The organism is Methylobacterium sp. 142-1Y, from assembly GCF_057747795.1.
Genome location: NZ_CM173224.1, coordinates 2888545 through 2943639 on the forward strand (window position 1 = coordinate 2888545; position 55095 = coordinate 2943639).

Consider the following 55095-nt stretch of genomic DNA (forward strand, 5'->3'; position numbering starts at 1 on the left):
CGTCGACCACGTAGAGCAGGCCGCTGGGCGAGGGGTTCTTCTTGATCCAGCCGAACAACGCCATCTGGAGCCGGTTGACGAAATCCTCCCGCGCCGCCTCCGAGGCGAGGCCCGACAGGTTGACGACCGAGATCCGGGTTCTGTTGCGGGTCGGGCCGAAGAACAGCCGGGCCGGATCGAGCACCGCGCCCTCGATCCGCAGCAGCGGGTTGGTGGCGACGGCCGCGCGCAGCTGGTCCGCCATGTCGGCGGCGAGGTTCGTCGCTCGGCCGATCTGGCTGGTGCCGTCCGGCAAATCGGCGAGCAGCTCGGTAAAGGCGCCGAGCGTGCCGCCGCCGCGGCTCGCGAAGGCCCGCAGGGCATCGGCGAGGACGCCGCGCTGGAGGTTTCTGGTGGCACCGGCGAGCGGCCCCAGGGTCTCGGCCGCCATCTCGATCGCCTGGGCGCGCTCGTCGCGGTCGTCGCTCGCGGCGAGGTCCGGCATCGCCGACAGGAAGAGCGGGTTGCCGGCATGGATGCCCGGCGTCCACACCACCACCTCGACCCGATCGGCGTAAGAGGCGGCCTTGCGGTCGTCCTCCGGCGTGAACTTTTCGGGCCGCTCCGGCCAGGCATCGCCGAGGCGCGACAGGTCGTTGTTGGGATCGACCACGATCGCCGGAACGCCGGCGAGCGCCGCCTCCTCGACCAGGCGCCGCAGCAGCACGGTCTTGCCCGAGCCGGACCCGGCGATGATCGCGGTGTGGCGCGGCAGGAGTCTCAGCGGCAGGGCGACGGGCGGCGCATCGGGGGTGATGCGGTGGCCGACCGGGATGGCGTCGGGGATGGGCTCCGATGGCGGGGCAGTGCGCCGGGGGGCGGGCTCCTCGAGGGCGGGCTCCTCGAGGGCGGGCTCCTCGAGGGCGGGCTCCTCGAGGGCGGGCTCTTGGGGTGAAGGTGCCTCTGCGGCCCGCGTCACCGTCTCGAAGGCCTGGGCCGGCTCGGCGCGTCGTGGCTCGGGCTCGGCGCGCTGGGGCGATGCCGGCTCCCGGGGAAGCCGCGGGGGTGTACCGGGCTCGGCGCCGGCCTGCCTCGTCTCCGGTTCGGGGCCTGAGTCCGATGGATCGATGGTCCGTCCGGGCTGGCGGGGCGGCAGCGGCGGGAGAGATTCGCCGCCACGCCGCCCCCGCCCGCCTTGCGCCTCCGTGCCGTCGCCGGGCAGGCCGATCCTGCGGAAGAACGCGGTTCCGCGCACCGGCAGCGTCTCGCGCATCCAGCTCTCGAACAGGTCGAACCGCCCGTCCCGCAAGGCCTCGTCGCGTAGGGAGCGCAGGGCCACGAAGGTGCGCAGGTCGTCGTCGGACGGGTCGATCAGCGTGCCACCCGCGGCGACGAACCGGCTGACCAGGGTGCCGGTCTTGGTGCCCGCCGGCACCGGGCCGCGGCGCACCAGCAGCAACTCCCGGCCCGGGATCTTCGACGAGATGCCCGAGGCGGTGAGCGCGGCGCGCAACCGCGCCTGGAAGGCGATCGGGTGCGGCTGGAGCAGGGCGCGGTAGCAGACGTGGCGCTCGCGGTCGTTCTCGTCCCGGTGAAGGAAGGTGAGCCGTCCGTGCAGGGGCGGCAGCTTCTGCTCCGGCTCGCCCTTGCTCACCACGTCGATCGCGTCGTGCGGGTCGTCCTCCAGGGCGTAGAGATCGAAGGCAGCGCGCAGCAATTCGCCGAGCCCGGCATCCTCGTCGTCGAGGATGTCGGAGATGTCGGCCTTGCGGCGAGCGTCTTCGAGGTCGAAGGGACCCGAGCCGCCTTTCTTGCCACTGTTGTTGTTGGGTTCGATGAGATCGTTGCAGACCGTGACGCTGCCATTCGCCAGGCAGTCGCGGCGGAAGGCGTCGCAGCGCATCAGCAGCGTGCGCGGCCGCATCGCGACGCGGGACGCGGCGGCGATCGCAGCTTCGCCGAACGGCCAGGTCGGGAAGGGCGGCGTGAAACCGGCCTCGGCGTAGGCCGGCGCGAGACGGCCGCGGATCAGCGCCGCTGCGGCGGCCGGCTTGTTCATGCCCGTCAGCACCACCGGCGGCTCGAACCGGTCGAAGGCGGATTTCAGCCCACGCTCCTCCAGCCGCCGCCACGAATCCGTCAGGCAGGTGATCAGCGTCATGCCGCGACCAGCGCCGTCATGCAGCTCCATCAGGCCGGCGGCCAGCATCTCGGCGAGGCCGGGGCCGGGCTCGAAATCGTCGTCGAGGGTCAGGCGGCTCGCATCGACCACGCCGTCGATCTGGTCCACGGCGACGAGGGTCGGGCCGCTCAGGCCCATGATCCAGGCCATGCCGCGCACGAGCTCGACAGGTGGGGGCGGCGGCATGGTGAAGCCGAGGCCGGCGCGGGCGGCCGGGTCGGCGTCGTAGCCCTGGAGCCAGGCATGGGCGAGGCCGACGGCGGCGAGGTCCTGCGAGCGCAGCAGGCACAAGGCCCGGAAGACGTCCTGGTGCTTGAGCGCCCGCACCGTATCGACGTGCATCAGCGCCCGGACCAGCAGGTCGACGATCTTTCGGGTGTCGATGTTGGGGGTGTTGAAGGCCTGCTCGACCTGCCCCTCGACCTTGAAGCGGCGGGCGACCCCGGCCAGCACAGCGTCGGACTGGCGCCGTCCGTCCGGCATCGGCTGCATCAGGGCGGTGAGGTAGCTGAGCGCGGCGCTGCGCCAGAAATCGGTCAGCCCGAGCACGTCGAGCAGCACGAACCAGCCGCCGGAGTGCCAGACCTCGCGGCGGATCTGACCGACGAGGTGGGTCTTGCCGATGCCCGGCTCGCCGACCAGCACCCGGCCGCGCGGGCGGCTGCCCGGCTCCTGCGCGTGGAGCGCATCGACGAGTCCTAAGATCAGCGCCTCGTTCGGCGCGCCGGTCGGCTCGGCATCGAGCCAGACGCTGTCGAGGGTGCGCACCCAGTCGAAGTTGACACGGCGCAGGGCGTCGAGGGCGTCGCTCATGCGTGGATCCAGATCTCGTGGAAGGGCTCGCCGGCAGGATTGAAAGCGGCGTCGCGCTCGGCGGCGTCGAGGGCCTTCGGGTCGCTGATGCGGGTCAGCCGGATGCTCGGATCGCCGCTCAGGATCGCCGCCAGCCCGGCATCGACGGCGGCGCGGTCGAGATCGGCGAGTTCCGCCCGCAGGGCGCTGAGGCGCACCGGCGCGGCCCGCCGGCCGCCGGTGCAGGCGAGATAGGCCTGTTCGATCCGGGCGCGGAGCCGGGCCGGATCGGGTGGGACGACCTTGATTTTCGGAGCCGTCCTGGGCTTCGGCGTGGCGTTCTTCCGGGCTCGCGGCGGCTTCGGCTCCGGCGGCCCCCGCTCGGGGGCAGGACCGACGAACTCGGCGAGCGTCGCGCCCGTCGCGTCGAGGTGGTGGTGCAGGCGCGTGAGCCAGTCCTGGAGCACCCGCATGGTCGGGGGCAGGGGATCGCGCAGATGCTCGCCGGCCCAGTTCCAGCCCTTGTCGGTCACGGTGAGCCGCGAGGAGCGTCCCTCCTTCTCCACCGCCAGCAGCCCGGCCTTCCGCAAGGCATCGCGCGGGGCTTTCTCCGGTTTGATCTCGCTGTTCAGGGCGGTGCCCTGCCGGCCGAGCAGGCGCCAGAGGATCAGCGCCTGAGCCGGCGTCGGCGTCTCGCTCATCGGGTCGTGTCTCCTGAAGGGAGGCGGCGCAGCCGCACCACGGCGCGGACCTTCTCGACCGCGCGCTGCAGGTCGGCCGCGACCTCGTCGTTGGTGAGGCGCAGCACGAGGTAGCCGGCGACCGTCAGCTCGTAGTCGCGGTGGCGATCCTGGCCGAATTTCGGACTGGCCTGATGCTCCGGCCCGTCGATCTCGACGACGATGCGGTGCCGGCGGCAGACCAGGTCGACCCGCGGCTGCCGGCCGTCGCCCGCCACGGCGACGAGTTCATTGCCGGAAAACAGGCCGGCGAGCTCCGGGTCGGCCGCCAGCGCCGCCTCGATCCGCCGCTCGGCCGCGCTGGCGTGGTGGGCCCGCGAGCGCGGCGCGATGAAGCGCTCCGCCACCGGTGCCGCGGCGCGGCCGATCGCGACGGCACCGTAGAGGATGCGGTCATAGGGCGGTGTGTCGGGCGGCTCGGCCGGCAGGGCGAAGAGGCAGGCCGCGCCGTGCCCGGCGCACCATTCCAGCGCCTCGATCACCGCCCGCGCCCGCGCCGGCGAGACCGGATCGGCCTCCGCCACCAGGATCACGCCGCCGGGATCGACCGCCCGCAGCAACTGCCCGCATTCGAGTGCCCGTGCCATCCTGCGGAACCGGGGCGGGCGCCCGGAGGCCGCCACCGCCGCCGCCGCCTTGAGCCAGGGGACAGAGACATCCGGCGCCACGGCGTCGCGCCACTCCGGCCAGCGGGCCAGCGCCAGTTCGGCGAGGTCGTCGAGCAGGCCGTCGATCACCGCGGCGCTGCTGCGCGGGTCATCGACGGCGACGAGGAGCGCGGCGCGATCGACCTCGCCGGCCGCCAGCGCTTCCCCTACGCCGTCGCGCGTCAGGCCGACGACCGTGAGCCGCTCGCCGCGCGCGAGGGCGGCGGCACGGCGCGCGAGCGCGGCCGGCGTCAGGCGCGGCCGGGCCGCTTCGGGCATCTCTCCGGACGATGGCAAGACGAGACCGCGTCCCCGGCGCGGGCCGGCGACGGTGCGCGCCGGTGATGACGGACTAATATGCAGCACAGGTTGCCGTACATTGCGAGCCGGTTGTGGCGCGGGCAGGCTGCGGATCGGCGTCGCGTCAACGCCAGAGACGGCAGAGCGTGTCGCCGGCCCGCTTGTGCTGACGAAACAACCCGACCGACCAGGAGTACCAGCCCCGTCGCGTGTACCAATCGTGGAGATAGATCACCGGGTTGGCTTTCGATGCCTTCATCAAGACCATCTGCGCACAGGTGCCCCGGGCGACGCCGTCGATGAGAAAGACGTCGGCGTCGTAGATCGTCGGATCGGGGTTGAAGTATTCATCCAAGCCGAGGGGATTCTCCTCGCTTGGCATTCCGTAGCCGTGATCGAAAAATCCGTTCGATGCGCACATGTGGTAAGTCAGGCGCTGGGCAAGATCTGGATCTGTGTCAATGACGTTCTTGACTTTGTTGAACCATAGCGCATTGTGTTCGATCGAGATAAGCCTCTGCCTGCCGTGCATCTCTTGCAGCCAGCGGATCGTCGAGGCGCCGGAGCCCCACTCGATCATGATCCCTTCTTCGGGCATTGCCCGGATCGTCGCCAGGATGGTCTCGATCTCGTCCGGTTGCATCTGGATCGGATTCTGTTCCTGGAACGTGCGGACGACCTGATTCGGTTCGAGCATGTCTACTATGCCTATGCAAGTTTTACCAATATTGTCCGCGGAGGTATAACCCTCGATGGACTCACAGATATCTGGGATTAACCGCCGCCGCCGCTCGCATGCCACGACCGTCGTCCCGGGATATCCTGCACAGGTTGCCGGACTTTACCAGGGGGTGTCGGTCCGGAGGTAGTCGAGACGTGTCTTCCGTCTCTCAGTCGATCCGGGGACCCGCGCCGTCAACCCTTTCCCGCAGAGGCGAGGCTGTCCGAGAACTGTAAAGGTCACGCATTTCTCCTTTCCCACTCGGGAGAGGGAAACGCGCGCTTGATTCTAAAAAGAATTGTCCCCGGACGGCCCTGTGCAGGGGGGAGGGTTCAGTGCTGGGCTGGACGACCCGGTCCATGACCCAGGGGCGGGCGCGAGCCGAGATGCGAGCGCAGGGTCCGGCCCTCATACTCAGTGCGGAACAACCCGCGGCGGCGAAGCTCGGGCAGAACGAGTTCGATGAAGTCGTCGAGACCGCCCGGCAGGGTCGGCGGCATGATGTTGAAGCCGTCGGCGCCCCCGGCCCGGAACCGCGCCTCCATCTCGTCGACGATCTGCGCCGGCGTGCCGACGATCTGCGAGTGGCCCCGGGCGCCGGCGATCCGCAGATAGAGCCGGCGCAGGCTCAGGCCCTCCCGCCGGGCGAGGTCGAACATCAGCTGCTGGCGCGACTTCAGCCCCTCCGTCGCGGGCAGGTCCGGCACCGCTTCGTCGGGGTCGAAGCCCGAGAGGTCGTGGCCGACCATGCGGCTCAAGAGCGCCAGGCCCACGACGGGATCGATCAGCGCCTGCAACTCCTCGAACTTGTCCCGCGCCTCCGCCTCGGAGCGGCCGACCACCGGAAACAGCCCCGGCATCACCTTGAGGTCGTCGGGCGAGCGGCCGAAGCGGGCCATCCGCCCCTTCAGGTCGCGGGAGAACTCCACCGCCTCGTCGAGGGTCTGGTTGGCCGTGAACACGATCTCGGCGGTGCGCGCCGCCAGGTCCTTGCCGGGGCCCGACGAGCCCGCCTGGACCAGCACCGGCTGGCCCTGCGGCGTGCGCGGGATGTTGAGCGGACCCCGGACCTCGAAATGCTTGCCCTTGTGGTCGAGGGGCCGGAACCCGTCGGGCTTCGAGAACTGGCCCGACGCCTTGTCGATCACGACCGCGTCGTCGTCCCAGGTGTTCCACAACCCGAGAACCACGTCGACGAACTCCTCCGCCCGCTCGTAGCGGTCGGCGTGGCGGGAGATCGTGTCGTTGCCGAAATTCGCCGCTTCCAGGTCGGTGGCCGAGGTGACGAGGTTCCAGCCGGCGCGGCCGCCGCTCAAGTGATCGAGGGAGGCGAAGCGGCGGGCGACGTTGTAGGGCTCGTTGAAGCTCGTCGAGGTGGTGGCGACGAGGCCGATGCGGCCCGTGACCGCGGCCAGCGCCGAGAGCAGGGTGACCGGCTCGAAATGCGCAGAGCGGGCGGTGCGCTCGCTGGAACGCAGGTCGGCGTCGCGGATGCCGGTGCCGTCCTCCAGGAAGATCAGGTCGAACTTCGCGGCCTCGGCGCGCTTGGCCCATCCCACGTAGCGGTCGAGCACGAGCCCGCCATCGGCCTCGCTCGACGGGTGGCGCCAGCCGGCGACGTGGTGGCCGGTGGCGTAGAAGAAGGCGCCGAGGCGCATCGTCGCTGTCGTCATCGCTCGCTCGGGGTGTCGGGACCGGTCCCGTCGGATCTAGCGCACCCCGCAGCGCCCGTCGTCAGCCGCGGGCGACCGCGTCGAACGCCTGGGCGAGGTCCGCCAGCAGATCCTCCTCCGCCTCCAGCCCGACCGAGAGCCGCACCAGCCCGTCGCCGACGCCGGCCCGCTCCCGCGCCTCCGGGTCCATGGCGGCGTGGGTCATGGTCACCGGATGGGCGATCAGGCTCTCGACCCCGCCGAGCGACTCGGCCAGGCTGAAGACCCGCAAGCCCCCGACGAGCCGGCGCACCGCCTCGCGGCCGCCGGCGAGCTCGGCGCTCAGCATTGCCCCGAAGCCGCTCTGCTGGCTGCGGGCGACAGCGTGGCCGGGATGGCCCGCGAGCCCCGGATAATAGACCCGGGCCACCGCCGGATGCCCGTCGAGGAAGGCAGCGACCGCGGCGGCGTTGCGGCTCTGGCGCTCGATGCGGGGAAACAGCGTGCGCACGCCGCGCAAGGTCAGGTAGGCGTCGAAGGGCGAGCCGGTCACCCCGACGGTGTTGGCGAAAGCCGCGAGCTCGTCGCCGAGGGCGGCGTCGGCGGCGATCACCGCGCCGCCGATCACGTCGGAATGGCCGTTGAGGAACTTCGTCGTCGAGTGGACGACGAGGTCGGCCCCGAGCGCCAGCGGCCGTTGCAGGGCCGGCGACAGGAAGGTGTTGTCGACGACGAAGAGCGCGCCCGCCGCCTTCGCCAGGGCGGCGACGCGGCGCAGGTCGGTGATCCGCATCAGCGGATTGCTGGGCGTCTCGGTCAGCACGATCTTAGGCCCCTCGGCGAGGGCGGCCGTCAGCGCGGCCTCGTCGGTCTGGTCGACGAAGGCGACCCGGTAATGGCCGCGGGCCGCGCGCATCGACAGCAGCCGGTGGGTGCCGCCGTAACAATCGTGCGGCGCCACCAGGAGGTCGCCGGGGCGCAAGGGCGACAAGGCGAGGTCGAGGGCCGCCATGCCGCTCGACACCACCACCGCGCGGGCCCCGCCTTCCAGCTTCGCCAGGGTGTCGGCGAGCTGGTCGCGGGTCGGGTTGCCGAGGCGGGCGTAGTCGTAGGCCCGCGCCTTCTCGAATTCCGCGAAGGTGTAGGTCGTCGAGAGGTAGAGCGGCGGGGTCACCGCGCCGAAGGCCGTGTCCGTCCCGATCCCGTTCGCGGCGGCGATCGTCTCCGCCCGCCTGTTCTCGTCCGCCACGTCGCTCTCCCGGTCTCACGATGCCTCGGCATCGTTCTGTATAAAGAACGATGCCGGCGATCAACGAAAAATCGTTCGTCCTGGCGGACGACGCGCTATTTCAGCCCGAAGCCGCGGCGCTCCAGGATTCCGCGCAACCGGTCGCGGCCGCTGAGCGAGCCGGGCCCGGCCACCCGCTCCAGGGCGGCGGCGCTCCAGCCGACCTCCGGCATCCGCTGCCCGGCCTGGAACGCCGCCATCGCCGCGTCGTAGGCCGCGATCGCCCCGGTCGCGAGGGCGGAATCGTAGCGGCCGCGATGCAGTACCACCTCTTGCGGCAGGCGCGGCTTCACGGCGGCCGGCCGCTCCGGATCGGGCCAGCCGACGCACAGGCCGAACACCGCCACCACGTTCGGGGGCAGGCCGAGCAGCTCGGCCACCGCCTCCGGGTCGTTGCGCAAGGCCCCGATATAGACCGAGCCGAGGCCGAGGGATTCGAGCGCCACGGTGGCGTTCTGGGCGGCGAGCGCCGCATCGACCACGCCGACCATCAGCATCTCGAGATAGTCGAGCCCGTCGGTCGGCCGGTCCCGGTCGCGGCCGAGCGCGCCGAGGCGCGACAGGTCGGCAAGCCAGACCAGCACCAGCGGCGCCTCGGCGACGTGGCGCTGCCCGCGCGCCACTTGCGCCAGGCGCGTCTTGGCGGCTGCATCCTCGACCGCGACGACGCTCCAGGTCTGGAGGTTCGACGAGCTCGGCGCCGATTGCGCCGCGGCGACGAGTGTCTCCAGGGTGCCGTCGGGGAGCGGATCGGGCCGGAACGCCCGCACGGTGCGGTGGGCGATGAGCCCTGCGATGACGTCGTTCCAGGCGATATCGAGCGCGGCGGCATCCACGCCGTAGCGGGCCTGCCAGGCCCGGTTGCGTTCCTCGGTCTCGGTCATCCGGCTCCCGTCCCCGATGCTCCTCGCGGCGCCGCGGAGTCGTACACGGAATTCTTCGGCCGGCCAGAGCGCTCGGGCCACCGAGGGAGCGCCGATGCCGTCCGGTGCGCCTCTACTTGACGCCGAACACCTGGACCATGGCCGGGGTGAGGATCACCACGAACAGGACCGGCAGGAAGAACAGGATCATCGGCACGGTGAGCTTCGGCGGCAGGGCGGCGGCCTTCTTCTCGGCCTCGTTCATCCGCTGGTCGCGGCTCTCCTGGGACAGAACCCGCAAGGCCTGTCCGACCGGGGTGCCGTAGCGCTCCGCCTGGATCAGCGCCGTGGTGACGTTCTTCACCGATTCGAGGCCGGTGCGGTTGGCGAGGTTCTCGTAGGCGATGCGCCGGTCGCTGAGGTAGGACAGCTCGGCGGTGGTCAGCGCCATCTCCTCGGCCAGCGTCATGCACTGGTTGGCGACCTCGACGCCGACGCGCCGGAACGCCGACTCGATCGCCATGCCGGATTCGACGCAGATCAGCAGGAGGTCGAGGGCGTCGGGCCAGTTGCGCTGGATCACCGCCTGGCGCTTCGAGATCTGGTTGCGCAGGAAGAGCTCGGGCGCCTTGATGCCGAGATAGAGCGCCACCACCACCATGCCGAAGCGGATCAGCACCGGCTGGTTCACCACCTCCAGCACGAACAGGTAGAACGCCGCCAGGACGAAGAAGGCGATCGGGATCACCAGGCGGAAGAACAGGAACCCGATCTCGGCCTGGGGCCCGCGGTAGCCCGCCATCATCAGGCTGTTCTTGGCGTGCTCGGTGCCGAGCCAGTCGCCGAGATGCAGGCGCTCGACCACCCGCTTCATGTAGGCCTTGGGCTCGTGGCGCAAGCTCGCCTTCTGGTTCAGGCGCTCCCGCTCGCGCAGGCGGATGCGGTCGCGCTCCTTGCCGACGCCCTTCAGGCGGCCGGCGAGCCGGTCGGGCTCCAGGAAGGGCTGGGCCAGGGTGAAGACCGTGGCGGCGGCGGCCACTGCGGCGAGCATCGCGCCGACGACATACGGGTCGATGAGCTGGGACAGGAACGGCACGCACCGCCTCCGGAAGTTGTCCGAGAATCAGATGTCGAAGCTGATCATCTGCTTCATCACGAAGACGCCGACCATCATCCACACGGCGGAGCCGGCAAGAGCGATGTGGCCGGTCGAGGTGGTCCAGAGCAGCGAGATGTAGTCGGGGCTGGTGAGGTAGGCCAGACCGGCGACGACGAAGGGCAGGGAGGCGATGATCGCCGCCGAGGCCTTGGCCTCCATGCTCATCGCCTTCACCTTCTCGGCCATCTTGCGCCGGTCGCGCAGCACCCGCGAGAGATTGCCCAAAGCCTCCGAGAGGTTGCCGCCGGATTTCTGCTGGATGCCGACCACGATGGCGAAGAAGTTCGCCTCCGGCACCGGCATGCGCTCGTAGAGGCGCGACACCGCCTCCGACAGCGACATGCCGACGGCCTGGGCCTCGACCATCGCCCGGAACTCGCTCTTGACCGGCTCCTGCGCCTCGCGGGCGATGATGCGCAGGCAGTCGCCGACCGGAAGACCCGAGCGGATGCCGCGCACGATCACGTCCATGGCGTTGGGCAGTTCGAGGATGAAGCGCGTCATCCGGCGCTTGCGCAGATAGGAGAGGATCCAGCGCGGCAGGCCGAGGCCCGCCGCGAAGGCGAGGCCGAGCGCCAGGAGCGCGTCGCCGCTCATCAGGAGGCCGAAGGCCCCGACCAGAAGGCCGCCGATCGCGCTGAAGACGTAGAACTGCTTCTTGCCGATCGCGAGGCCCGCCTGGGTCAGCCGCAGGTCGAGGCTGACGCGGGCCTTCTTCTCCTTGTCCTCGATCTCCTTGAGGCTCTTGGCGACCTGGTCGCGGCGGCTCACCGCCTGCACGCGCTCGGCGGCCTGGCGCTGGCCCACCAGGGCCTGCTGGCGCTTGCTGGCCCGGGCCTCGCTCGGCAGAAGCGGCACCACCACCGCCGAGGCGATCGCCACCGCGCTCACCGTGAGCAGCCCGGCCGCGATCACGGCGTCGAGGTCGATCACGGGCGCCTCCCCACGGCCGCGCGCGGCGTCATGCCGGCTCCTCCGTGCGGACTTCCGCCGCGTCGAGGGCGGCGGCGAGCGCCCGGTCCTCGCCGTAATAGCGCGCCCGGTCCCAGAATCGCGGCCGGCCGACGCCGGTCGAGCGGTGGCGGCCGATCAGCTTGCCGGTCGCGTCCTCGCCGACGATGTCGTAGATGAACAGGTCCTGGGTGATGATGACGTCGCCCTCCATCCCCATCACCTCGGTGATGTGGGTGATGCGCCGGGAGCCGTCGCGCAGGCGGGCGGCCTGGACGATGACGTCGATCGAGCCGGCGATCATCTCGCGCAGGGTCTTGGCCGGCAGGGTGAAGCCGCCCATGGCGATCATCGACTCGATGCGGCCCAGGCACTCGCGCGGCGAGTTGGCGTGCAGCGTCCCCATCGAGCCGTCATGGCCGGTATTCATCGCCTGGAGGAGGTCGAAGGCCTCGGGTCCGCGCACCTCGCCGACGATGATCCGCTCGGGCCGCATGCGCAGGCAGTTCTTGATCAGGTCGCGCATCGTGACCTGGCCCTGTCCCTCGAGGTTGGGCGGGCGCGTCTCCAGGCGCACGACGTGCGGCTGCTGCAACTGCAGCTCGGCCGCGTCCTCGCAGGTGATGATGCGCTCGTCGTCGTCGATGTAGCGGGTGAGGCAGTTAAGGAGCGTGGTCTTGCCCGAGCCGGTGCCGCCCGACACCACCACGTTGCAGCGCACCCGCCCGATGATCTGCAGGATCTTGGCGCCCTCGGGCGAGATCGAGCCGAAGCGGGTGAGCTGGTCGAGGGTGAGCTTGTCCTTCTTGAACTTGCGGATGGTCAGCGCCGGGCCGTCGATGGCGAGCGGCGGCGCGATCACGTTGACGCGCGAGCCGTCCGGCAGGCGCGCGTCGCAGATCGGCGAGGATTCGTCGACCCGGCGGCCGACCTGGCTGACGATCCGCTGGCAGATGTTCATCAGCTGCTGGTTGTCGCGGAAGCGCACCCCCGTCAGCTGGATCTTGCCGCCGACCTCGATGTAGGTCCGGTTGGCGCCGTTCACCATCACGTCGGCGATGTCGTCGCGGGCGAGCAGCGGCTCGAGCGGGCCGTAGCCGAGCACGTCGTTGCAGATGTCGTCGAGCAGCTCCTCCTGCTCGGCGATCGACATCACGACGTTCTTGAGGCCGATGATCTCGATGACGATGTCGCGGATTTCCTCCCGCGCCGCATCCGGCTCGAGCCGGGCGAGCTGGGTGAGGTCGATCGCCTCGATCAGGGCGCCGAAGATCATGCTCTTCGTGCGGTAATACTCGTCCGAGCGGGCATTCTCCGGCGGGGCCTGCACCTCGCGGGGCGGGGTCGGGACCGGTTCGGCCCGTTTTCCGTCCTGAAACACCGGCGCGGCCGCCTCCGGGAGGACCGGGGCGGGGCCGGCGGGGCGCGGGGCCGGCGCCTTTTGCGCCGTCGCTCCGGGTCTCCTGCCGAACATGGGATCAGCGGCCTTCCTGCGACGCGGGCTTGAGGGGGATCCGGGCCACCGCTGCGGGCGGCGCGGATCGCGATAGGGACGAGGCCGGCCGGATCACGACGCCTTGCGGCGGGCGAGGCGGGCGAGCAGCGGCTGCAGCGGGTTCGCCCGGCCGCGGCGGGCCTCCGCGCGGCCGGTCAGGCTGCCGGCGAGTTCGCTCAGGATCTCGGTCACCTTGGATCCGGGCTGAACCTCCGCCAGCATCTGGCCGTTATTGGCGGCGGTGCCGAACAGGGCGGGCTCGAACGGCACCGCGGCGGCGACCGGGGCGTCGAGGGCCTTGGCGAATTCCGTGACGGCGATCTCGGGCCGCTTGGGCATGCCGACCCCGTTGAGGAGCAGGCGCGGCGCGCGGTCGTGGGGCCGGGCGCTGCGCAGCACCTCGAACAGGTTGCGGGCGTTGCGCAGGGACGCGAGGTCGGGGGCGGCCACCACCACGATCTCGTCGGCGCCGATCAGCATGCGCCGGCACCAGGCCGACCAGGCATGCGGCACGTCGAGCACGATGCAGGGCACGCTCGCCCGCAGGACGTCGATCACGCCGTCGAAGGTGCCCTCCGAGAAGTCGGTCGGGCGGTCGAGGGTCGCGGGCGCGGCGAGCAGGCTCAGGTTGTCGGTGCATTTCGACAGGAGCCGGTCGACGAAGTTCGCGTCGACCCGCTCGGGCGCGAACACCGCCTCGGCCACCCCCTGCGGCGGATCCTGGTTGAAGTTGAGGCCGGCGGTGCCGAAGGCGACGTCGAGATCGGCGATCACCGTCGCGGTGCCGAAGTCGCGGGCCACCGACCAGGCGATGTTGTGGGCGAGCGTCGAGGCGCCGACGCCGCCCTTGGCGCCGACCACGGCGATGGTCCGGCCGAGGGGCTCGGCGGTCGGATCGCTGAACAGCTCCGAGATCGCCGCGATCACCGCCACGGGATCGATCGGCGCGATCAGGTACTCGCTCACGCCACGGCGCATGAACTCGCGGTAGAGCACCACGTCGTTGACGTGGCCGATCACCACCACCTTGGTGCCGGCGTCGCAGACCTCCGCCAGGCTGTCGAGGGCCGACAGGGGATGGGATCGCCCGGCGCCGATCTCGACCATGAGGACGTTCGGGGTCGGCGCGTTGCGGAAGGCCTCGACGGCGGCGGCGCCGCCGCCCATCTGGACGCGGGCATGCGCCTTCTGCATCCGCCGGTCGCCGGCCGCCGCCTCGATCGCCGCCGCGACCTCGGCGCTCTCGCAGAAGGCCTGCACGGTGATGCGGGGGACCGGGGGGATGACCCTGGCGGTGGGATCGCCGGGCTCAGACATGGTACGCTCTCCGCCCGCAGGACGACGATCCCCCGGCGCGGTTACGCCTCGTCGCAGGAGCGGCCCTGGTCCGGCGCGTCGTCATCTCACTGTCCCACCTGGCTCTTCACGCTCGCGCGACCATCCTGCTTCCAAGTGGTTGACGGATCCTTTCCGGTGCGCAGGTCGGTCAGGTTCTGGGTCCGGCTCACCGTGTCGATCCGGCCCTCCTGGCGGCCGCGCACGAGGTCGATCGGATCGGCGATCTGGCTCGCGACGTTCGACCGGGTGGCGCAGCCGAAATTCCAGTAATTCTCGTTGCGGGCGTTGAAGCCCGGATCGCTGAAGCCGAGATCCTGCGGCCAGAGCCCGCAGGCTCCCGCTACCTTGGCCTGCATGCGCTGGAAGCTCAGCCGCAACGGCGCGCTCACCGCGACGTTGGCGACCGGATAGGGCGCGACGACGATCTCCCGCGCGCCCACCCCCCGGGCGAGCGCCCGGCCGCGCACGCTCTCCAGGGTGCGCTCGACCGCCGGACCGGGCACCTGCGAGCCCCGCGGCACCTCCAGGACCAGGACGCCGCGGCCGTAGCGGCGGTACTCGGTGAGGAAGGCGTCGACGTCGTCGGCCTGGCGCGGGTCGACGTGTCCGGTCCCGGTGACGAACACGTCGAGGCTGCGGGGCGAGTCCGACAGGACGAACGGGTGCCGCTCGGCGGCGGTCGACGGGCCGGTCGAGCCCGTAGTCAGCCCGCCTCTGGAGGCGCAGGCGGCGAGGCTGGCCGAGGCGGCCAGCAGGATCAGGCGGAGGGCGATGCGGGTCATGGCGGTGATCTGCCTCGGAGGGCCGGGGTCCCGGGCACGGATTTCGGGGCGAGGATGTCTGGGCTGACGTCAGTCGGTGATGAAGCCGACGCGGCCGCGATAGCTCGACCCGAGGGGGGCGGCGCCGACCACGCCGTACAGGCGGTTGAAGCGGCCGAGCAGGACCGCCTGGCCGTCGCTCGCCTCGGTGAAGCCGTCGTCGGGCTTGCGCACCTGGCCCGGGTCCATCGGCTTGGCGATGTAGGGCGTGACCATGATCATCAGCTCCGTCTCCTGGCGCTGGTAGTCCCGGGAGCGGAACAGGGCGCCGAGGATCGGCAGGTTGAGCATGCCGGGCAGGCCGCTGATCGCCTGGCGGTTGCGCTGCTGGATCAGGCCCGCGATCATCATCGTGCCGCCGGAGGCCAGCTCGACGGTGGTCTCGGACTTGCGGACCGTCAGGCCCGGCACCGAGATGGTGTTGTTGCCGTTCGAGACGGGGATCGCGTTCTGGGGATCGAGCTCGGTGACGTTGGTGCCGACCCGGATCGAGATCCGGTTCTCCGACTGGACCACCGGCGTGAAGTTGAGGGCGACGCCGTAGGGCTTGTAGTCGATGCCGACCGAGCAGTTCGCGGCGGTCGAGGCCACGGCCGCGGTGCAGCTCTGGCTGGTCGGGACCGGGATCTCGCCGCCGGCGGTGAAGTTCGCGGCCTCGCCGGAGATCGCCGTCAGGGTCGGCTCGGCCAGCACCCGCGACACCCCGGCCTGCTCGAAGGCCTTCAGGGTCGCCTGCAGCGAGAACCCGCCCGAATTCACCGTGCCCTGCAGGACGTTGTTGGGCGGGAACGCGCCGCCGGTGAGCGGGAACGGCAGCGTGTTGACGAAGTTCATGTTGCTCCAGTTGGCATTCAGGTTGATGCCGAACTGCTTGAGCACCTGGCGCGAGACCTCGACCACGGTGACGCGCAGCATCACCTGGTCCTTGCCGCGGATCGTCAGGTTGTTGATCACCGCGCCGCGGGCGCCTCCCCCGGCCGCGCCGGTGCCGACGAAGGCGTTGGCGATGTCGATGGCCTGCTGGGCTTCCTGGGCGGAGCCGACCGAGCCGGTGAGCAGCACCGAATCGCCCGCCGGACGCACGTCGAACCGGGCGCCGGGGATGCTGCCGGCCAGCGTCTGGCGCAGCACGTTGAGGTCGCGCCCGACCGTGACGTCGAGGGCGGCGATCTGACGGCCTTCGCCGTCCATCACGAAGATCGAGGTGGCGCCGTTCTCGATGCCGATGATGAACACCTTGCGGGTCGAGCGCACGACGGCGTTCGCCACCTTGGGGTTCGCCACGAACACCTCCTTGGCGTCCCGCGGCAGGTCGATCACCAGCGACCGGCCCATGGTGAGGTCGACGCGGCGCGACACGTCGGCCTCGTTGGGGCCGACATTCACCACCGGCGCCGGCGCGAGGCCGCCGCGCTGGCCCGTCCCGCGCAGGCCGATGCCGTCGAGCGCCGCGGCGGGACCGGCCGCGAGGACGGCCAGGGCGCCCGCGCAGGCGGCACGCGCGACGAGGCTGCGGGAGGCGGGGCGATGGGCTGCACCGGGAGGCTCGGGCTTCGTCATGGAACGGGGACTCGCGGGGCGGGAAGAGGCGCGGCGGTCGAAGGGGGATCCGCTCATCGGCGGGGCATCTGCTTGCTGACGCCGTAGCGCACGACGGTGAGGCCGCCACTCTCCGCCGCCTGCGGCTCCGGCGCGTCCGGGGCGGCCTGCCCGGCATCGGCGAGGCTGCGCAGGGTGAGGGAGAGCTGGCCGACCTTCTGGGCCAGGGTGACCGCCTCGGCCTGGGCCGGGGTGAGCTCGAGCGTCGCGGTATCGCCGGTGACCACCCGCTCGCCGTTGCGCTCCTGCACGGTCTGGCCGACGGCCAGGACCCGGATGTTGGTCAGGATGGTCGCGGCGGTCTGGACGTCGCCGGTGCCGGAGCGGGAGGCATCCTCGTCGCGGGCGGTGCGCAGCACGTCGACCCGGTCGTTCGGCAGGATGAAGCCGCCGGCGGTGTTCGAGCCGCGGGCATCGATCGAGATCGCGACGGCGCGCTTGCCGGAGGGCAGGATCGCCGACAGGAAGCCGCTGCCGTTGGCCTTGATCAGCTTCTCGCGCCGGATCGGCTCGCCGGAGAGGAACGGGCTGCGCACGATCGACCCCACCGTGTCCTCGAGCGCCGTCGGTGCCGCACCGCGCTGGAGGGAGCCGTCGCTTGCCGCGGATTTCGGCCAGGATTGCCAGCGCAGGTCCGCGGGCTTGATGGTCTGCCCCATCGGCAGCTCGGCGGCGGCGACCAGCACCTCCGCCATCTCCATCGCCGGGGGCGGCGCGGCGACGGTCACGGCCGGCGGCGGCGGCGGGGGCTCGCGGCCGCTCATCATGACGAAGGCACCGAAGCCGGTCACGACGGCGACGCTGATGAGAAGCAAGCGCGATGACTTCATGAGGCGCCAACGAGTGAACGGACAAGGGACGGCGCGGCGCCGTCCCTTGTCCGCACTTCATCAGGCATTCCTCAAATTAAGGTTAATCGCGCTTAGGGTTAACGCTTCGTCGCGATCGGTCCAGGAGGACCGTCCCGGTCGCCGGACAGGGCTGAGCGACGGCCGCCCCCTGGGGCACCGTCGCTCCTGTCCCGGATCGGATGCATGAAGACCGTGCGCCCGGGGGCCGGGGGGGTTCAGCCCGGCAGAGCAAGGCGCCAGAGCGTGGCCGAGGGGCAGGTGACGAGGGCCGAGGCCGCGAGCGCCACGCCGTAGGGCATGCCGACCGATCGGTCGTGCAGGTGCACGGCGAAGGGCCACGCCGCCGCGAAGCCGGGCAGGGGATGGCGGCGCATCGCCAGGATGGCCAGCGCCAGGACGCCGCCGAGCATCGAGGCGTTCACCACGTAGTCGAGCAGGGGGCCGGAGCCGAGCCACAGGGCGGTCGCCGCCGCCAGCTTGGCATCGCCGCCGCCGATCACGCCGGCCGAGAACAGCCCGAACCCGATCGCCAGAACCAGGAGGCCGGCCCCGGCATGCGCGGCGATAAGCGCCCAGTCGAGCCCGGTCGCGACGGCGAGCAGCGTGAAGGCTCCGACGAGCGCCGCGCTCACCCGGTTGGGAATCGTCATCGTGAGGATGTCGCTCATGGCCGCGTAGGCCATCAGGAACGGGAACACGACGAGGAGGCAGAGGCTGGCCATGCGGGCTCGCGGCAGGAAAGCGGGTATGCGGGGCCGGGCCGCCGGTGGAGGGGCGGTCTCGGCGTCTCGCATCTCCTGGGACGCGCCGACCCGCCGGATGCGGGTCGGCCCATGACGTCCAGACAACACCGTCGAAAATGCATCGCCCGATGCGGAGGAGGTCCTCCCGTCGAACGAGATGCCGTCAAATCCAATGCGCGGAGCAAGGCCCGATCGCCGCGCGATCGAGCGCCTGTCTTACTTGAGGCTGTTGGCGATCTTGTTGAACTGGTTGCCCAGGTTGTTGCCGACCGTGCCGGCGGCGACGATCACCGCGAGGGCGATCAGGGTCGCGATCAGGCCGTACTCGATCGCGGTGGCGCCGGACTCGTCGCTGACGAAACGCTTCAGCTTGGTGATCATAACTCGGTTCCCGCCTCAGTGGTCTCGGTTAGTCCGTCGACAATCGACTGGCGCCGATCGGGACTGACGACAAGCTATGCGGGCCACGTTGAGGTTGGGTTAAAACGATCGTCGCTCCCGTGTCGCTGAACCGAAATCGCCGCCTTGGTTAACGATCGGTCCATCGGCTTTTCGGGCGCTATGACGCCGGGTCGCCGCACCGGGCTTAGCGGTTTGTCAACCGTCCGGCGCTTGACTGTCGGATGTCATGAGACGCGTCCGAAAGACCATCCGCCGATGAGCCCGCACCGCGATCCGAGCCTTCCGCGCGCAGCGGGCCTGCCCTCCGCCGCCAGCGTCCTGGCGTCCGCGCTCGTCGTGTCCGCCGCGCTCTCTGCCGCCGTGCTCCTGGCCCCCGCCGCCGCGCGGGCGAACGACGGATCGACGGTGACGGTCTCGGTCGACAACGCCAAGGTGATCCGCCTTCCGGAACGCACCGCCACGGTGATCGTCGGCAACCCGATCATCGCCGACGTGTCGCTGCAGCGGAACGGAATCGTGGTCCTGACCGGCAAGAGCTTCGGCAGCACCAACCTCATCGCCCTGGACGGAGCCGGCACCATGCTGGCGGAAACCGCGATCAGCGTGCGGGCGGGCAGCCCGTCGGTGGTGACGGTGCAGCGCGGGCTCGAGCGCGAATCCTATTCCTGCACGCCGGCCTGCCAGCCGGCGGTGCAGCTCGGCGACGCGCAGCGCTACTTCTCCGAGGTGAGCGCCCAGACCGGCCAGCGCAACTCGCTGGCGATCGCGGGCGCCGGGGCCGCGGCTGCGGCGGGGCGCTGAAGTCTCGACGATCGGCGCAACCGATCCGCAACGCTTCGACCCATAGAAGTCTCTCACGGCACTCCCGTCGCGCCGCCGCCGCAAGCGACCGTCAGCGATCGATCCTGCCCGCGAGGCGCCATTCCGCCGGTTCGCCTCGGTCCAGTCGCCGCCCCTCCCTCCGGACCTGAACCGCGCCATGCCCCGTCACCGCCCGCTCGATGCCGTCGGAAAGCCGGCCGGACGGGTCCCCGCGCTCTGCGGCCGGATCGGCGCGCGGGTCGCCCGGTTCCCGTCCGACCGCGAGGGGGCGACAGCGGTGGAATTCGCGCTGATCGCGATGCCGTTCCTCTGTCTCGTCGCGGCGATCGTCGAGACCGCGCTCGCCTTCTTCGCCGGCCAGGTCCTCGACAATGCGGTCTCGAGCGCGTCGCGCCAGCTCTATACCGGGCAGTTCCAGGCGGCCCGGTCCGGCGATCCGGCCCCGCCGCCCGACACCACCGCGCAGGCGGTCGCCTTGCAGAAGTTCAAGGACGCGATCTGCCACGGCCGGGTGACGATCTTCTCGTGCAGCAGCGTCAAGGTCGACGTGCTGGCGATGGCCGACGGCTCCGACCTCACGCCGCAGAGCCCGGTCGACGGCGCCAGGCGCGACTGGCGGACCGATTTCGGCACGCATTACCAGAACCCGGGTTCGAACCAGATCGTGATCGTGCAGGCGGCGGTGGAGTTCCCGGTCTTCTTCGGCTTCCTCAACCCCGACACCCTGGCGAATGGCAGGCGGGTGCTGCAGAGCACCGTGGTCTTCCGCACGGAGCCGTTCCAATGATCGCGCGAGGGAAGCCGGGCCGCCCGGGCGCAGGGTTGCGCCTCCGGCGCGATGCCGCGCGCTTCGGGCGCGGCTTTGCGCGCTACTCGCGCGCACAGGACGGCGTCGCCGCGGTCGAGTTCGCGATGGTGCTGCCGCTCCTCGTGCTGCTCTACTTCGGCGCCACGGATCTCGCCGGCTACGTCAGCAACTTCCGCAAGGTGACCCTGTCGGCCCGCGCCGTGGCCGATCTGCTGGCGCGGGAGGGGGGGGACGTCTCGCCGGGGCAGTTCGCCGCCATCGTGAGGGCGGGACGGGCGGTGCTGGCCCCCTATGACGGCGCCTCGGCGCGAATCGCCGCCAAGGCGATCGGCGTCTACGACGCCAATGGCAGGGCCAGGGTCTGCTCCTACCAGGTGGAGGCCGGCAACGCCGCCGCGCCGGCGCCGAGCGGACCGACCGACGTGCCGACGGTGCCCGACGCCTACAAGAAGGCCGGCGCCCGCTACCTCGTCGTCGAGCTGACCATGGCCTACAAGCCGATCTTCGCCGCCGGCCTGGCCAAGCGGTTCAACCTCGGCACCCAGACCGAAACCGTGATCTGGCCGGTACGCAACGGCAAGGTCTACAACGTCGCGGTCACCTCGAACCCGGAAGTCGTGCTGCCGACCGTCGTGAGCAACAGCAACGGCGGGGCCTGCCCGGTCCCATGACGCCCGGCCGGGCCCGGCCGGCCGGTCCCACGCTCAGCCCCGCAGGATCAGTCATCCTCGCAGGATCATCTTGCCTCCCGCGACCTCGAACCCGCGCAGGCGGCGCAGGAACGACATGCCGAGCAGGCTCGTGTCGAGGCGTCCGCTCGGCAGCACCAGGGCGTCGACGTCGCGCAACCTGATTTCGCCGATCCGCATCTCCCGCACCCGCACGCGGGCGGCCGGCACCGGCCCGTTGGCCGTGGCGACCTGCGCGGTGAAGTCGCGCTCGGTGACGTTGAGCCCGATCCGGCCCGCATCCTCGCGGGTGAAAACGCAGAGCGTGGCGCCGGTATCGACCAGCATGCGCAGCACCTGCCCTTCGACCTCCGGGTGGACCCGGAAATGACCGGACAGGTCCTGGGCGAGGGTCACGCTGCCGTCGGATCCGGGCGGGATGCCCGGCGCCGCCGGGGAGGACGCGGCGGCCGGGGCGCGTCCGATCCGGGCGACCCGCTCGATCACGGGTCCGCCGGTCAGCACGGCGCCGGCGAGCACGCCGAGGGCCCAGAGGATCGGGCGCGTCACGGACAATCTCCGGGTGGGAGGAGGGATGGCGGGCAGGCTCGCGCCGGACCGGTTAAGGATCCGTCCGGCGGTCGCGTCGACTCCCGGTCGATCCCCGCTTCTCGCCAGTTCTTGCCATCGGGGCCCGCGTCTGCTAGCAGCACCCCGCCCGCCGGACACCCTTGGAGGCCGGATTCCCGTCTTGGGAACGGGCGTGGCGACGTCGGTTCACAGGGCCGTCCTCGAGGGGGGCGGCCTTCGGCGTTTGAGCCATCCGCAAACACCAGTTTTAAGGATCACGCCATGAGCGCCGTGAAGCCGCTTGAGGCCGTGGCACGCGACCGGGTCGGCAAGGGGGCCGCCCGGGCCGTTCGTCGCCAGGGCCAGGTGCCGGCCGTCATCTACGGGGGCAACCAGCCGCCGCAGGCCATCGCCATCGACCTCATCCGCACCCGCACCCTGATCTACGCCGGCGGTTTCCGGACCACCGTGTTCGAGATCAGCGCCGGCGGCCGCAAGGTCCGGGCGATCCCGCGCGACTTCCAGCTCGACCCGGTCACCGGCGTGCCGCTGCACGTCGACTTCCTGCGCGTCGTCGCCGGCCAGTCGATCGAGGTCGAGGTGCCGGTGCACTTCACCAACGAGGACGCGGCCCCCGGCATCAAGCAGGAGGGCGGCACGCTCAACGTGGTCCACCACACCGTCACGGTCGAGGTCGCCCCCGAGTCGATCCCGGATGCCATCACGGTCGACCTGACCGGCAAGGCGATCGGCGACACCGTCCACGTCTCCGACCTGCCGGCCCCGGCCGGCGTCTCCTTCGTGCTCGGCGGTGACGAGGTCGTCGCCACGGTCGTGCCGCCGACGGTGCTCGGCGCCGAGGTCGAGGCCGAGGAGGCCGCGGTGGCCGAGGCCGCCCGCGCCGAGTCGGCCGCCGAGGCCGAGGCCGAGGCTGCCGAAGAGGCCGCCAAGGACGAGGCCGCCAAGGAGGACTGAGCCCTCCGGGTTCGCCCTCATCCTGTCATGGGACGCCCCGGTCGCGAGACCCGGGGCGTCTTTTCGCTTTCTCGGGGAGCTGTCTGTCGCCATGCGGCTGTTCGTCGGCCTCGGCAATCCCGGGACCCGCTACGCGGGCAACCGGCACAATATCGGCTTCATGGCGCTCGACGCGATCGCGCGCCGGCACCGCGCCGCGCCGTGGCGCCGCAAGTTCCAGGGCGACTGCACCGAGGCGGTGATCGGCAGTGAGCGCGTGCTGCTCCTGAAGCCCCTGACCTTCATGAACGAATCCGGCCGGGCGGTCGCGGAAGCGCAGCGCTTCTACAAGATCCCGCTGGAGGGCGTGGTGGTGTTCCACGACGAGCTCGATCTGGCTCCCGCCAAGCTCCGGGTGAAGAAGGGCGGCGGCAATGCCGGCCATAACGGGCTGCGCTCGATCACCGCGCAATGCGGCAACGAGTATTGGCGCGCCCGCCTCGGCATCGGTCACCCGGGCGACAAGGCCCTGGTCCACGCCTACGTGCTCAACGACTTCGCCAAGGCCGAGATGCCGTGGGTCGAGGACCTGTGCGATGCGATGGCGGACGCGGCCGAGCTCATGGCCGCGGGCGAGGATGCCCGCTTCCAGAACAAGGTCCACGTCGCCATGGCCGGGCGCGGCTGGGACGAGGTGAAGCGCGTCGGCGAGAAGCCGGCTTGACCCCGACATCTCCACACCGCAATGGCGACGCACCAGACAAGCGGGCCGGCGGTCCAAGCAATTCGAACGGAACGATCTGATGGGCTTCAAATGCGGCATCGTCGGCCTGCCGAACGTCGGCAAGTCGACGCTCTTCAACGCGCTGACGCAGACCGCGGCGGCGCAGGCGGCGAACTATCCGTTCTGCACCATCGAGCCCAACGTGGGCGAGGTGGCGGTGCCGGATAGCCGGCTCGACGACCTCGCCCGGATCGCCTCCTCGAAGGAGATCATCCCGACCCGCCTGACCTTCGTCGACATCGCCGGCCTGGTCCGCGGCGCCTCGAAGGGGGAGGGCCTCGGCAACCAGTTCCTCGCCAACATCCGCGAGGTCGACGCCATCGCGCATGTCGTGCGCTGCTTCGAGGACGGCGACGTCACCCACGTCGAGGGCAAGGTCGACCCGATCGCCGACATCGAGACGATCGAGACCGAGCTGATGCTCGCCGACCTCGACAGCCTCGAGAAGCGCCTCACCGCGCTCGAGAAGAAAGCCAAGGGCGCCGACAAGGAAGCCAAGGAGACCCTCGACCTCGTCCAGCGCGCCCTCCCGCTCCTGCGCGACGGCAAGCCGGCCCGCCTCGTCCAGCGCAAGGCCGAGGAGGAGCGCCTGTTCTCGCAGCTCGGCCTGATGACGGCCAAGCCCGTGCTCTACGTCTGCAACGTCGAGGAAGGCGCGGCCGATTCGGGCAACGCCCATTCGGCCGCCGTCTTCGCCCGCGCGAAGGAGGAGGGCGCCAAGGCGGTCGTCGTCTCGGCCAAGATCGAGAGCGAGATCGCGGTGCTGCCGCCGGCCGAACAGGTCGAGTACCTGGAGGCGGTCGGCCTCGCCGAGCCGGGCCTGAACCGGGTGATCCGCGCCGGCTACGAGTTGCTCGGCCTCATCACCTACTTCACCGTGGGCCCCAAGGAGGCGCGGGCCTGGACCATCACCAAGGGCACCCGCGCGCCTGCAGCCGCCGGGGTGATCCACACCGACTTCGAGAAGGGCTTCATCCGCGCCGAGACCATCGCCTTTGCCGATTACACGGCGCTGAAGGGCGAGGCCGGGGCCCGCGAGGCCGGCAAGCTCCGGCTCGAAGGCAAGGAGTACCTGGTACAGGACGGCGACGTGCTGCATTTCCGCTTCGCCAACTGACGAGCCGATGGATCTCGTCCGGCGCCACGACTGGAACCTGACGCCGACGCGAGCGGTGGCGCTCCAGCGTGAGCTCGCCGACGAGATCGTGGCCGACAAAGCCCTCGATCTCGACGCCGTGCGGCTCGTCGCCGGCGTCGACGTCAGCGTGAAGAACGACCGGTCGCACGCGGCGATCGTGGTCGCGACCTATCCGGATTTCCGGGTGGTCGAGACCGTGACGGCCTTGATGCCGACGCCGTTCCCCTACGTGCCGGGCTTGCTGAGCTTTCGCGAGGGCCCGGTGCTGGAAGAGGCGTTCGGGCGCTTGAAGGCCGAGCCGGACGTGTTCCTGTTCGACGGCATGGGAACGGCGCATCCGCGCCGCATCGGCATCGCCAGCCATCTGGGCCTGTGGCTCCAGCGTCCGACGATCGGGGTCGGCAAGACCCGGCTCTGCGGCCGCAACGCCCCGCTCGCCGAGGAGAAGGGCGCCCACCAGCCCTTGATCGACAAGGGTGAGACGATCGGCGCGGTGGTCCGCACCCGCACGGGCAAGCACCCGCTCTTCATCTCGCCGGGGCACCTCGCCGACATCCCGTCGAGCGTCGCCCTGGTGCTGGCCTGTGCGCCGAAATTCCGCCTGCCCGAGCCGATCCGCCTCGCGCACAAGGCCGCGGGGGCCTTCGGTTAAAGGCGTTTGCGTCAGACCTTCGCCGTGCTAGCCCGGCGGCCCGCAACGCCGCCGGACGCTCCCCATGCCCCGTTATTGCTTCGAGGATCTCACGCCCGGCGTCACGCTCGATTTCGGGCCGCTGGTCGTGAGCCGCGACGACATCGTGGGCTTTGCCCGCGAATTCGATCCGCAGGGCTTCCACACCGACGAGGCGGCGGCGAAAGAGAGCTTCGTCGGCGGGCTGATCGCCTCGGGCTGGCATACCTGCGCGCTCGGCATGCGGCTGGTCGCCGACGGCTTCATCCTGCAATCGAGCTCGATGGGCTCGCCCGGCATCGAGGAGGTGCGCTGGCTGCGCCCGGTGCGGCCGGGTGATGAACTGTCGATGCGGATGAGCGTGACCGAGAGCCGGCCCTCCGGCAGCAAGCCCGACCGCGGCTTCGTGCGTTTCCTGCTCACGATCACCAACGGCGCCGGACAGCCGGTGATGACCCAGGATTTCTGGGCGATGTTCGGCAAGGCCGGCACGCCGCCGCTGCCGCCCCGTCCGCGCCCGCCGGAGGGGCCGGCGCCGGCCGCTCTGCCCGACGGTGAGGCGCTGCCCTCCGCCTACCTGGAGGACATGCCGCTGAACCGGTCTTTCGACCTCGGCGCGCACCACTTCACCCGCGACGACATCCTGCGCTTCGCCCGCGCCTTCGACCCGCAGCCGTTCCACGTCGACGAGGCGGCGGCCGCGCAGACGCATTTCGGCGGCTTGTGCGCCTCGGGCTGGCACACGGCGGCGGCGTGGATGAAGCGGATGGTGGCGGGCCGCGACCGCGGCCGGGCGCTCGCGATGCAGCGCGGCGAGCCGATCGTCGAAGGCGGGCCTTCTCCGGGCTTTCGCGACCTGCAATGGTTGAAGCCCGTCTATGCCGGCGACACGATCCGCTACGACGTGACCCTGACCGAGGCCCGGCCCTCGCGCACCCGGCCGGGCTGGGGCGTCGTCGGCCACACGGCGACGGGAACCAACCAGCGCGGGGAGCCGGTGTTCCGATTCTCGGGGGCGTGGCTGGCGCCGAGCCGGGGGCGTGATCGGCGGTCCGCTCGGGGACCGTAACCCGCAGGGTCGTTCCACCCTCCATCGTCATCCCGGGTTCCGCGACGCGGCCCCGGGATGACCCTGTGAGGTGGACGTGTCGTCTCTCGTTCTGCAACGAGGCAGTCTACGCCGCCGCCCTCCGCTCCGGATACAGCCCGAGCAGCCCCTCCGGCGTCGCCTCCGCCACGCCGCGCTCGGTGATGATGCCGGTGACGAGCCGAGCCGGGGTCACGTCGAAGGCCGGGTTCGCCACGGGGCTGCCGGGCGAGACCACCGCCACGGTGGCGAAGGCGCCGTCGTCGGTGCGGCCGGTGAGGTGGGTCACCTCGCGGGCGTCGCGCTCCTCGATCGGGATGCCGGCGACGCCGTCGGTGAGCGTCCAGTCGATCGTCGAGAACGGGAGCGCGGCGTAGAACGGCACGCCGCAATCGCGGGCGGCGAGCGCCTTCAGGTAGGTGCCGATCTTGTTGCAGACGTCGCCGGTCGAGGTGGTGCGGTCCGATCCGACGATGCAGAGATCGACCTGCCCATGCTGCATGAGATGCCCGCCGGCATTGTCGGCGATCACCGTGTGGGGGACGCCGTGGGCTTTGAGCTCGTAGGCGGTGAGCGCCGCGCCCTGGTTGCGCGGGCGGGTCTCGTCGACCCAGACATGGATCGGCAGACCGGCATCGTGCGCGACGTAGATCGGCGCCAGCGCCGTGCCCCAATCGACGGTCGCGAGCCAGCCCGCATTGCAGTGGGTCAGGACGTTGACCGGTCCGCTCTTCGTGCGGGCGATGTCGGCGATCAAGGCCGCCCCGTGCTCGCCGATCGCCCGGCAGCTCGCCACGTCCTCGTCGGCGATGCGGGCGGCCTCCGCAAAGGCGGCGGCCTCGCGCTCGGCCGGGGCGAGGGGGTGCAGCAGGCCTGCGACCCGGGCGAGGGCCCAGGCCAGGTTGATCGCCGTCGGCCGCGTGGCGGCGAGCCGCGCTCGCGCCCCGTCGAGGTTGCGGTCGGACGGGTCCTCCCGCATCGCCAGCGCCAGCCCGTAGGCGGCGGTGGCGCCGATCAGCGGCGCGCCGCGCACGATCATGGTGCGGATCGCGATGGCGGCCTCCGCCTCGCTCGTGAGCGTCCTCGTCTCGAAGGCGAAGGGCAGGCGGGTCTGGTCGATGACGCAGATCCCCTCGCCGTCGGGCGCGGGGAAGATGGTGCGGTAGTGGCGGCCGTCGATCTTCATGGGGCGGGGTTTAGCACGAAAGGTGGGGCGGGGGAGCCTGCACGGTCGCGCGCCTGAGAGCGTGTCGGCGCGCAGCCACGCCCGGGCATCGGCGGGACATCGTTTCGCGACAAGGCGTGCCCTTCGGACCACCCCGGCGAGAGGATCGGTCCGGCGTCCGAGGACGATGATCCGGCACATGCCCATCCGTGCTATGGTGTCGATCGAGATCGGGAGATCGTCATGAAGGCGATGGTTTTGCCCAATGGGAGCCTCAGCCTTCCCGCTGCCCTGCGCGAGAGGCACGGCCTCGCGCAGGGGGGGGAAGTCTTGGTCGAGGATACCGGCGATGCGATCGTGCTGCGTACGCTGGATCAGGCCGTCGCTCGGGCCCAAGCCTTGAGCCGCCGCTTGGTCGCGGGGCGGGCCGGTGCGTCGGTCGACGACTTTCTCGCGGCGCGTGCCGGCGACACAGGGGCCGAATGAGCGTCTTCGTTCTGGATGCCTCGGCCCTCCTTGCCCTCCTGCTCGACGAGCCGGGCGCGGATCGCGTCAAGGCCGTCATCGATGGCGCCGCCATGGGGGCCGTGAACTGGGCGCGTGAACTGGGCGGAGGTCGTCAGCCACTACGCCAAGCTCGGTGCGGCGCGTTCCGACATCGAGGCGATGCTGCGGCCGCTCCCGATTCGCGTCGTGCCGGCGGATGCGGACCTGTCCGTCTCCGCCGGGATGTTGAGGCCGATCACGTTGCATCTCGGCCTGTCGCTCGGCGACCGCTACTGCCTGGCCTTGGCCAGGCGGGAGGCTGCGACGGCGCTGACGGCGGAGCGGCGCTGGCGCGAGATCGCGTCGGTCGCGTCGGTCGAGGTCGAGACCATCCGCTGAGGAGGCGGGACGCCATCCGGCAATCCCGCCTCACGCTCCTTCAGAACCGTACCGCCCGCGCCCGCTTCACCTGCGGAATCGCCTCGATCGCCTGCAGGAGGTCGGGCGAGACCGCCTCGTCGATGGCGGCAAAGCAGATCGCGTCGCCGCCCGGCCGGTCGCGGCCGAGATGGAAGGTGGCGACGTTGACGCCGGCCTCGCCCATCAGCGTGCCGAACCGGCCGATGAAGCCGGGCTGGTCGGCGTTGCGGATGTAGAGCATGTGCGGCGCCACCGCGGCCTCCAGCGCGATGCCGCGGATCTCGACGAAGCGCGGGCGGCCGTCGCCGAACACCGTGCCGGCGGCGTCGCGGGGCATGTCCTCGGCCTCGACCGTCAGGTGGAGGCGCGACGCGTAGGGGCCCTCGACGGCGGTGCGGGTCGCGGTCTCGACCTGGATGCCGCGGGCCCGCGCCACCTCGATCGCCGAGACCATGTTGACGCCCTCCAGGAACGGCCGCAGCGCGCCGGTCACCGCGGCCGCGGTGAGCGCCTTGGTGTTCAGCTCCGCCGCCTCGCCCTCGTAGACGAGGCGGATGCCGCGGATCGGCGCCTCGGTGAGCTGGCCGAGGAACGAGCCCAGCTGCTCGGCGAGCGTCACGTAGGGCCGCAGGCGCGGCGCCTCCTCGGCGGAGATCGACGGGAAGTTGACCGCGTTGCGGATCGCGCCGTGGAGCAGGTAGTCGCTCATCTGCTCGGCGACCTGGAGCGCCACGTTCTCCTGCGCCTCGGTGGTCGAGGCGCCGAGATGCGGCGTGCAGACCATGTTCGGATGGCCGAACAGCACGTTGTCCTTGGCCGGCTCCTCGGTGAACACGTCGAAGGCCGCGCCCGCGACGTGGCCGGATTCGAGAGCGGCGCGCAAGGCCACCTCGTCGACGAGGCCGCCGCGGGCGCAGTTGACGATCCGCACGCCGGGCTTGGTGCGCGCCAGCGCCTCACCTGAGAGGATGTTGCGGGTCTTGTCGGTGAGCGGGACGTGCAGGGTGATGACGTCGGCCCGGCGCAGGAGGTCGTCGAGCTCCACCTTCTCGACGCCCAAAGCCACGGCGCGCTCGGGCGTCAGGAACGGGTCGTAGGCGATGACCCGCATCCTGAGGCCGATGCCGCGGTCGGCCACGATCGCCCCGATATTGCCGCAGCCGATGACCCCGAGGGTCTTCGCCGTCAGCTCGATGCCGAGGAAACGGTTCTTCTCCCAGCGACCCGCTTGCGTCGAGGCGTCGGCCTGCGGGATCTGGCGGGCGAGCGAGAGCATCAGCGCGATGGCGTGCTCGGCGGTGGTCACGGCGTTGCCGTGCGGCGTGTTCATCACGATCACGCCGCGGGCGGTCGCGGCGGGCACGTCGATCGTGTCGACGCCGATGCCGGCCCGGCCGATCACCGCGAGGCGGCCGGCGCGCTCCAGGAGCGCGGCGGACACCTTCGTGGTCGAGCGGACGGCGAGGCCGTCATACTCGCCGATGGCCGCGGCGAGGGCTTCCTTGTCCTTGCCGAGCTCGGGGCGGAGATCGGCCTGGATGCCGCGCTCGCGGAAGATCGCGATCGCGGCGGGGGAGAGGGTGTCCGAGATCAGGACTTTTTTGATGGGGGTGGGCATGGCGGCCTCGAATAGGGTCGCGCCATCGCCCCGCTAAGGGAGCGGGTCGGTCGGGGGCTCGCGTGGTCACACAGGGTCGTGCGCATATTCTCCTCTCCCCGACAGATCCCGGGCTTGCCCGGGATCTGCAAGCAAGAGACGAAGTCGGGCAAGCCCGACGTCGTTGCGGGGAGAGGGCTTCGATGACCTTGTCGTCATCGAAGCGTGGCGTCAGCCGAGGGTGAGGGGTGTTTCCGGAGGAGTCTCACTCGTCGAGACCCCCTCACCCTCGCTCCGGCTTTCGCCTGCGCTTCCTTCGCCCCCGGCAAGGGGGGCTCAGGCCTCTCCCCGCCCGCGGGGAGAGGGGAAATCCGCGCTTCGTTCGGCGATGTGTGATCTGCGTGGATCACGCCCGGCCGACGCCGGCTCCCGCTCACGCAGGGCTCCGGCGCCAATACGGCGATGATGGGCTGTCAGGCCGCCTTCGTCAGGCGGGCCTTCTCCTGGGCGAAGGCCCAGTCGAGCCACGGCGTCAGGGCTTCGAGGTCGGACGCCTCGACGGTGGCGCCGCACCAGATCCGCAGGCCGGGAGGCGCATCGCGGTAGGAACCGATGTCGAGGGCGACGCCCTCACGCTCCAGCGCCGTGGTGATGCCCTTGGCCACCGCGGCGACGGCCCCGGGGCCGCACCCGACCACGTCGGGATCGCTCACCACCAGGCAGACGCTGGTGTTGGACGCCGTCGCCGGGTCCTCGGCGAGATTGGCGATCCAGGGCGTGCGGGCGACCCAGTCGGCGATGACGCCGGCATTGCGGTCGGCGCGGGCGCGCAGGGCCGGCAGCCCCCCGAGCTTGTCCGCCCACAGGAGCGCGTCGATATAGTCCTCGACCGCCAGCATCGAGGGCGTGTTGATGGTCTCGCCCTGGAAGATGCCCTCGATCAGCTTGCCGCCCTTGGTCATGCGAAAAATCTTCGGCATCGGCCAGGCCGGGACGTGGCTCTCCAGCCGCGCGACGGCGCGGGGCGAGAGGATCAGCATGCCGTGCGCCGCCTCGCCGCCGAGCACCTTCTGCCAGGAGAAGGTGACGACATCGAGCTTTGGCCAGTCGAGGTCCTGCGCGAAGGCCGCCGAGGTGGCGTCGCAGATCGTCAGGCCCTCGCGGTCGGCGGCGATCCAGTCGGCGTTCGGGACGCGCACGCCCGAGGTGGTGCCGTTCCAGGTGAACACCACGTCGCGGGTGCGGGTGTCGACGGTGGAGAGGTCGGGCAGGCGGCCATAGGGCGCCTTGACGACCCGGGCGTCGAGCTTGAGCTGCTTGATCGCGTCGGTGACCCAGGTCTCGCCGAAGGATTCCCAGGCCAGCATGTCGACCGGGCGGGCGCCGAGCAGCGACCACATCGCCATCTCGACGGCGCCGGTATCGGAGGCCGGCACGATGCCGATGCGGTAGTCGGCCGGAACCTGCAAGACCGTGCGGGTGAGGTCGATGGCTTGCTTGAGCTTGGCCTTGCCGAGCTTCGCCCGGTGCGAGCGGCCGAGCGCCGCGTCGGAGAGGGCCTCGGGGGTCCAGCCGGGGCGCTTGGCGCAGGGGCCGGAGGAGAAGAAGGGCGCGCGCGGGCGCACCTCGGGGAGGCGGGTCGTCGTCATGCTGGTGTCCATCCTTCCAGATGGGCGCCTCCCGGTGGGGGGAGGTGTCCCGCCGCCGGGGATGCGCCGCGCCGGCGGCTGCGTCAAGCCCGTCTTCGCTGTGCCCTGGCCCGCCGCCGTCCCGCCGGATACGACGGGAACGGCAAGACGGGGGTGACATGCAAGACGGGGGTGACATGGACGAGTTCGCGCGCGCCCTGGGGCTGGCGGTCGCGATGATTCTGCGGGCGGATCCCGATCTCGTCGCCATCGTCGGCCTGTCGCTGCGGGTCAGCCTCACGGCGGCCGGCCTCGGCTTCCTCCTCGGCGCGCCTTTGGGGGCGCTGCTCGCCGCGACCCGGTTTCCCGGCCGCGGGCTGTTCCTCGTCCTCGTCAACGCGCTGCTCGGCCTGCCGCCGGTGGTGGTCGGGCTCGTGCTGTACCTGCTGGTCTCGCGCTCGGGGCCGCTCGGGAGCCTCGGCCTGCTGTTCACGCCGGGCGCCATGGTGATCGCGCAAGGGGCGCTCGCCCTGCCGATCGTGGCGGCGCTCTCGCATCGCACCTGCGAGGCCCTGTGGGCCGAATACGGCGATGCCTTGCGGGTCGACGGGGTGGGCACGGGCCACGCGGCCCTGATCCTGCTCGCCATGGCGCCGGCTCCCCTCGTCACCGCGTTCCTCGCGGCGTTCGGAAGGGCGATCGCCGAGGTCGGCGCCATTCTGATGGTCGGAGGCAACATCCGCGGCTACACCCGCACCATGACGACCAGCATCGCGCTCGAGACGAGCCGCGGCGACCTGGCGCTGGCCTTGGGCTTAGGCCTCGTCCTCGTCAGCCTGACGCTGGTGGTGAGCGCCGCCGCCTTCGGGATCAACCGGGTGGCGGCGCTGCCGCGGGCCTGATTACTGGCTCGGCATCGTGCCGGTCGGGAAGAACAGCTGCTCGCCGTTGATCTTGAACGAGGCGATGGCTGCCCGGCCGCGCTCGGAAGTGAGCCACTCGTGCCAGATCCTGGCATCGGCCGCATGGATCTGCGGGTTCTTCGACGGGTTCACCAGGATCGAACCGTAGGGGTTGAACAGGGCGGGATCGCCCTGGACCAGGATCACCAGGTTCTGGCGGTTCTTGAAGCTCGCCCAGGTCGCCCGGTCGGTGAGGGTGTAGGCGTCCATCGCGGCCGCCGCGTTGAGCGTCGGGCCCATGCCCTGGCCGAGCTCTCGGTAGCCGCTCCCCAGGCCGCGGGCGTCGATGCCGGCCTTCTTCCACAGGCGCAGTTCGGTACGGTTGGTGCCGCTGTCGTCGCCGCGGCTGGCGAAGGGGGCCTTCGCCTTGGCGATGCGGGCGAGCGCGTCCGTCGCGTCGCGCCCGCCCTTGATCCCGGCCGGGTCGGCGGCCGGCCCGACGATCACGAAGTCGTTTGCCATCACGTCGCGGCGGTCGAGGCCGTGGCCCTCGGTGACGAACTTGTCCTCGCCGGGCCGGTCGTGGACGAGGAGCGCGTCGGCGTCGCCCTTGGCGCCGATGGCGAGCGCCTGGCCGGTGCCGACGGCGACGACCCGCACCGCGATGCCGGTCTCCCGCTGGAAGATCGGCAGCAGGTGGCCGAACAGGCCCGATTGCTCGGTGGAGGTGGTCGAGGCCAGCGTGATCGCCCGATCCTGCGCGGCTGCGGGCCGGCCGAGGGCCGGCGCGAGGGCCAGCAGGGCGAGAAGGGCGAGGCGGCGCGGGATCGAGCGGCTCACGGACGGGGCTCCGGTGGGGTGTCGGGCCAGCGATACCCCGTAGCCCCGGTCCGACGCCAGGGTGTATCGGCCGGCGCGGCATCAACCCTTCGTCGCCGGCCCCGCTGCCGCGAGGCTGTTGGCGATGGTGGCGAGCATGGCGGCGGCGTAGGACGCGGTCTGCGGCTCGTGCCCGTCCTCGACCAGGCGGCGCTTGGTCTCGATCACGGTCTCCACCGCCTCGATCAGCTCGTCCGCCGGGATCGCGCCGCGCTCGACGAGGACGAGCATCAGGCTCTCGACCAGCATCAGGGCGGCTTGGGCCGCGGCGGCATGGAACCGGTCCATCCCGTCCTCAGGGACCGGCATCGTCGCCGCCCTGTCCGGCTTCCGCCTCCCGCCGCCCGACGAATTCCGGGGCGTCGCGCTCCGAGATGTCGAGGAGCGGCCCGGCGATCCGCACCAGGGCATCGAGGTCGCCGATCGTCACCCGGCGCCCCCGCATGGTGACGATGCCGTCCTCCCGGAACGACCGCAGCACCCGGTTGACGTGCACGTTCGAGATGCCGAGATGGTCGCCGATCTGCTCCTGGGTCATCGGCAGGTCGTAGGCCATCGCCCCCGGCGCCAGCACGCCCGAGCGGATCAGGCGGCCGCGGAAATCGACCAGCAGCATTGCCAGGCGCTCGTCGGCACTGCCGCGGCCGAGCCCGACGACCCAGTTGTGCAGCCGGCGCTCCTCCTCGATCACCTGCCATAGGCAGCCGGTCGCGAGGTCGGTGTCGCGCTCGTAGGCTTCGCGCAGGGTGCGGTGGTCGACCTGCTCGACCAGGATCTCGGACAGGGCCTGCACCGCGTCCGGGCTGTGGGTGACGAACAGGCTTTTGACCGCGAACAGGTCGCCCGGCAGGAAGATCAGGATGAACTGGCTGCGCCCGTCCTCCAGGGTGCGCAGGCGGCCGACCCAGCCCTTGCGCAGGCGGAAGATCGTGGTGTTCGGGCTGTCGGCCGCCACCAGCAGCCGGCCGGCCGGGTAGAGGCGACCGGTGCCTTCCATCACCCGGTCGAGAGCCGCCTCGCCCCGCCGCAGGGACTCCAGGATCTCGGGCCGGTGCAGCAGGTAGCGGGCGGAATCGGGCATGGCGGCGCGGAAGGTCCGGGGCAGGGCGGTCCGGGAATGCGTCGCCGGAAGAAAGCGGCAAGGGACGGCGCCGGGCGATGGTGACCCTCTAGGAAGGACCGTCCCCGCGGACATTTACCTGTGTTGTCTTTTCCGCATCCTGTTCCGGGGTTTCCCCAGGCGTCGACGATCCGCCGCCGCTCAGGGTATGCGGCCCGGTGCCGGGAGGTCCGGGACGAGGTCCGGGCGGCGCTCGCGGGTCAGCCGGGCGGATTCCGCCGCCCGCCAGCGGGCGATCGCCGCATGGTTGCCGCCGGTCAGCACCTCGGGGATCTCGCGTCCCTCCCAGTCCCGCGGCCTCGTGTAGTGCGGGTATTCGAGGCCGCCGCTCTCGAAGCTCTCCTCCACGCCGGAGGCGTGCTTGCCCATCGTGCCGGGCAGGAGGCGCACGCAGGCATCGAGCAGCACCAGGGCTGCGGGCTCGCCCCCCGACAGGACGTAATCGCCGATCGAGACCTCCTCGAGGGCGCGTCCCGCGATCACCCGCTCGTCGACGCCCTCGAACCGGCCGCAGACCACGATGACGCCCGGCCCCTCGCTCAGCGCCCGGACGCGTCCTTGCGTCAGCGGCCGGCCGCGCGGGCTCATCAGCAGGCGCGGGCGGGGATCGTCGGCGGAGGAGGCGGCATCGATCGCGGCGGCGAGCACGTCGCAGCGCAGCACCATCCCGGCCCCGCCACCGGCCGGCGTGTCGTCCACCGCCCGGTGCCGGCCGATGCCGTGGTCGCGGATGTTGCGCGCCTCCAGGCTCCAGGCGCCTCGCGCCAGGGCATCGCCGGCGAGCGACAGCCCGAGATGGCCGGGGAACATCTCAGGGTACAGGGTCAGGATCGTGGCGCGCCAGGGCGCGAGGGAGGTGGGGGAGGTCATGCGGGTTGATGGCGCCGGCGCATGGGGCGGTCAACCATGGGCTGGCTCGAGGGTGATCCTTCCTCTCCCATTCGCAACCTCATCCCGAGGTCGCGTGTGGGATCGAGAAAATCCCTCTCGGCTTGCCCGAACACGTGCTGTCTTCACGCCTCCGCCGCGCACAACGCGTCGACCGCCTTCAGGTAGGCCTTGGCGTCGAATTTCTTGAGCGTGTTCGGCCCGAGATAGCGCACGGTGCCGAACACCTTGCGCCGGCCCCACGGCCGGTCGTGCAGGCCGAACAGCCAGCCGACATTGGTGAAGGAGTTCGCGTCGCGCCCGTCGAGGAAGTAGCGGTTGTTGAGCCGTAACGTTACCGCGAAGGCCTCTTCGGGCGAGGGCGACCATTCGAGGATCTTCTTGCCCCAGTACATACGCAGGTGGTTGTGCATGTAGCCGGTCTCGCGCATCTCGCGCATCGCGGCGTTCCAGTATTCGTCGTGGGTGCGGCCTTGCGCCAGCGCCTCCTCGTCGTAGAGGTGCGGGCGCGGATCGCCGGCGTGTTCCGCCAGAGCCTTGCGGGACCAGTCCGGCAAAGCCGTCTCGTAGCGCTCATAGCCCGGATTGGTGTGGACGTGGTTCATCGCCAGCTCGCGCCGGACGATCAGCTCCTCCAGGAACGCCGCCCGGTCCTCCGGGCCGCCTTTCTTGGCCGCCTGCACCTTGAGGGCCGCGGCCACCGGCGAGATCTGGCCGAAATGCAGGTAGGGGCTCAGGTGCGAGGCCGCCCCCGCCTCGGGCCGGTTGCGCACGGTGCCGTAATCGGCGAAGGGCCCGGCCAGGTAGGCCTCCAGCCGGCGATACGCCTCGATCTCGCCGCCGCGGAAGCGGCGCACCGGCGGCACGGAGCGGTCGAGGGTCATCGCGGCGAGCGCCGCATCGGGATCCGAGACGTCGATGTCGCTCTTCAAATCCAGGTCGTCGGCCGGATGCTTGACCTTCCGCGCCCGCAACGGCGCCAGATAGGGTTCCCAGGTCTTGTGCAGCTTCGGCCGCAGCGTCCGGGCGGCGAATTCGTGCTTGGTCGAAGCGACCTCGACCGGCACGACCACGTCGCCCTCGACCTGGATCAGCCGGCCGTCGAATTTCTTTTCGATCTCGGCGTACCAGCCCTTCTGGATCGTCAGGTAGCCGCGATCGAGCACCAACACCGCGGCTCGTTTGCTCAAATCGAGGGCAGCTTTCGCCGGCGTCGCGCGACGCAGCACGAAGGCGATGCCGCGGCGTTCGAGGCCGGCCTTGGCGTCGGCGAGGCCCTGGAGCAGGAAGGCGTAGTGGCGGGCATTGGCCTCGGGGAAATGGGCGCCGCCGTCGAGGAGGCCGAACCCCGCCACCACCGGCAGCCCGAGGCGGTTGGCCTCCTCGACGGCGACTTCGAGGGCCGGGTTGTCGCGGCTGCGCATGCCCTGCTGCATCAGGTAGAGCACGTAGGCGCCCTCCCGCGGCTCCATGTCCTTCAGAACCCGGATCCGCCCCGCCTGAATCGCCATTTCCGCACCCCCGCCAGTGCGCCCGAACTAGGCCGTAGCAGGGCGCGATCCAGCGCGGCGCGCCGTCGCTGCCTGCGAAAGCGGCAGCGCTGCCGATAATCGCGCCTTGCCATCCGGCAGCGCACACCTATGTTATTGCAGTGCGGGAACGCGATGGCGTCGCGATCCCGCTGCCCTCCTTGGGCGTTTCCTCCCTAGACTTCGGGCCGCTCGCAAGAGTGGCCTTTTTCTTTTTGCCTATTCTTTCAACAAAGGATTTTTGCCAGCTTCCTCCTGCGTCCGGTGGAGCTTATGGCCGCGCTCCGCGTTGTCCCCTGTACGCTGGCCCGCCTCGTGCATCGCGGGGCGATCGGAGCCGGGCGTGAGGGAGCGGTCGAGCGATGCGGCAATTCACTTTGCGGGTCGAGGAAAGCGGGGAAGGCCTCGTCTGCATCACCAGCCCGGAGATCAAGAGCCTGTTCGTGGCCGACGAGACCCTGGCCGGTGCCCTGGAGGCGGTGCCGAGCGTGGTGCGCGCGCTGATGCGCGAGGAGGGCCGCGGCACCTTGCCGGGCGAGGAGGCCGCCGAATAGGCGCCTCCCGGCCTCGGCGCGGTATCGATCAACCCCGCGCCCGCGCCCGGATCATGAAGTTGTCGTAGGTATACTCGGCGACCTGGAACCAGAGGTATTCCTCATTGCGAAAGGTCTTCAGCGCGTCGTAGAGGCGCTTGAAGTCCGGGTTCTTGGCGCCGAGATCGGCGTAGATCTCGTTCGCGGCCTTGAGGGCGGCCTCCATCACCTCCTGGGGGAACGGGCGTAATTGCGCGCCGCCGCCGACGAGGCGCCGCAGGGCGGCCGGGTTGCGCGCGTCGTACTTGGCCTGGAGGTCGACGTTGACGGTCGCCGCCACCGCCTGCACGATCGCCCGATAGGCCTTGGGCAGTTCGGCCCATTTCTGGGCGTTGAACCAGAAGTGCAGCATCGTGCCGCCCTCCCAGAAGCCCGGATAATAGTAGAACGGCGCCACCTTGTTGAGGCCGAGCTTCTCGTCGTCGTAGGGGCCGATCCACTCGGCGGCATCGAGGGTCTTCCCTTCGAGCGCGGCGTAGAGGTCGGCACCCGGCATCGTCTGGGTCGCGACGCCGAGCTTGGCGAGCACGTTCGCGCCGAGGCCGGCGATGCGGAAGCGCAGGCCCTGAAGGTCGGCGACCGACTTCACCTCGCGCCGGAACCAGCCGCCCATCTGCGTGCCGGTATTGCCGCCGGGGAGCGCGTAGAGCTTGTTCTTGGCGAAGATCTCGTTGAACAGGTCGAGCGCCCCGCCCTGATACATCCAGGCATTCTGCTGGCGGGCATTGAGGCCGAAGGGGATCGCGGTGGCGAGCGCGTAGGTCGGGTCGCGGCCGACCTCGTAATAGGCCGCCGAATAGGCCATCTCCAGGGTTCCGCCCCCGACCGAATCGAGGAGCGCGGGGGAGTCGCCCGCTTGAGCGGCCGCGACCTCGATCTGGAAGCGGTTGTCCGTCGCCTCGGCGACGAGGCGGGAGAAGAGCTCGGCGGCGCCGTAGAGCGCGTCGAGGTTGCGCGGGAACGCCGATTGCAGCCGCCAGCGCAGCTCGGGCGCGCTTTGCGCCACGGCCGGGGCCGCGATGGCGGCGCTGCCGGCGAGGCCGATGCCGGCCGTCAGGATGTCGCGACGCTTCATGCCTCTCCTCGATCGGCGCCAATGCCCTCGATGCGCCACAGGTAGCGCGCTTCCGGCGAAAGCGCACCCGGGCTCGCGCGCCATGCCGCTGCGCGAATCTCTCGTACGGGACCCAACCCTATGATAATTCCGGCCCGATCCCGCGGCGGCGCACCGGCGCCCCGCCCCTCGCCGGAGCGCGACCCGCCGTGAAGCCCGAACCGATCTCCCTGAACACGGTCTGCGGCCTCGAGGAACTGGGCCATCACTCGACCCGCGGCGTCACCCACGTGCTGTCGATCCTCGATCCGGCCTGGCCCGAGCCCGAGGCCTTCGGCGCCTACGACGCGCATCACCGCACCACGTTGCGCTTCCACGACATCATCGAGCCGATCGACGGTCAGATCCTGCCCGAGCGCCGCGACGTCGAGGCGATCCTGCGCTTCGGCGAGGACCTGGCGGCCGAGCGGGCGCGGCGCAAGACCCATCTCCTGATCCACTGCCATGCCGGTATCTCCCGCTCCACCGCCGCGATGACGATGCTCCTCGGCCAGGCCCATCCCGATCTCGACGCGCAGGCGGTCGTCGCCAAGGTCCACGATCTTCGCGAAAAGGCCTGGCCCAATGCCCGGATGATCGCCTTCGCGGACGAGGCGCTGGGCTATGACGGCAGCCTCACGGAAGCCGTGCGCCGCCTGCACGCCGAGCAGCTGCGGGTGCGGCCGCACCTCGTCGAGCTGATGCGGGGCTTGGGGCGGGGGCGGGAGGTGGATGCGGCTCTGGCCTGAGACATCGCATCCTGTTCTCCCAGAAGGCGTCCCGGGCGCCTTCGCTTCACACGAGGGCCACTGTCGTATCTTGGATTATCGTTGCGGCACGTTTGGGCAAGAGCTACAAATGTCTCGCGCAGCCGGAGATCGATAGGCGAACGACGCCTTTCAGGTTTTTCTGTTCTGTAAACGACTACGGCCGCGATCCCCACGCGAGATATGATCCATGCGCGATCTCAAGATCGTCTTAGGCGCCGCTCTCCTCGGCTTGCTGCCGACGCGTTCCTTCGCTTGGCCGCAGCCCGTGCCGACCGTCGAGAAGGTTGTCAGGCCGGGTCAGACCCAGAAGATCGGATGGTTCCTGTCCGTCGACCCGACCTGCCGCTCGGTCGGCCCTTGGACCGTCAATTTGATCGATCCGCCCGGCAAGGGCCGTGTCATGGTCGAGCAGGGGGCCGAATATCCTGCATTTCCCCCGATGAACCCGCGTTCGACCTGCAACAAGCGCAAGGTCCCGGCGACGCGGCTCATCTACAGCGCACCGCCCGGCGCCGGCGATGACGACCAGTTCACCATCGAGATCGTCGATCCCCTGGGGAACGCGAAACAGGTGCATTATCACGTCGGGCTGCGCTGACAGGGGCGATACGGCCGAAGCGAACCATGCTGGTCATCGGAGCGGGACTCGCCCTGTCGGCCAGCTTCGGTCGCCCGCGGGCTCCCCTGCGTCATCGTCCGATCAGTGAAACAGGTTCGCTTCTGCTGAGAGGCGACAGACGATGAAATTCCTGTGCCTCGTGCTCGTCCTCGCAGCTACACCGGCCCTCGCCGACGCATGTGACGAGGCAGGCCGCCACCTCGCAGACGAGGTCGGTGACGCCTATGCGCTTCGGACCGGCCCCATCATCACGGTCAGGCGTGGTCGCCAATCTTTCCACTATACCATTGAGTGTGTAGATGATCGCCCTCTAGTGGTCTCCGGGAGCGCTGGTTACGGCTTCAGTTCCAAGATGGCGGAATTCAGACGATGGTTCGTGCGCGGAACGACCTTCGCGCTCGACATTCCGGGTAGCACGGTTGTGAGTGCCATGGACCAATGCGCGCACCTCGCACGGGGACACGGCTTCGAGGGAGTTGAGACGACGGTCGAGGCGCTCGCCGTCAGTTGCTCGGTCATGCATGATGCCGAGGAATTCGAGGTCCATCGCCGATGACGGAGACGTGCACGAGGAGCGTTGCCGCACCGAGATAGCTCCAGGTTGCAACCACGCCCTCGAACCCACGAGCCGATCACGCGTTCGACACTACTTGAGGATGTAAAGCTCGATCGCCTCCGCAAACCCTTCCGCCTCGTTCGTCCCCGTCACCTGCGTCGCCGCCCGCTTCACCGCGTCGCTGGCATTGCCCATCGCGATCGACAGGCCGGCGCGGGCGAACATCGCGGTATCGTTCGCCATGTCGCCGAGCACCGCCACGCGATCGAGCGTGATGCCCAGCTCCCCGGCGATGCGCGCCACGAAGTGGCCCTTGTCGACGTGCGGCGGGGTGACGTCGAGGTAGTAGGCCTGCGAGCGGTGGACCGCCGCGCCGTCGCCGATCTCGTCGGCCAGACGCGGTTCGAGGGCGGCAAGCCGGGCGTGGTCGCGGGAGACGCCGACGAGCTTCGCCGCGCGGGCGAGATGCGGCGCGAGGTCGACGACGACGCGGGGATCGGCCTGGAGGGTGCGGCGCTCCAGATCCGTGTAGGGGCCGTTCGGATCGGTCACGAGCCACGCCCCCTCCGCGAAGACCCAGAGGTCGATTCCTTCCTGGACGAAGCGCCCGGCGGCCGTTCGCGCCGCCGCCTCCGGGATCAGGGTCTCGTCGATGGGGGAGAGGTCGGGCCGCACCACCGTCGAGCCGTTGAAGGCGCCCATCGGCAGGGTGAGCGCGAGGGCATCGACCAGCGGGCGCAGGCCGATCGGCGGGCGGCTCGACGCCACCGTGAAGGCGATGCCGCGGGCGCGCAGGGCCTCGACGGCGCGGATCGTGCGCTCCGTCAGCCGCTTGTCGCCGGTGACGAGGGTACCGTCGACATCGGTGACCACGAGGGAAATGGACATGGAGCCGGCCTTCTCAGATCTCCCGGTGCACCGGCACCGGCTCGGGGGCGGCCTCGGGCCGCAAGGGGACGATCCGGGGGTTCATCACCCGGTCGCGTAAGGGTTGCGGCCCCAGCGTCAGGGCGAAGAAGTCGTATTCGCCGGGCAGGTCGTTGGCCATCAGGAACTGGAAGTGCATCCGGAACGGCCGGAACGAGATTCGCCGATACACTTCCGGCACGATGATCTCGCGGAACTTCGTCGAGCGGATCAGCGGGTTGCGCACGGCGCCTTCAGGCCTCTCGTCGAGGTCGCGGGCGGGGTTGAAGCCGGGAAAGTTCATCCAGTCCTGGGGCGCCTGGTAATCGACCCAGACCAGCCGGTCGCTGCCGACGAGCCGCATCACGTCGGCCCGCGGCTGCTCCGCCCGTCGATGGACCGCCACGAGGGGCAGCCCGGATCCGAGGGTGAGGAGCGAGAGGCGCGGCCCCTCCGGGGCACCGCGCTCCAGCACCCGGGCGGCGACCTCCACGGCGGTGAGCGCGCCGGAGGAATGGCCGACGATCAGCACCTCGTCCACCCCGCCCGCCTCGTAGACGCATGAGACGTGGTCCGCGAACAGCTCCAGGCGGGCCTCGTAATCCCGGCGCCGGCCGATGCTGTGCTGCCAGTTGAACACCCAGTCGTTGATGAGCTGGCGCAGGAAGATGCGGTCGAGGAGCGGGATGGCGGCGAGCACGAGGCCGATGGCGGCGATCAGCCCGATGGCGCCTGCGGCGAGACCCGGCAGCCAGCCGGCGAGGAGATGCGCGACGCCGGTGCCGAGCAGGCCCGCCAGGGCGGCCAGGATCAGCGTCATGCCGAACGGGTAGAGGATGATGTTGCCGTATTTCCAGTTCAGCCGGTAGAGCCGGACGAGCTTGCCGGTCGCGAAGGTGTGCAGGATGCCGGCGGTGAGGAGCGCCATCGAGACGAGCAGTGGCCTGCGGAAATCCGCCCGCACGAGGTCGTCCCAGAGCAGCACGTCGTAGGTTGTGCGGGTCTCGCCACCGGGCTGGCCGGCCGTGACGGTCCAGGTCTGCACCAGGCCGTCGGGCCGGGTCTCGGCCCGGGTGACCGCCTTCGAGCCGAGGTCGAAGCGCTTGGCGTAGCGGGAGAGCTCCCGGACGAACAGCGCCCGGTAGCGCTTGGTCGAATCAGGGTCGTAGCCCGGCAGGTAGACGACGTGGCGCCGCCGCACGGGCTCGCTGCCCTGTGGCGCCGCCTCCGGCGGCGTGAAGCCGATCTGTGTGGTCATCGCTGCCCTGTCATCCGTGTCGCGCCGTCCCGACCGCCGCAATTTGGTAACCCTTGTCGTGCTTCCACACCACGAAAGGCCCCGCGCCGGTCTCCCGGCCCTGTGTCTAGCGGGGAAGGCGCCGCCGGGGGAGGGCTCCCGAGGGCAGTGTGACACGAGGGCCACGGACAGGGCCGCTCGACTCGGCTACGGACCACTCTCAAGGTAAGGACGAGCACTCTCGCCGATGCGCGCACTCCCGATCGCCCTCTGCACCGCGCTCGCGGTCTCGGGCTGCTCCAACTTCCTGCCGGCGGCCGGCCCGACGGCCAGCGCGGTCGCGTCGGGCGCCGACGTGGCGACCGACCAGGGCCTGCTCGCCCGCTACGAGATCATCGACGTCAACGCCGCGGTGGTCGAGGCCCTGCGCGGCCGCCCCCTCGACAGCCTGCTCGCCTCCTTCGGCGACCGCCGCCCCTCCGTCGAGCCGGTGATCGGCGTCGGCGACACCGTGGCGGTCACCATCTACGAGGCCAGCACCGGCGGCCTGTTCTCCGGCTCCCTGTCGGTCGACCGGTTCTCCTCCGGCTCGAAATCGGCCACCATCCCGCCCCAGGTCGTGACCCGCGACGGCGCCATCACGGTGCCGTATGCGGGCCGCATCCAGGTGGCGGGCAAGCGCGTCCAGGACGTGCAGACCCAGATCGAGCAGGAACTCGCCGGCAAGGCGATCGAGCCGCAGGTGATCGTCACCGTGGTGCAGCCGACCAGCACCGCCGTCACGGTGACCGGCGAGGTGACGGCGGGCGCCCGGGTGCCGCTCTCGACCAAGGGCGACCGGCTGCTCGACGTGGTGGCGGGAGCCGGCGGCGTGCGCGCCCCGGTCTCCGAGACCTTCGTGCGTCTATCGCGCGGCTCGACCACCGCGACGGTGCCGCTCACCGCGGTCGTCTCCAACCCGCGCGAGAACATCTTTTTGCGCCCGGGCGATACCCTCACCCTGGTGCGCGACCCCCAGACCTTCCTGGCGGTCGGGGCGCTCGGCACGCAATCCGAGATCCCGTTCGCGGCGGAAGGCATCACGCTGGCCCAGGCGCTCGCCAAGGCGCGCGGCCTCTCGGACGTGCAGGCCGATCCGGCCGGCGTGTTCCTGTTCCGGTTCGAGCCGGCCTCGGTGGTGCGCCGCCTGCGGCCGAACAGCCCGCTCCTGTCCTCGAACTTCGTGCCGGTGGTCTACCGGATCAACATGCGCGATCCCAACAGCCTGTTCGTCTCCCAGGCCTTCCGGATGCGCAACCGCGACCTTGTCTACGTCTCGAACGCCCCCTTCACCGAGGTCCAGAAGGTGCTCGGCGTGTTCTCGACCATCACCGCCCCGGTCTCGGCCGGCGCCTCGGTCTATGCCGGCGTGAGGTAAGGGCGAAGGGGCGGGCGTCAGGCGCCCGCCCCTTCGCATCAGACCGTCACGACCCGCACCGGCGCGCCCCGGCGCCAGGCCGCAATGGCCTCGACGGTGTCCTCGTAGAACATCCGGAAGGTGCTCTCGGTGACGTAGCCGAGATGCGGCGTCAGAATCGCGTTCGGCACGCCGCGCAAGGGGTGATCGACGGGCAGGGGTTCGCGGTCGAACACGTCGAGTCCCGCCCGGATGCGGCCCTCGCCCAGGGCCGCGATCAGCGCCGCCTCGTCGACGAGCGGGCCGCGGGAGGTGTTGATCAGGATCGCGCCCTGGCGCATCCGGGCGATCTCGGCTTGCCCGACGATGCCGCGGGTCGAAGGCGCCAGCACCATGTGCAGGCTGACGACGTCGCTCTCCGCGAACAATTCCTCGCGGGTCGCCAGTGCCGCACCGCCGGCCTCGGCCCGCTCCGGCGTGAGATTCGGGCTCCAGGCCGTCACCCGCATGCCGAGCGCCCGGCCGACCGCCGCCACCCGGGCGCCGATGCGGCCGAGGCCGACGAGCCCGAGCGTGCGCCCATCCAGCCCCTCGCCCAGGGTCTCCTGCCAGCGCCCCCCCGCCATGTTGGCAAATTCCCGCGGGAGGTGGCGCGCGCAGGCCAGCATCAGTGCGATAGCCAGTTCGGCGGTGGCGATGCCGCCCTCACCGTTGCGGGTGTTGCACACCGTGATGCCGCGGGCCTGCAAGGCCGCGGTGTCGACCGAGGGATTCCGCCCGCCGGTGAACACGACGAGCCGCAAGCCGGGCAGGGCCGCGATCAGTTCGGCATCGAGGGGCATGCGCTCGCGCATCAGGCACAGCACGGCGTAGGGCGCGAGACGCGACGCCGCCTCCGCTCGCGGCACCGGCTCCGGCAAGAAATCCACCGCGACCTCCGGGCCGAGGCTGCCCCAATCGGCGAGCCTCGCGGCCACCCCCTGGTAATCGTCGAGCACCGCGACCCGGATCCCGTCGCCTTGCATCATCGTCCTCGTCCCCCGTTGGGCCACGCCGAAGCGGCCGTCAGACCTTGGCCGGTCATGATTCCGTCAATATCCGGGGTCGGATGGGCGTTCCAGCCGGGGCGTCCGTGCTATGCTCAGCCGGGCATCCTGACGCGCCGCGGCCCCCTTGCGTCCCTGCGGGCTCGCGCCCGATAGAGCGGGCGCCCTCGCGGGTCCGTACGGACGGAAGGGTGACGGCCGTGCTAAGCGGCCGCAAGGATCGAGGCCGGAGGACGGAGTGGTTCTGAACCATGCGGGAGCGCCGGGGATGACGCGCACCAGGGCATTCGCCGCCCTGTGGCTGGCGATCGGAGCGCTCCTGTGCGGGGCGGCCTCCGCCCGCGCCGACGTGACCATCGGGGTCGCGGTCCCGCGCACCGGCGCGGTGGCGGGCATCGGCGAGCAGGTGCTCCAGGGCGTGCAGGCCGCGATCCGGGACGCCAATGCCCGCGGCGGCATCGCCGGCGAGCCGATCGTGCTCGACGTGCAGGACGATGCCTGCGAGCCCGGCCAGGCGATGGCTGTGGCCGAGCGCTTCGTGCGCGCCGGCGTGCGGCTGGTGATCGGCCATGTCTGCTCCAGCGCCTCGCTCGCCGCCTCCGACGTCTACGCGGCGGCCGGCGCCGTGATGATCAGTCCGGCCTCCAACGCCGCGCGCCTGACCGATCGCGGCTTGCCGACCATCTTCCGGGTCTCGGGCCGCGAGGACGACCAGGGCCGGCTCTCGGCGACGATCCTGGCCGAGCGGTTCCGCGACAAGAAGATCGCGATCCTCTACGACGACACGCCGCTGTCGAGGAACCTCGCCGAATCGACCAAGGCCAACCTGAACAAGATCGGCCAGAACGAGACCCTGTTCGCGCCGATCGTCCCGGGCCAGACCGACGACGCGGCCTTGATCAAGCGCCTGCAGGGTGCGGGGATCGAGGTGGTCTATTACGGCGGCCACTACCAGGAGATGGGCAAGCTTGTGCGCAAGGCGGCGGAAGCCGGCTACCGCCCGCAATGGTTCGGCACCTCCGGCATCGCCACCAAGGAATTCGGGGCGCTGGCCGGCGCGGCGAGCGACGGTGTGCTGATGACCTTCAACCCCGACCTGCGCCGCAAGCCCGAAGCCGCCGCCGCCGTGAAGGCGCTTCAGGCCGAGGGGATCGATCCCGCCGGCTTCACCCTCTACGGCTACGCCGCGGTCCAGGCGCTGGTCGAGGCCGGCAACTTCGCCAAGTCCACCGACCCGAAGGCCATCGCCGAGACGCTCCATTCCGAGCGGTTCAACCTGGTGCTCGGCAATGTCGGGTTCGACCAGAAGGGCGACGTGACGGCGCCGGGCTACGTGCTCTACGTCTGGCGCGACGGCGTGTTCACCTATGCGAATTGACCGCCGGCCGGCAGTCGCGGCGCTTGCTGCACGCAGAGAGAGCTTTTTGACGTTGGACAACTTCAGATATGCGCCGGTCGACGCGGCCGGACGATCCAATAAAGCGCGCGGTTGCATCGCACAATAGCAATAAATTAAGTTTTTATTTATCTTTCAATGGGAAAAAAATTTCAGAACCAGAAAGATATTACATGTTCAAGCGCCAGTCCAGCAACGACGAACTGATGCATGTTCTCGGGCACCATGCGGGGGTCGGTCTCTGGGATGCCATCCTGCACCAGGGCGACGCGGCGCATCAAAAGAGCCGCTGGACCTGGTCGCAGGAGTTCCGCCGGCTGCTGGGCTATGCGTCGACGGACGATTTCCCGGACGTGATGCAGTCGTGGAGCGACCTGCTCCATCCGGACGATGTCGATCCGACCTTCGCGGCTTTCGGGGCGGCCCTGCTCAACGTGGCCAACAAGGGGGCCTACGACGTCACCTATCGCCTGAAATGCCGCGATGGCGGCTATCGCTGGTTCCGCGCGACGGGAGGCGTCGTCCACGACCCGGCCGGCAAGCCGGTGCGTGCCTGCGGCTCCCTGGTCGACATCCATGTGGCGGTGGAGGCGGCGGAACAGAGCAAGCGGCGCGCGGCCCTGATCGACGGGTTGATCAAGGCGTTCGGCGACAACACCGATACGGTGATCCACACCCTCTCGACGAGCGCGTCCCGCTTGCAGGCCTCCGCCGGGGAGGTCGCGTCGGTGGCGGATCGGAACAACCGGCGCTCCGCCGACGTGGCGGGATCGGCCGAGGAGACCTCGACCCATGTCGACGCCGTGGCGGCGGCGACGGAGGAGCTGGCGGCGACGATCCGCGAGCTCTCGCAGCAGGCCTCCCATACCTCGCACCTCGCGGCGACCGCCGCCGAGAAGGCGAGCCAGACCGACACCCTAGTTCACGCCTTGTCGCAGGCGGCCGACAAGATCGGCGCGGTCGTCGGCATGATCAACTCGCTCGCCAGCCAGACCAACCTCCTGGCGCTCAACGCGACGATCGAGGCGGCCCGTGCCGGTGAAGCCGGCAGGGGCTTTGCGGTGGTCGCCGCGGAGGTGAAGGCCCTCGCGGGCCAGACGGGCCGGGCGACGGACGAGATCGGGGCACAGGTGGCGGAGATCCGCCAGGCCACCGGCAGTGCCGTCTCGGCGATCGGCGAGATCGGCACGACGATCACGCAGCTGCGCGACACCGCGCTCGGCATGATGGAGGCGATGCGCGAGCAGGGCGCGGCGACCGGCGAGATCGCCCAGAGCGTCCAGCAGGCGGCGACCGGATCGCGGTCGGTCTCCGGGAACATCAGCGACGTCCGCAAGGACGTGGGGGCGACCGGCGAGGCCGCCACTGCGATGCTGCACATCGCCCAGGACCTCGGTCGCCACACCTCGGCCCTGACCCAGTCGATCGCACAGTTCCTGTCCGGCGTGAAGGCGGCTTGACCGGAGGCTCGGTCAGGCGGCGCCCGGGAGCGTGCCCTCCGCCACCGTGAGGGTGCGGCCGCCGATCCAGTCGGCGCCGTCGTAATCGACGAAGATCCGGCCGCGCCGACCGAGCTTCGTCCCTTGGGCGGCGATGTAGGGACCGGCGGCCCGGCCGGTCTCGCGCAGCCAGCCTGCCACCGCCGCGTTGAAGCTGCCGGTCACCGGATCCTCGACGAGCGCGCCGGTGCCGTCGCTGAACAGGGTGCGGATCTCCCAGGCGGCCTCCGCCCCGGGAGGATGGGCGCCGACGAGGCCGATATCGATCCGGCCCTCGTGATGGCGGACCGGTTCCACCGCCAGGACCTCCTCGGCGGAAGCGAGCATCACCCCGACCCAGCCCGGGCCGTTATCGGCCCAGCGCGCCTCGACGATCTGCTCACGGTCGAGGCGCAGCACCGCCAGGATGTCCCGCATCGTCGCCTCGTCCACCGGCCCCTCGCGGAGCAGCCTCGGCGCCGCGAAGGCGAGACGGTCCCGGTCCTGCCGGATCGGCACCAGGCCGGCGCCGCATTGCTGGACGATGCGCCCGTCCTGGCGCGGCCGGCCGCCGAGGGCGAGCCAGGCATGGCAGGCGCCGAGCGTCGGATGGCCGGCGAAGGGCAATTCGTGCGCGAGGGTGAAGATGCGGACCTGGTAATCGGCGCCCGGATCGGTCGGCGGCAGCAGGAACGCCGTCTCCGACAGGTTGAACCAGCGGGTCATCGCCTGCATCGTCGCGGTGTCGAGATCGCCGCCGCTCACCACCGCGAGCGGATTGCCGGTGAAGGCGCCGTCGTGGAACACGTCGACCAGGGCGAAGCGGACGGTCATGGCGGATCTCCGGATGTCGGCTCTTGCCGTCACAGGCTTGTTTGCCTGATTCCCTTGCCCCTCCCACCCTGAACCTCATCCTGAGGTGCCGAGCGATCGAAGATCGACTAACACCTCAGGATGAGGTCGCGAGCGGGGGAATAATAGTGAATCTTGCTTGCTGGTCTCAGCCCTCGTACAACCCCTTGTGCGTCTCGCGCAGCAGGTTCTTCTGAACCTTGCCCATCGTGTTGCGGGGCAGTTCGTCGGCAACGATCACGCGCTTGGGCAGCTTGAACTTGGCGAGCCGGCCTTCGAGCGCCGAGAGGATGGCGGCCTCGCTCGGCGCGTCCGCGCCGCGCGGCACCACCACGGCGGTGACGCCCTCGCCGAAATCCGGATGCGGCACCCCGATCACCGCCGATTCGAGCACGCCGGGCAGCCCGTCGATCTCGGTCTCGACCTCCTTCGGGTAGACGTTGAAGCCGCCGGTGATGATCAGGTCCTTGCCGCGGCCGACGATGTGGACGTAGCCGCGCTCGTCGACCTTGCCGAGGTCGCCGGTGATGAAGAAGCCGTCGGCCTTGAACTCGGCGGCGGTCTTCTCCGGCATGCGCCAGTAGCCCTTGAACACGTTGGGGCCGCGCACCTCGATCATCCCGACCTGGTCAGCCGCGAGCCCGCGGCCGGTCTCCGGATCGACCACCCGCAGCGACACGCCCGGCAGCGGGAACCCGACCGTGCCGGCGACCCGGTCGCCGTCATAGGGGTTCGAGGTGCTCATGTTGGTCTCGGTCATGCCGTAGCGCTCAAGGATCGCGTGGCCGGTCCGCTCCTGCCACTCCCGATGGGTCTCGGCGAGCAAGGGCGCCGAGCCGGACACGAACAGGCGCATGCGGGCCGCCGCCTCGCGGGTCAGGCCCGGCTCCTTGAGGAGGCGGGTGTAGAAGGTCGGCACGCCCATCAGCGCCGTCGCCCGCTCCATCAGCGACAGGATCAGCGGCGGGTCGAGCTTGGGCAGGAAGACCATCGCGGCGCCCGACATCAGCACCGTGTTGGTGGCGACGAACAGGCCGTGGGTGTGGAACACCGGCAGCGCGTGGATCAGCACGTCGTCCGGCGTGAAGCGCCAGTAGTCGACGAGCGTCAGCGCGTTCGACGACAGGTTGTCGTGGGTCAGCATGGCGCCCTTCGAGCGCCCGGTGGTGCCCGAGGTGTAGAGGATCGCAGCTAAGTCGTCCGAGGCGCGGGGTACGTCGGCGAAGTCGCCGGTCTGACCTGCGGCCTCGGCCGCCATCGTGCCTTCGCCCCTGGCGTCGAGGGTGCCGACCTGGGCGACGCCGGCCTGCTCCGCCACGACGTTGAGGACATCGCGCTTGCCCGGATCGCAGACGAACAGGGCCGGCTCGGCATCGCCGAGGAAGTAGGCGATCTCGGAGGGCGTGTAGCCGGTGTTCAACGGCAGGAAGACCGCGCCGGCCCGCACGCAGCCGAGATAGAGCGCGATCACCGCCGGGCTCTTTTCGACCTGCACCGCCACCCGGTCGCCGGGCGCGACGCCGAGGCCGACGAGCGCCGCGGCGTAGCGGCCGGATTCGGCGACGAGATCCGCGTAGCTCCAGCGCAGGCCCTCGGGGGTCTCGAGGAAGGTTTTGCCCGCCGGATCGGCGGGGAGGCGGGAGCGGACGATGTCGAAGAAGTGGTTGGACATGGGAGACTCTTCAGTCGTCGGCGAGATGAGCGGCCATGCCGTCTCCTCGAAGAACGCGGACCTCTCCTCTCCCCGCGGGCGGGGAGAGGGCTGTGCTTCCGTTCAGGAAGCGCAGCAAGCCCGAAGGGCGAGGGTGAGGGGGTGTTTCCGGAGGAGCCACATCCGGCACCTCCCCCTCACCCTCGGCTGCCGCCTCGCTGTGTCACCTGCACGGTGACACAGCCCTCTCCCCGCCCGCGGGGAGAGGAGAAAACTGCTCACGCCTCCGCCAGCGCCACCGCGCGGGCCGGTGGCAGGTTCTGGCGCAATTCGCGGTTGACCGTGAGCGAGGCCGAGACGGTGCCGAGATTGGCGTAGGTCTCGTGGTTCTTCTCGATCGCCGCGAGGTCGTAGAGGTAGTTCACCATCAGGCCGTAGCCCTGCGACAGGCCCTTGGGCGAGACGTCGCCCAGGAAGTTCAGCCGCTCCAGCCTCGCGCCGTTGCCGAGATGGAACCTGGCCACCGGATCGACCGGCTTGCCGCGGGCGGTCTTCGCGCGCAGGAAGTAATAGGCGGCGGCCGGCAGCAGGGCCTTCTTCACCGCGTCGGCCTTGGCCTTGTCGGCGTGCCAGTCGGGCTGGTCGAGGGCGCGCAGGGTCTCGACATCCTCGCGGGTCAGGCCCTGCGGCGCGTCGGAGCGGCGCTCGCGATCGAGCCAGGTGCGGAAGGTCGGCACCGGCGACAGGGTCACGAAGGTCTTCAGCGCCGGCATCTCGCGGCAGAGATCCTCCACCACCTGCTTGATCAGGAAGTTGCCGAAGGTGATGCCGGCCAGGCCCTTCTGGCAGTTCGAGATCGAGTAGAAGATCGCGGTCGTCGCCTCGCGGGTGGCGGTGTGCTGGCGCTCATGGGCGAGGATCGGGGCGATCGCCGCGGCGATGCCGGTGGTCAGCGCCACCTCGACGAAGATCAGCGGCTCGTCGAGGAGCGCGGGGTGGAAGAAGGCGAAGCAGCGCCGGTCCGGCGGCTCGATCCGCCGGCGCAGGTCGTCCCACCCCGAGATCGCGTGCACCGCCTCATAGCGGATGATCTTCTCCAGGATATGGGCCGGCGTGGTCCAGTCGATCCGGCGCAGGACCAGGAAGCCGCGGTTGAACCACGAGGCGAACAGATGCTCGAAATCGGAATCGAGGCTGTCGACCGCTTCCGCCAGCGCGGGGTCCGGCTTGTCGGCCTTCCGTGCGGCGTCGCGCAAGCCGAACAGGTCCTCGCGCATCCGCACCAGGGCGATCGTGCCGTCGCGGGCGAGGTTGAGGCGGCGGATCAGCTCCTGCGAGCGCGGCTCGGCGGCCTCGTGCAGGCGCCCGAGGGCGGCGCGGGACGGCGCCTTTCCGTAGGCCGCGATGGCGCTCTCCACCGCCGCGTGGTCGGCCCCGAACTCGAGGGCGACGCGGCGCAGGAAGTCGTGACGGTCGGAGCAGGCGAAGCTCTCGTAGCGGTCGAGGATGATGCGGGCGAGCGCGACCCCCGAGGCCTCGCCGCGCCGCGAGATCAGGTCCTCGCAGAGCTTGACCACCTCGGCGACGCTCGCCTTGGCGGGGTCGTCGCGGCCGAAGGCGATCAGCCCGCGGCCCCGGTCCGAGATGCTCTGGAGAAGGTCGCCGAGGAACGAGATCGCCGCCATGGGGCCTTGCTCACTGTCGCTCTGCTCATGACCGGACCGCCCCCGCGGATCGGGGAGGGTGCCGGCCTTCGGTAGATAGGGCTCCGCTGCGGCAGCGGAGAGGGAAGGGCGGCGGCGTCGCGCGTCGCGGTCGGAGGCCGTCCGGGCCATGGTGACGCCTCTACTTGGTCGAGGGCAAGAGCAGATCCGGCAGCCACAGGGCGATCCCGGGGGCGAGGCAGAGGAGAAGGATCGCGATCCCCATCAGGATCACGAAGGGCAGGGTGCCCCAGATGATGTCGGACAGCGGGATGTCCGGGGCGATGTTCTTGATGACGAAGATGTTGAGGCCGACCGGCGGGTGGATCAGCCCCATCTCCATGGTGATCGTCATGACGACGCCGAACCAGACCAGGTCGAACCCCGCCTCCCGCAAGGGCGGCAGGATGATCGGCGCGGTCATCAGGATGATCGAGACCGGCGGCAGGAAGAAGCCGAGGCCCACGACCAGGAGCAGGATCGTCAGCAGCAGGAGCCAGGGCGAGAGATGCATCGCCACGATCGCGGCGGCGGCTGCCTGCGAGATGTGGAGGTAGCTCATCACGTAGGCGTAGAGCAGCGACATGCCGATGATCAGCATCAGCATGGTCGATTCGCGCAAGGTCGCGATCAGGATCGGGCTCACGTCCCGGGCCCGCCAGACGCCGTAGATCGCCGCGATGAGCGCCAGCGCCAGGAGGCCCCCTAAGCCCGCCGTCTCGGACGGCGTGGCGTAGCCGCCGTAGAGCGCCACCATCACCCCGGTGAGCAAAACCACGAAGGGCAGCACCCGCGGCAGGGTCGAGAAGCGCTCGGCCATCGAGTAGCGGTCTTCCGCCAGGATCGGGTGCTCGGGGCCACCGGTGACGTAGGCCGCCCGCGCCATGGCGAATTCGCGCCGGAAGCGCCAGGCGGCGTAGGCGGCAAAGAGCAGCACCAGGAGAAGCCCCGGGCCGATGCCGGCGAGGAAGAGCCGCCCGAGCGACTGCTCGGCCGCCACCGCGTAGAGGATCATGGTGATCGAGGGCGGCAGCAGGATGCCGAGGGTCCCGCCCGCCGCGATGATGCCGGCGGCGAACCCCCCGGAATAACCGCGCCGGCGCATCTCCGGGATGCCGGCCGAGCCGATCGCCGAGCAGGTCGCCGGGCTCGATCCCGCCATGGCGGCAAACAGCGCGCAGGCGAACACGTTGGCGATGCCCAAGCCCCCCGGGATCTTGTGCATCCAGGCATGCATCGCCGAGTAGAGGTCCTGGCCCGCCTTCGACCGGCCGATCGCCGCGCCCTTCAGGATGAAGAGCGGGATCGACAGCAGCGTGATCGAGGCCATCTCCTCGTAGACGTTCTGCGCCACCGTATCGAGGGAGGCGCCGGGCATGAAGGCCAGCATGAAGACGAGCGCCACGGCGCCGAGCGCGAAGGCGATCGGGATGCCGGCGAGCATGGCGCCGAGGGTCGCGCCCGCATAGAGCGTGCCGATGATCGCGGTGCTCATCGGGCGGGTCCTTTCGGCGGGCTCTTGAGGTCGGCGCCGAGGCCGATCTTCGGGTCGGCGAAGCCGGCGGCCTCCGGGCCGCGGGCGAGGCTTTCCGCAATCTGGAGCAGGAATTGCAGGGCGAGCAGCGTCATGCCGACCGCCATCAGCGAATAGGGAATCCAGAGCGGTGGGCCCCAGGTCGATTGCGAGATCTGGCCGTCGACCCAGGCCTCGTGCAGCAGCGTCCAGCTCTTCCAGGCGAAGAAGGCGACGAAGCCGAGGCTGACGATGTCGGCAAAGAGCAGGCGCAGGCGGTTCGCCCGCGGCGACAGGAGGCCGGTCAGCGCCTCGATGGCGACGTGGCCGCGCCGGGCCTGGACGCCGGCCGCCGACAGGAAGGTGGCGCCGACGATGAGGAACACCGCCGTCTCGTCCTGCCACTCGGTCGGGACCTTGAGGACGTAGCGGATGACGACGCTATAGCTCAGCACCAGGCAGGCGGCGACGAGGGCGACGCCGCCCATCAGCAGGATCAGCCGGTTGAGGCCGCCCATCGCGGCCTCGATCGCCGCGAGCGGTCCGGGCAGGCGGGGCCGCGCCGCCGCGCGCTCCGGCTCAGGCCCGGCGGAGGCCGCGTCGAAGGCGTGGCTCACGCGACCGCCTCCGCGAGCTTCAGCATCTCGGCGCAGGAGGACGACTTGGCGGCATAGTCCTTCCAGGCCGAGTCGCGAGCGATGTCGCGCCAGCGGTTCAGCGTCGCCTCGTCGAGGCTCTCGACCTTGGCGCCGGCCTTCCCGAAGATCTGCTCGACCCGGGTGTCGTCGGCCTGTGCACCCTCCTGGCCGAAGGATTCGAGCTCGGCGCCGACCGCCATGATCAGGTCCTGCTGGTCCTTGGGCAGGCCGTCGAAGATCGCCTTCGACATCATGATCGGCTCGAGCATGAACCAGTAGGACCGGCCGCGGCCCGAGGTGAGGGATTTCGACAATTCCTCCAGCCGGAACGAGATCAGGCTGGTGGACGAGGTGATGACCGCGTCGCAGGCGCCGGTCTGCATCGCCGCGTAGGATTCGTTCGAGGGCAGGCTCAGCGTCGCGGCGCCCGCCGCCTTCATCATCAGATCCATCTCGCGCGAGCCGCCGCGGACCTTCAGGCCCTTGGCATCCTCCGGCCGCACCAGCGCGCGGTCGCGGCTCGCCACGCCGCCGGCCTGCCAGACCCAGGAGACCAGCACGATGTTCTTCGCCTGGAGGATCTCGGTGAGCTTGCGGCCGACCGGCGCCGTCTTCCACGCCATCGCCTGCGGATAGGAGGTCACCAAAGCCGGCATCAGCCCGATATTGGTCTCCGGCACCTCGCCGCCCGCGTAAGGCAGCGGGTAGAGGCTCATGTCGAGCGCGCCTTTTCGCATGGCGCTGAACTGGGCGTTCGTCTTCATCAGCGACGAGCCGGGATAGACCTGAACCTCCAGCGCCCCCTTCGAGCGCTCCTTCACGGCGGCGGCGAACTTGCGGCACATCCGGTCGCGAAAATCGCCTTCGTCGATCGTCCCGCCCGGGAACTGGTGCGACAGCTTCAGCACCGTGGCGGCCTGCGCAGCCCGCCCGAGGCCGATCAGGGCGGGGGCGGCGAGACCTGCGACGACGAGGGAGCGGCGGGTGACGGCCATGGCGATTCCTCTGGG

General features: G+C 70.5%; 53 protein-coding genes (1 of these 53 only partly in view). 18 read left to right on the plus strand and 35 right to left on the minus strand.

The annotated features are described in order from the left end of the window. From AC3AOF_RS13085 to AC3AOF_RS13160, 16 genes are all read right to left on the minus strand, one after another. A protein-coding gene (locus AC3AOF_RS13085; RefSeq protein ID WP_488348754.1) for a helicase HerA domain-containing protein crosses the window boundary here: on the minus strand, positions 1 to 2974 show its 5' portion. Its footprint begins 416 nt before the window's first position; 2974 of the gene's 3390 nt are visible here — the first part of the coding sequence; it begins with the start codon at positions 2972 to 2974; its stop codon lies off the left edge, out of view. Further along, positions 2971 to 3654: a hypothetical protein gene (locus tag AC3AOF_RS13090; RefSeq protein ID WP_488348755.1), complete on the minus strand. Its 684-nt coding sequence runs from the start codon at positions 3652 to 3654 to the stop codon at positions 2971 to 2973. Before AC3AOF_RS13090 ends, AC3AOF_RS13085 begins: the two co-directional genes overlap by 4 nt. After that, positions 3651 to 4619 (minus strand): endonuclease domain-containing protein, encoded by a 969-nt coding sequence (locus AC3AOF_RS13095; protein WP_488348756.1) that lies wholly within the window; start codon positions 4617 to 4619, stop codon positions 3651 to 3653. The genes AC3AOF_RS13090 and AC3AOF_RS13095 overlap by 4 nt, the downstream gene beginning before the upstream one ends. A gap of 145 nt (positions 4620 to 4764) precedes the next feature. Beyond that, a complete protein-coding gene (locus AC3AOF_RS13100; RefSeq protein ID WP_236990385.1) occupies positions 4765 to 5337 on the minus strand; it encodes a hypothetical protein in 573 nt (190 codons plus the stop codon). A gap of 356 nt (positions 5338 to 5693) precedes the next feature. Beyond that, positions 5694 to 7034: an LLM class flavin-dependent oxidoreductase gene (locus AC3AOF_RS13105; protein ID WP_488348757.1), complete on the minus strand. Its 1341-nt coding sequence runs from the start codon at positions 7032 to 7034 to the stop codon at positions 5694 to 5696. A 61-nt stretch (positions 7035 to 7095) separates the two neighbouring features. Then, positions 7096 to 8262 (minus strand): cystathionine gamma-synthase, encoded by a 1167-nt coding sequence (gene metB, locus AC3AOF_RS13110; protein ID WP_236990383.1) that lies wholly within the window; start codon positions 8260 to 8262, stop codon positions 7096 to 7098. A 95-nt stretch (positions 8263 to 8357) separates the two neighbouring features. Then, the gene (locus AC3AOF_RS13115; RefSeq protein ID WP_236990382.1) at positions 8358 to 9185 is read right to left on the minus strand and encodes an NADPH-dependent oxidoreductase; all 828 of its coding nucleotides are present in this window, start codon (positions 9183 to 9185) and stop codon (positions 8358 to 8360) included. A 112-nt stretch (positions 9186 to 9297) separates the two neighbouring features. After that, the gene (locus AC3AOF_RS13120; RefSeq protein ID WP_236992805.1) at positions 9298 to 10215 is read right to left on the minus strand and encodes a type II secretion system F family protein; all 918 of its coding nucleotides are present in this window, start codon (positions 10213 to 10215) and stop codon (positions 9298 to 9300) included. A 72-nt stretch (positions 10216 to 10287) separates the two neighbouring features. Then, complete coding sequence (locus AC3AOF_RS13125) at positions 10288 to 11256, minus strand: type II secretion system F family protein (RefSeq protein ID WP_488348758.1); 969 nt, start codon at positions 11254 to 11256, stop codon at positions 10288 to 10290. A gap of 28 nt (positions 11257 to 11284) precedes the next feature. Beyond that, the gene (locus AC3AOF_RS13130; RefSeq protein WP_236990380.1) at positions 11285 to 12748 is read right to left on the minus strand and encodes a TadA family conjugal transfer-associated ATPase; all 1464 of its coding nucleotides are present in this window, start codon (positions 12746 to 12748) and stop codon (positions 11285 to 11287) included. A 93-nt stretch (positions 12749 to 12841) separates the two neighbouring features. Further along, complete coding sequence (locus AC3AOF_RS13135) at positions 12842 to 14086, minus strand: CpaE/TadZ family protein (RefSeq protein WP_236990379.1); 1245 nt, start codon at positions 14084 to 14086, stop codon at positions 12842 to 12844. Between the two features lie 86 nt (positions 14087 to 14172). Beyond that, on the minus strand, positions 14173 to 14889 hold the full coding sequence (locus AC3AOF_RS13140; RefSeq protein ID WP_236990378.1) for a CpaD family pilus assembly protein: 717 nt from the start codon (positions 14887 to 14889) through the stop codon (positions 14173 to 14175). 69 nt (positions 14890 to 14958) lie between these two features. Further along, positions 14959 to 16488 (minus strand): type II and III secretion system protein family protein, encoded by a 1530-nt coding sequence (locus tag AC3AOF_RS13145; RefSeq protein WP_488348759.1) that lies wholly within the window; start codon positions 16486 to 16488, stop codon positions 14959 to 14961. A gap of 53 nt (positions 16489 to 16541) precedes the next feature. Continuing rightward, the gene (gene cpaB / locus AC3AOF_RS13150) at positions 16542 to 17357 is read right to left on the minus strand and encodes a Flp pilus assembly protein CpaB (RefSeq protein ID WP_236990376.1); all 816 of its coding nucleotides are present in this window, start codon (positions 17355 to 17357) and stop codon (positions 16542 to 16544) included. Between the two features lie 236 nt (positions 17358 to 17593). Then, positions 17594 to 18100 carry an A24 family peptidase gene (locus tag AC3AOF_RS13155; RefSeq protein ID WP_236990375.1) on the minus strand — a complete coding sequence of 169 codons (507 nt, stop codon included), beginning with the start codon at positions 18098 to 18100 and terminating at the stop codon, positions 17594 to 17596. 237 nt (positions 18101 to 18337) lie between these two features. Beyond that, entirely contained in the window at positions 18338 to 18502 is a 165-nt protein-coding gene (locus AC3AOF_RS13160; protein ID WP_236990374.1) for a Flp family type IVb pilin, read from the minus strand. Between the two features lie 276 nt (positions 18503 to 18778). Here AC3AOF_RS13160 and AC3AOF_RS13165 point away from each other — a divergent pair, with 276 nt between their 5' ends. From AC3AOF_RS13165 to AC3AOF_RS13175, 3 genes are all read left to right on the plus strand, one after another. After that, positions 18779 to 19324 carry a pilus assembly protein N-terminal domain-containing protein gene (locus AC3AOF_RS13165; RefSeq protein ID WP_488348760.1) on the plus strand — a complete coding sequence of 182 codons (546 nt, stop codon included), beginning with the start codon at positions 18779 to 18781 and terminating at the stop codon, positions 19322 to 19324. Between the two features lie 178 nt (positions 19325 to 19502). Next, entirely contained in the window at positions 19503 to 20132 is a 630-nt protein-coding gene (locus AC3AOF_RS13170; RefSeq protein ID WP_236990372.1) for a TadE/TadG family type IV pilus assembly protein, read from the plus strand. Continuing rightward, on the plus strand, positions 20129 to 20824 hold the full coding sequence (locus AC3AOF_RS13175; RefSeq protein ID WP_236990371.1) for a TadE/TadG family type IV pilus assembly protein: 696 nt from the start codon (positions 20129 to 20131) through the stop codon (positions 20822 to 20824). Before AC3AOF_RS13170 ends, AC3AOF_RS13175 begins: the two co-directional genes overlap by 4 nt. 51 nt (positions 20825 to 20875) lie before the next feature. Here the strand turns inward: AC3AOF_RS13175 and AC3AOF_RS13180 are convergent, their stop codons facing one another. Then, complete coding sequence (locus AC3AOF_RS13180) at positions 20876 to 21391, minus strand: retropepsin-like aspartic protease family protein (RefSeq protein ID WP_236990370.1); 516 nt, start codon at positions 21389 to 21391, stop codon at positions 20876 to 20878. Between the two features lie 282 nt (positions 21392 to 21673). On the opposite strand from AC3AOF_RS13180, the gene AC3AOF_RS13185 reads away from it, so the two are divergent. From AC3AOF_RS13185 to AC3AOF_RS13205, 5 genes are all read left to right on the plus strand, one after another. After that, a complete protein-coding gene (locus AC3AOF_RS13185; protein ID WP_236990369.1) occupies positions 21674 to 22366 on the plus strand; it encodes a 50S ribosomal protein L25/general stress protein Ctc in 693 nt (230 codons plus the stop codon). A gap of 91 nt (positions 22367 to 22457) precedes the next feature. Continuing rightward, entirely contained in the window at positions 22458 to 23069 is a 612-nt protein-coding gene (gene pth, locus AC3AOF_RS13190) for an aminoacyl-tRNA hydrolase (protein ID WP_236990368.1), read from the plus strand. A 79-nt stretch (positions 23070 to 23148) separates the two neighbouring features. Beyond that, complete coding sequence (ychF, locus tag AC3AOF_RS13195; RefSeq protein ID WP_236990367.1) at positions 23149 to 24246, plus strand: redox-regulated ATPase YchF; 1098 nt, start codon at positions 23149 to 23151, stop codon at positions 24244 to 24246. Positions 24247 to 24253: 7 nt separating this feature from the next. Beyond that, positions 24254 to 24919 carry a deoxyribonuclease V gene (gene nfi, locus AC3AOF_RS13200; protein WP_236990366.1) on the plus strand — a complete coding sequence of 222 codons (666 nt, stop codon included), beginning with the start codon at positions 24254 to 24256 and terminating at the stop codon, positions 24917 to 24919. A 64-nt stretch (positions 24920 to 24983) separates the two neighbouring features. Then, the gene (locus AC3AOF_RS13205) at positions 24984 to 26006 is read left to right on the plus strand and encodes a MaoC family dehydratase (RefSeq protein WP_488348761.1); all 1023 of its coding nucleotides are present in this window, start codon (positions 24984 to 24986) and stop codon (positions 26004 to 26006) included. Positions 26007 to 26112: 106 nt separating this feature from the next. Here AC3AOF_RS13205 and mtnA read toward each other — a convergent pair whose 3' ends face one another. Continuing rightward, positions 26113 to 27210, minus strand: coding sequence for an S-methyl-5-thioribose-1-phosphate isomerase (gene mtnA, locus AC3AOF_RS13210; protein WP_488348762.1), 1098 nt, complete (start codon positions 27208 to 27210; stop codon positions 26113 to 26115). Positions 27211 to 27432: 222 nt separating this feature from the next. On the opposite strand from mtnA, the gene AC3AOF_RS13215 reads away from it, so the two are divergent. Next, positions 27433 to 27675 (plus strand): AbrB/MazE/SpoVT family DNA-binding domain-containing protein, encoded by a 243-nt coding sequence (locus AC3AOF_RS13215; protein WP_488348763.1) that lies wholly within the window; start codon positions 27433 to 27435, stop codon positions 27673 to 27675. 114 nt (positions 27676 to 27789) lie between these two features. Continuing rightward, positions 27790 to 28074 (plus strand): PIN domain-containing protein, encoded by a 285-nt coding sequence (locus tag AC3AOF_RS13220; protein ID WP_488348764.1) that lies wholly within the window; start codon positions 27790 to 27792, stop codon positions 28072 to 28074. A 40-nt stretch (positions 28075 to 28114) separates the two neighbouring features. Here the strand turns inward: AC3AOF_RS13220 and serA are convergent, their stop codons facing one another. Next, positions 28115 to 29713, minus strand: a complete 1599-nt coding sequence (gene serA / locus AC3AOF_RS13225; protein WP_236990361.1) for a phosphoglycerate dehydrogenase — start codon at positions 29711 to 29713, stop codon at positions 28115 to 28117. A 452-nt stretch (positions 29714 to 30165) separates the two neighbouring features. Beyond that, positions 30166 to 31341, minus strand: a complete 1176-nt coding sequence (locus AC3AOF_RS13230; protein WP_488348765.1) for a phosphoserine transaminase — start codon at positions 31339 to 31341, stop codon at positions 30166 to 30168. Between the two features lie 176 nt (positions 31342 to 31517). Between AC3AOF_RS13230 and AC3AOF_RS13235 the strand changes: the two genes are divergently transcribed. Continuing rightward, positions 31518 to 32222, plus strand: a complete 705-nt coding sequence (locus tag AC3AOF_RS13235; RefSeq protein ID WP_236990359.1) for an ABC transporter permease — start codon at positions 31518 to 31520, stop codon at positions 32220 to 32222. Here the strand turns inward: AC3AOF_RS13235 and AC3AOF_RS13240 are convergent, their stop codons facing one another. The 5 genes from AC3AOF_RS13240 to AC3AOF_RS13260 form a co-directional block, all read right to left on the minus strand. Then, positions 32223 to 33062 carry an ABC transporter substrate-binding protein gene (locus tag AC3AOF_RS13240; RefSeq protein WP_442919281.1) on the minus strand — a complete coding sequence of 280 codons (840 nt, stop codon included), beginning with the start codon at positions 33060 to 33062 and terminating at the stop codon, positions 32223 to 32225. It lies immediately after the preceding gene. A gap of 81 nt (positions 33063 to 33143) precedes the next feature. Then, entirely contained in the window at positions 33144 to 33410 is a 267-nt protein-coding gene (locus tag AC3AOF_RS13245; RefSeq protein ID WP_488348766.1) for a hypothetical protein, read from the minus strand. Further along, positions 33397 to 34182 carry a Crp/Fnr family transcriptional regulator gene (locus AC3AOF_RS13250; RefSeq protein WP_488348767.1) on the minus strand — a complete coding sequence of 262 codons (786 nt, stop codon included), beginning with the start codon at positions 34180 to 34182 and terminating at the stop codon, positions 33397 to 33399. The genes AC3AOF_RS13245 and AC3AOF_RS13250 overlap by 14 nt, the downstream gene beginning before the upstream one ends. A 180-nt stretch (positions 34183 to 34362) precedes the next feature. Next, on the minus strand, positions 34363 to 35091 hold the full coding sequence (trmD, locus tag AC3AOF_RS13255) for a tRNA (guanosine(37)-N1)-methyltransferase TrmD (RefSeq protein ID WP_488348768.1): 729 nt from the start codon (positions 35089 to 35091) through the stop codon (positions 34363 to 34365). A gap of 143 nt (positions 35092 to 35234) precedes the next feature. Continuing rightward, positions 35235 to 36620 (minus strand): deoxyribodipyrimidine photo-lyase, encoded by a 1386-nt coding sequence (locus AC3AOF_RS13260; protein WP_488348769.1) that lies wholly within the window; start codon positions 36618 to 36620, stop codon positions 35235 to 35237. Positions 36621 to 37000: 380 nt separating this feature from the next. Here AC3AOF_RS13260 and AC3AOF_RS13265 point away from each other — a divergent pair, with 380 nt between their 5' ends. Continuing rightward, positions 37001 to 37192, plus strand: coding sequence for a hypothetical protein (locus AC3AOF_RS13265; protein WP_048429329.1), 192 nt, complete (start codon positions 37001 to 37003; stop codon positions 37190 to 37192). Positions 37193 to 37220: 28 nt separating this feature from the next. Here AC3AOF_RS13265 and AC3AOF_RS13270 read toward each other — a convergent pair whose 3' ends face one another. Next, positions 37221 to 38306: a TRAP transporter substrate-binding protein gene (locus AC3AOF_RS13270; RefSeq protein WP_488348770.1), complete on the minus strand. Its 1086-nt coding sequence runs from the start codon at positions 38304 to 38306 to the stop codon at positions 37221 to 37223. A 188-nt stretch (positions 38307 to 38494) separates the two neighbouring features. Here AC3AOF_RS13270 and AC3AOF_RS13275 point away from each other — a divergent pair, with 188 nt between their 5' ends. From AC3AOF_RS13275 to AC3AOF_RS13285, 3 genes are all read left to right on the plus strand, one after another. After that, positions 38495 to 39073: a tyrosine phosphatase family protein gene (locus AC3AOF_RS13275; protein WP_488348771.1), complete on the plus strand. Its 579-nt coding sequence runs from the start codon at positions 38495 to 38497 to the stop codon at positions 39071 to 39073. A 208-nt stretch (positions 39074 to 39281) separates the two neighbouring features. Continuing rightward, entirely contained in the window at positions 39282 to 39692 is a 411-nt protein-coding gene (locus AC3AOF_RS13280) for a hypothetical protein (RefSeq protein WP_236990352.1), read from the plus strand. 142 nt (positions 39693 to 39834) lie between these two features. Beyond that, the gene (locus AC3AOF_RS13285) at positions 39835 to 40269 is read left to right on the plus strand and encodes a hypothetical protein (protein WP_488348772.1); all 435 of its coding nucleotides are present in this window, start codon (positions 39835 to 39837) and stop codon (positions 40267 to 40269) included. Positions 40270 to 40359: 90 nt separating this feature from the next. Here AC3AOF_RS13285 and AC3AOF_RS13290 read toward each other — a convergent pair whose 3' ends face one another. Next, positions 40360 to 41157 (minus strand): Cof-type HAD-IIB family hydrolase, encoded by a 798-nt coding sequence (locus AC3AOF_RS13290; RefSeq protein WP_488348773.1) that lies wholly within the window; start codon positions 41155 to 41157, stop codon positions 40360 to 40362. Positions 41158 to 41170: 13 nt separating this feature from the next. Further along, positions 41171 to 42433, minus strand: coding sequence for an alpha/beta hydrolase (locus AC3AOF_RS13295; RefSeq protein ID WP_488348774.1), 1263 nt, complete (start codon positions 42431 to 42433; stop codon positions 41171 to 41173). Between the two features lie 226 nt (positions 42434 to 42659). On the opposite strand from AC3AOF_RS13295, the gene AC3AOF_RS13300 reads away from it, so the two are divergent. Next, positions 42660 to 43829: a polysaccharide biosynthesis/export family protein gene (locus AC3AOF_RS13300; protein ID WP_488348775.1), complete on the plus strand. Its 1170-nt coding sequence runs from the start codon at positions 42660 to 42662 to the stop codon at positions 43827 to 43829. Positions 43830 to 43867: 38 nt separating this feature from the next. Here the strand turns inward: AC3AOF_RS13300 and AC3AOF_RS13305 are convergent, their stop codons facing one another. Continuing rightward, the gene (locus AC3AOF_RS13305) at positions 43868 to 44836 is read right to left on the minus strand and encodes a D-2-hydroxyacid dehydrogenase family protein (RefSeq protein ID WP_488348776.1); all 969 of its coding nucleotides are present in this window, start codon (positions 44834 to 44836) and stop codon (positions 43868 to 43870) included. Between the two features lie 286 nt (positions 44837 to 45122). Here AC3AOF_RS13305 and AC3AOF_RS13310 point away from each other — a divergent pair, with 286 nt between their 5' ends. Both AC3AOF_RS13310 and AC3AOF_RS13315 read left to right on the plus strand, forming a co-directional pair. Continuing rightward, positions 45123 to 46232 carry a branched-chain amino acid ABC transporter substrate-binding protein gene (locus AC3AOF_RS13310; protein WP_488348777.1) on the plus strand — a complete coding sequence of 370 codons (1110 nt, stop codon included), beginning with the start codon at positions 45123 to 45125 and terminating at the stop codon, positions 46230 to 46232. 191 nt (positions 46233 to 46423) lie between these two features. Further along, positions 46424 to 47710, plus strand: coding sequence for a methyl-accepting chemotaxis protein (locus AC3AOF_RS13315; RefSeq protein ID WP_236990345.1), 1287 nt, complete (start codon positions 46424 to 46426; stop codon positions 47708 to 47710). A 12-nt stretch (positions 47711 to 47722) separates the two neighbouring features. On the opposite strand, the gene AC3AOF_RS13320 is transcribed toward AC3AOF_RS13315, so the two are convergent. The 6 genes from AC3AOF_RS13320 to dctP form a co-directional block, all read right to left on the minus strand. Further along, positions 47723 to 48562 (minus strand): PhzF family phenazine biosynthesis protein, encoded by an 840-nt coding sequence (locus tag AC3AOF_RS13320; protein WP_488348778.1) that lies wholly within the window; start codon positions 48560 to 48562, stop codon positions 47723 to 47725. A 166-nt stretch (positions 48563 to 48728) separates the two neighbouring features. Beyond that, a complete protein-coding gene (locus AC3AOF_RS13325) occupies positions 48729 to 50252 on the minus strand; it encodes a malonate--CoA ligase (RefSeq protein ID WP_488348779.1) in 1524 nt (507 codons plus the stop codon). A 257-nt stretch (positions 50253 to 50509) separates the two neighbouring features. Beyond that, entirely contained in the window at positions 50510 to 51916 is a 1407-nt protein-coding gene (locus tag AC3AOF_RS13330) for a malonyl-CoA decarboxylase (protein ID WP_488348780.1), read from the minus strand. Between the two features lie 160 nt (positions 51917 to 52076). Then, complete coding sequence (locus tag AC3AOF_RS13335) at positions 52077 to 53429, minus strand: TRAP transporter large permease (protein ID WP_236990341.1); 1353 nt, start codon at positions 53427 to 53429, stop codon at positions 52077 to 52079. Beyond that, the gene (locus AC3AOF_RS13340; protein ID WP_236990340.1) at positions 53426 to 54064 is read right to left on the minus strand and encodes a TRAP transporter small permease; all 639 of its coding nucleotides are present in this window, start codon (positions 54062 to 54064) and stop codon (positions 53426 to 53428) included. Before AC3AOF_RS13340 ends, AC3AOF_RS13335 begins: the two co-directional genes overlap by 4 nt. Then, positions 54061 to 55080 (minus strand): TRAP transporter substrate-binding protein DctP, encoded by a 1020-nt coding sequence (gene dctP / locus AC3AOF_RS13345; RefSeq protein ID WP_488348781.1) that lies wholly within the window; start codon positions 55078 to 55080, stop codon positions 54061 to 54063. The genes AC3AOF_RS13340 and dctP overlap by 4 nt, the downstream gene beginning before the upstream one ends. Positions 55081 to 55095: the final 15 nt, after the last annotated feature.

Excerpts from the sequence above, each read along its gene's own strand:
- AC3AOF_RS13135 (WP_236990379.1), bottom strand. The coding sequence starts at position 14,086 with ATGTCTGAGCCCGGCGATCCCACCGCCAGGGTCATCCCCCCGGTCCCC.
- cpaB (WP_236990376.1), bottom strand. The coding sequence starts at position 17,357 with ATGAAGTCATCGCGCTTGCTTCTCATCAGCGTCGCCGTCGTGACCGGC.
- AC3AOF_RS13130 (WP_236990380.1), bottom strand. The coding sequence starts at position 12,748 with ATGTTCGGCAGGAGACCCGGAGCGACGGCGCAAAAGGCGCCGGCCCCG.
- AC3AOF_RS13170 (WP_236990372.1), top strand. The coding sequence starts at position 19,503 with ATGCCCCGTCACCGCCCGCTCGATGCCGTCGGAAAGCCGGCCGGACGG.
- AC3AOF_RS13145 (WP_488348759.1), bottom strand. The coding sequence starts at position 16,488 with ATGACGAAGCCCGAGCCTCCCGGTGCAGCCCATCGCCCCGCCTCCCGC.
- AC3AOF_RS13140 (WP_236990378.1), bottom strand. The coding sequence starts at position 14,889 with ATGACCCGCATCGCCCTCCGCCTGATCCTGCTGGCCGCCTCGGCCAGC.
- AC3AOF_RS13160 (WP_236990374.1), bottom strand. The coding sequence starts at position 18,502 with ATGATCACCAAGCTGAAGCGTTTCGTCAGCGACGAGTCCGGCGCCACC.
- ychF (WP_236990367.1), top strand. The coding sequence starts at position 23,149 with ATGGGCTTCAAATGCGGCATCGTCGGCCTGCCGAACGTCGGCAAGTCG.
- AC3AOF_RS13260 (WP_488348769.1), bottom strand. The coding sequence starts at position 36,620 with ATGGCGATTCAGGCGGGGCGGATCCGGGTTCTGAAGGACATGGAGCCG.
- AC3AOF_RS13270 (WP_488348770.1), bottom strand. The coding sequence starts at position 38,306 with ATGAAGCGTCGCGACATCCTGACGGCCGGCATCGGCCTCGCCGGCAGC.
- mtnA (WP_488348762.1), bottom strand. The coding sequence starts at position 27,210 with ATGAAGATCGACGGCCGCCACTACCGCACCATCTTCCCCGCGCCCGAC.
- AC3AOF_RS13185 (WP_236990369.1), top strand. The coding sequence starts at position 21,674 with ATGAGCGCCGTGAAGCCGCTTGAGGCCGTGGCACGCGACCGGGTCGGC.
- AC3AOF_RS13305 (WP_488348776.1), bottom strand. The coding sequence starts at position 44,836 with ATGATGCAAGGCGACGGGATCCGGGTCGCGGTGCTCGACGATTACCAG.
- AC3AOF_RS13250 (WP_488348767.1), bottom strand. The coding sequence starts at position 34,182 with ATGCCCGATTCCGCCCGCTACCTGCTGCACCGGCCCGAGATCCTGGAG.
- AC3AOF_RS13155 (WP_236990375.1), bottom strand. The coding sequence starts at position 18,100 with ATGGCCAGCCTCTGCCTCCTCGTCGTGTTCCCGTTCCTGATGGCCTAC.
- AC3AOF_RS13290 (WP_488348773.1), bottom strand. The coding sequence starts at position 41,157 with ATGTCCATTTCCCTCGTGGTCACCGATGTCGACGGTACCCTCGTCACC.
- AC3AOF_RS13265 (WP_048429329.1), top strand. The coding sequence starts at position 37,001 with ATGCGGCAATTCACTTTGCGGGTCGAGGAAAGCGGGGAAGGCCTCGTC.
- serA (WP_236990361.1), bottom strand. The coding sequence starts at position 29,713 with ATGCCCACCCCCATCAAAAAAGTCCTGATCTCGGACACCCTCTCCCCC.
- AC3AOF_RS13105 (WP_488348757.1), bottom strand. The coding sequence starts at position 7,034 with ATGACGACAGCGACGATGCGCCTCGGCGCCTTCTTCTACGCCACCGGC.
- AC3AOF_RS13230 (WP_488348765.1), bottom strand. The coding sequence starts at position 31,341 with ATGACGACGACCCGCCTCCCCGAGGTGCGCCCGCGCGCGCCCTTCTTC.
- AC3AOF_RS13330 (WP_488348780.1), bottom strand. The coding sequence starts at position 51,916 with ATGGCGGCGATCTCGTTCCTCGGCGACCTTCTCCAGAGCATCTCGGAC.
- AC3AOF_RS13280 (WP_236990352.1), top strand. The coding sequence starts at position 39,282 with ATGCGCGATCTCAAGATCGTCTTAGGCGCCGCTCTCCTCGGCTTGCTG.
- pth (WP_236990368.1), top strand. The coding sequence starts at position 22,458 with ATGCGGCTGTTCGTCGGCCTCGGCAATCCCGGGACCCGCTACGCGGGC.
- AC3AOF_RS13245 (WP_488348766.1), bottom strand. The coding sequence starts at position 33,410 with ATGCCGGTCCCTGAGGACGGGATGGACCGGTTCCATGCCGCCGCGGCC.
- AC3AOF_RS13215 (WP_488348763.1), top strand. The coding sequence starts at position 27,433 with ATGAAGGCGATGGTTTTGCCCAATGGGAGCCTCAGCCTTCCCGCTGCC.
- AC3AOF_RS13325 (WP_488348779.1), bottom strand. The coding sequence starts at position 50,252 with ATGTCCAACCACTTCTTCGACATCGTCCGCTCCCGCCTCCCCGCCGAT.
- AC3AOF_RS13095 (WP_488348756.1), bottom strand. The coding sequence starts at position 4,619 with ATGCCCGAAGCGGCCCGGCCGCGCCTGACGCCGGCCGCGCTCGCGCGC.
- AC3AOF_RS13090 (WP_488348755.1), bottom strand. The coding sequence starts at position 3,654 with ATGAGCGAGACGCCGACGCCGGCTCAGGCGCTGATCCTCTGGCGCCTG.
- AC3AOF_RS13310 (WP_488348777.1), top strand. The coding sequence starts at position 45,123 with ATGACGCGCACCAGGGCATTCGCCGCCCTGTGGCTGGCGATCGGAGCG.
- AC3AOF_RS13335 (WP_236990341.1), bottom strand. The coding sequence starts at position 53,429 with ATGAGCACCGCGATCATCGGCACGCTCTATGCGGGCGCGACCCTCGGC.
- AC3AOF_RS13285 (WP_488348772.1), top strand. The coding sequence starts at position 39,835 with ATGAAATTCCTGTGCCTCGTGCTCGTCCTCGCAGCTACACCGGCCCTC.
- AC3AOF_RS13320 (WP_488348778.1), bottom strand. The coding sequence starts at position 48,562 with ATGACCGTCCGCTTCGCCCTGGTCGACGTGTTCCACGACGGCGCCTTC.
- AC3AOF_RS13300 (WP_488348775.1), top strand. The coding sequence starts at position 42,660 with ATGCGCGCACTCCCGATCGCCCTCTGCACCGCGCTCGCGGTCTCGGGC.
- AC3AOF_RS13205 (WP_488348761.1), top strand. The coding sequence starts at position 24,984 with ATGCCCCGTTATTGCTTCGAGGATCTCACGCCCGGCGTCACGCTCGAT.
- AC3AOF_RS13235 (WP_236990359.1), top strand. The coding sequence starts at position 31,518 with ATGGACGAGTTCGCGCGCGCCCTGGGGCTGGCGGTCGCGATGATTCTG.
- AC3AOF_RS13120 (WP_236992805.1), bottom strand. The coding sequence starts at position 10,215 with ATGCTCGCCGCAGTGGCCGCCGCCGCCACGGTCTTCACCCTGGCCCAG.
- nfi (WP_236990366.1), top strand. The coding sequence starts at position 24,254 with ATGGATCTCGTCCGGCGCCACGACTGGAACCTGACGCCGACGCGAGCG.
- trmD (WP_488348768.1), bottom strand. The coding sequence starts at position 35,091 with ATGACCTCCCCCACCTCCCTCGCGCCCTGGCGCGCCACGATCCTGACC.
- dctP (WP_488348781.1), bottom strand. The coding sequence starts at position 55,080 with ATGGCCGTCACCCGCCGCTCCCTCGTCGTCGCAGGTCTCGCCGCCCCC.
- AC3AOF_RS13115 (WP_236990382.1), bottom strand. The coding sequence starts at position 9,185 with ATGACCGAGACCGAGGAACGCAACCGGGCCTGGCAGGCCCGCTACGGC.
- AC3AOF_RS13295 (WP_488348774.1), bottom strand. The coding sequence starts at position 42,433 with ATGACCACACAGATCGGCTTCACGCCGCCGGAGGCGGCGCCACAGGGC.
- AC3AOF_RS13315 (WP_236990345.1), top strand. The coding sequence starts at position 46,424 with ATGTTCAAGCGCCAGTCCAGCAACGACGAACTGATGCATGTTCTCGGG.
- AC3AOF_RS13165 (WP_488348760.1), top strand. The coding sequence starts at position 18,779 with ATGAGCCCGCACCGCGATCCGAGCCTTCCGCGCGCAGCGGGCCTGCCC.
- AC3AOF_RS13175 (WP_236990371.1), top strand. The coding sequence starts at position 20,129 with ATGATCGCGCGAGGGAAGCCGGGCCGCCCGGGCGCAGGGTTGCGCCTC.
- AC3AOF_RS13100 (WP_236990385.1), bottom strand. The coding sequence starts at position 5,337 with ATGCTCGAACCGAATCAGGTCGTCCGCACGTTCCAGGAACAGAATCCG.